Raw genomic sequence first — 44,779 nt, 5'->3', positions numbered from 1 at the left:
TCTCATCGATAACGCGATCGCCGCCAGCCTTACCCTTGACCGCAGCGTCCGCTACCAGCGGAACACCAACCTGTCCGCGATGTGCTGAGACTTATCTGTCCAGGATGTGCTGAGACATCACACCGTGTCAGGGGACGGATGAGTGCTCACGGGCGCGGAGCGCACCCCGGAGCGCACCGCCACCGGGAACACCACCGCCGCCCACACCGCCACGACGAGGCTGTCCCACGGCGCGGGCAGCACGCCGAGGCCGTCGAACGAGCCGAGGCCGGAGAGCAGCGTCAGCACCAGCAGGTGGACCACGAGCCACGCTCCGCGGCGGAGCTCCTCGACGAGCGACCCGGACCGGTCGCGGCGCCACAGCACCACGAACAGCGGCACGCCGACGAGGGTGAGCGGCAGGGCGAGGCGCAGGTCGGAGAAGCCCGACCAGTAGACGAACAGCGTCGCCAGGACGAACGAGACGGGCGTGATGACGCGCAGCCCCGGGACCCAGCCGGAGAGCCGCTCGGGCTCCCGTCGTCGGAACACCTCCGCGGCGACGGCGGCCGCGAGGTAGAGCAGCAGGTACAGCGTGCCCATCACCGAGACGATCGACTGCCACCCGGAGAACGGCAGGAGGTAGACCACGATGACGGCGAGGTTGAGCAGCAGCGCCCGCCGCGGGATGCCCGACGACGGGTGCACCGCCATCAGCGCCCGCGGCAGCAGCCGGTTCTTCGCGAGCGCGTAGGTGTGGCGCGCGTCGACCGCGACCCCGACGAAGGCCGACCCGCCCGGCGAGACGACCGCGTCGCCGTAGAGCACGGCGGCGAGGAACCCGAGGTTCAGGACGACCGCGAGCTGCCCGAACGGCGACTCGAAGTTCACGCCCTGCCAGCCGGACCCGAGGGCGTCGGCGGGCACCGCCCCGAGGAACGCAAGCTGGAGGCCCAGGTAGAGCAGCAGCGCGAGGCCGATCGACCCGAGTACCGCGAGCGGCACGGTGCGCTGCGGGTCGCGGGCCTCGCCGGAGAAGTCGACCGGCGCCTGGAACCCGTTGAGCGAGTACACGATCCCGCCGCCGGCCAGCGCGGAGAGCACCGCGCCCCAGCCGTAGGGCGCGAAGCCGCCGTGGTCGGTGAGCCGGGCGGAGTCGAAGCCGGAGGCCAGCAGCAGCACGACGGTCAGCAGCGGAACCGCGACCTTCACGACCGTCACCGCCGTGTTGACCCGACCGAACAGCTTCACGCCGAACCAGTTCAGCGCCGTGAGCACCACCGACAGCACGACGGCGAAGAGCACGCCCGCGCCGGTCAGCGCGTCGTCGGCGTAGAGCCAGGGCAGGTAGTAGCCGGCGTACTGGACGATCGCGGTGAGCTCGGCGGACGTCGCGCCCACCGAGAGCAGCACCGAGAACCCGATGACGGTGCCGGCGAGCCGGCCGCTCGCGTACAGCGGCCAGCGGACGGTGCCGCCGCCCTCCGGACGGGTCGCACCGAGCTCGACCATCACCAGCGCGACGAGCGTGACGAGCACGCCCGCGATCAGCCAGGCCACCAGCGCGGCGGGCCCCGCGATCTGCGCGGCGTAGAGCGCGGCGAACAGCCAGCCCGAGCCGACGATGTTGGAGAACCCGATGGCGGAGAGGCCGCCCACGCCCAGGTGGCGGCGCAGGCGGCCCTCCTGCGCGGCGACCTCGTCGCCGACCGTCGTCGTCACGGACGGCGGACTACCCGGTGCGGGCACCTGCCAGCGGGCCCGGTGTGATTGCCTGCCCCCATGGAGTGGACCTGGCCCCGGCTCGCGGCGTCGGCCGCGGGGGTGTTCGTCGTCGCGGGAGCGGTGACCGCGGTGGCGACCTTCCCGACGACGGGTGGTGCGGCGCCGGCCGCCGTCCTCCCCGCGGCGGGCGCGCCGATCGTGCCGGCGGGAGTGGCACCGTCCACGACGGCGCCCCCGACCCCGGTCGCGGACGACGCGCCGGACCCGACCACGACGCAGCCCGCGCGGGTCGCGGCATCCGCGGCTCCGGCCGACGACGGACCGCGCGACGCACCCCGACCCGCCGTCGGGAACGGGCCCGCGGACGACGACGGGCCCGGGCCGGACGGCCCGAAGGGCAAGGACAAGGGCAAGGGCCCGAAGGACGACGGTCCGGGCAAGGGCCACGACGGCGGCGGGCCCGGCCGGGGTCACTGAATATTCCCGGTCGAGGGCCGGACGTTGCTCACCTGCACGAACCGCGCCGTGGTGGTTACGGTGGCCAGGTGATCGTGCTCGTGTCGCGCCGATGGCTCGACGGCGTCGGCTCGCCGCCCGGGCTGTAGCCCTCCTCGGACTCCTGCCCGCAGGAACCGACAGGGAGGACCCCGGTGGACGCCCCCACCACGACCGCACTCGACGACCCGCTGCGCGCCGCGCTCGACGGGCCGCAGGCACGCCTCGCCGTGCGGCACGGCGATGCCGTGCGCTACCACCCCGACGTCGCGCCCTTCCTCGCGCCGCCCCGCTCTCCGCGGGAGTGGCGCGACGCGGCCGATCTCGGTGACGTCATGGTGGTCCGCACCGCCGGCCCCCTCGACGTCCCCGACGACTGGACCCTGGAGCGCGAGATCCCCGGGGTGCAGATGGTGCTCGACGACGACGTCCCGACACCGACCGCGCCCGACCCGCAGCTCGTCCTGCTCGGCGATCCCGACGTCGACGAGATGCTCGCCCTCGTCGGGCGCACGAGGCCCGGCCCGTTCGCCCGGCGGACGCGTGAACTGGGCGTCTACCTGGGCATCCGGGACGAGCTGCTGGGTCTCGCCGCCATGGCGGGCGAACGCATGCACGTGCCGGGCGCCTGCGAGATCAGCGCCGTCTGCACCGACCCGACGGTGCGGGGCCGGGGTCTCGCGACGCGGCTGGTCCTCGCGGTCGCCGCGGGCATCCGGGCCCGCGGCGAGACGCCCTACCTGCACGCCGCCGCCGACAACACCACCGCGATCCGGCTCTACGAGCAGCTGGGGTTCCGGCTGCGGGCCACCCCGTCCTTCGTCGCCGTCCGCGCTCCGTCACATCCGGAGGAGACATGACCTTCCACCTCGCCGTCGCCCTCAACGACACCGGCTGGCACCCCGCCGCCCCACCGGGCGACGTGCTCGAGCCGGACTTCTGGGTGTCGCAGATCCAGGAGGCCGAGCGGGGCCTGGCCACGCTCGTCACCCTGGAGGACGGCTTCGCCCGCCCCGGGCTGGACTCGGTGCTGATCGCGCTGCGGGCCGGACCGGTGACCTCGCACATCGGGCTGGTGCCGACGGTGGTCGCCACCCACACCGAGCCGTTCCACGTCTCCACACAGATCGCGACGCTGGACTGGGTCACCTCCGGACGCGCCGGCGAGCGCATCAAGGTCTCGGCGGATCCGGCGGAGGCCGCGCTGTTCGGCCGCCGCGACCCGGCGTCGGAGACCCGCGAGGGGCTGTTCGAGGAGGCCGCCGACCACGTCGAGGTGCAGCGCCGGCTGTGGGACTCGTGGGAGGACGACGCCGAGATCCGCGACGCGGCGACCAACCGCTTCGTCGACCGCGACAAGCTGCACTACATCGACTTCGTCGGCTCGCACTTCGCGGTCCGCGGCCCGTCGATCACGCCGCGCCCGCCGCAGGGCCAGCCGATCGTCACCGCCCTCGCGCACGTCGACACCGCCTACCGGCTCGCCGCGCGGTGCGCGGACCTCGTGTTCACCACCCCGGACGGCGTCGGGCGCGACGGGCCCACCGGGGACGCGGCGACGACGCTGCGCGGGGTCCGGTCGGCGGAGGCGGAGATCGGGCGGGTCGGGGCGAGCGGAGCGACGGGGGGAGGTCAGCAGCCGACGCAGGTCCTCGGCGACCTGGTCGTCTTCCTCGACGACGACGCCACGGCCGCGAGCACCCGGTGGACCCGGCTCGACGGCGAGCGGACGCTGCGCTCGGACGCGGACGTCTTCGCCGGCACCGTCGAGCAGCTCGCGACGAAGCTCGAGGGCTGGGCCGCCGCCGGCCTCGACGGGGCGCGCCTGCGACCCGCCGTCGCCGACCACGACCTCCCCCGCATCGCGCGCGACCTCGCGCCCGAGCTGGCCCGACGCGGCCTGACCCGCACCGCCTACGAGGCGGACACCCTCCGGGGCCTGCTCGGCCTCGAGAAGCCTGCCGACCGCTATGCAGGAGTGCAGTGATGACGAAGCCCGCGAAGAAGCAGATCCACCTCGCCGCCCACTTCCCCGGCGTCAACAACACGACGGTCTGGAGCGACCCGGCGTCGGCCAGTCACATCGAGTTCGAGTCGTTCCGGCTCTTCGCGCAGTCGGCCGAGCGCGGACTGTTCGACTTCCTGTTCCTCGCCGAGGGCCTGCGCCTGCGCGAGCAGGGCGGAAAGATCTACGACCTGGACGTCATGGGGCGCCCGGACAACGTGTCGATCCTGCAGGCGATGGCGGCCGTCACCAGCCACGTCGGGCTCGCGGGCACGGTGAACTCGACGTTCAACGAGCCGCTCGACGTCGCCCGCAAGCTCGCTTCCCTGGACTACCTCTCCGGCGGCCGCGCCGCGTGGAACGTCGTCACCAGCTGGGACGAGTTCACCGGCGAGAACTTCCGCCGGGGTGGCTACCTGCCCAAGGAGAAGCGCTACCTGCGGGCGAAGGAGATGCTCGACGTCGCCAAGCAGCTGTGGGACACCGACGGCGGCGAGTTCGACATCCACACCGACCAGTTCGACATCACCGGCCGCTTCCCGGTCCCGCGCAGCCCGCAGGGCCACCCGGTGATCATCCAGGCCGGCGACTCGGAGGAGGGCCGCGAGTTCGCGGCGAGCTCCGCCGACGCGATCTTCACCCGGCACGGCGAGAAGCAGGCCGGCATCGAGTTCTACGCCGACGTGAAGGGGCGGCTCGCGAAGTTCGGTCGCCGCGAGGAGGACCTCAAGATCCTGCCGGCCGCCACCTTCGTGCTGGGCGACACCGAGGACGAGGCCGCCGAGAACGCCCGCCAGGTCCAGTTCCAGCAGATCTCCCCCGCCACGGCGATCGCGTTCGCCGAGCAGGTCTGGAACCGCGACCTCTCCGACGTCGACCCCGACGGCCCGGTGCCGAGCTTCGACCCGGTGACCGAGAACGACGTCGACTCCGGCCAGCACTTCTCCCGGGGCCGGGCCAGCGTGCGGCAGTACCGCGACCCCGTCGCGACCGCGCAGGAGTGGCGCGAGCTCGGCGAGGCGAAGGGCTGGTCGCTGCGCGAGGTCGTCATCGCGAAGAACGGCCGGCACACCTTCGTCGGGACCCCGCAGCGGGTCGCCGACACCATCGACGACTTCGTGCAGTCGAACGCGAGCGACGGGTTCGTGCTGGTCCCGCACATCACGCCGGGCGGGATGGACCCGTTCGTCGACCAGGTGGTCCCGCTGCTGCAGGAGAAGGGGTCGTTCCGCACCTCCTACGAGGGGACGACCCTGCGGGAGAACCTGGGGCTCTCGCCGGTGCGCGTGCTCTCGCAGTCGTGAGCGGTCTGCTCGACCTCGTCGGCGGCACGCCGCTGGTGTCGCTGCGGCACAGCGGCGTGCTCGCCAAGCTCGAGTACCTGAACCCGGGCGGCTCGGTGAAGGACCGGGCGGCGCTGTCGATGGTGCTCGCGGCCGAGGAGTCGGGCGCGCTGCGGCCCGGCGGCACGATCGTCGAGGGGACCAGCGGCAACACCGGGCTCGGGCTCGCGCAGGTCGCTGCGGCCCGGGGCTACCGCATGGTCTGCGTGCTGCCGGACAAGACCGCCGTCGAGAAGCTCGACGCGCTGCGGGCCTACGGGGCCGAGGTGGTGCTGACGCCGTCGGCCCTGCCGAAGGAGCACCCGAACCACGTCGTGGCGTGGGCCGCCCGGATCGCCCGGGAGACCCCGGGCGGCTGGTGGGCCGACCAGTACGGCAACCCGGCCAACCCGGCGGTCCACCTCCGGACGACGGGTCCGGAGATCTGGGAGGCGACCGAGGGGCGCGTGACGCACTTCGTCGCGACGATCGGCACCGGCGGCACGATCTCCGGGACCGGACGGTTCCTCAAGGAGGCCTCGGACGGCCGCGTGCAGGTGATCGGAGCCGACCCCGTCACCTCGTCGTACAACGGCGGGGACGGCTCGCCGTTCGCGATCGAGGCGGCCGGGCACTACGTCCACCCGCAGACCGTGGACGACCCGTGGCCGGACTCCTACCACCGTGACGTCGTCGACTCCGTCGTCGCCGTGCCGGACCGGGCGTCGATCGAGGCGTGTCGGGCGCTCGCGAGGACCGAGGGGCTGCTGGTGGGCGGTTCCTCGGGCACGGCGTTCGCGGTGGCCCGCGAGGTGACCGGCGACTGCGTCGTCGTGCTGCTCCCCGACTCCGGGCGGGCCTACTTGTCCAAGTACCACTCCGACACGTGGTGCCGCCGGCAGGGCTTCCTCGACGGGGAGCTGTCGGCGTTCGTGTCTCCCGTGGTGTCGGTGCCGGTGGGGACGCCGGTCGCCGAGGCCCGGCGGGCGTTGGAGTCGTCCGGGCAGCCGGCGCTGCCGGTGGTGCTCGCGGGCCGGTCGGACCGGTTCCCGCCGGCGGCCGGGGAGGTGCTGGCGCTGGCGACGGCGTCCGACCTCGCCTCGGGCACCGTCGGCCCGGCGTCCGTGCCGCCGGTCGGGTTGGGCGTGGGCGAGTCGGTGGCCGACGCGCTGGAACGCTTTCCCGACGGCGAGGTCGCGCACCTCGTGCGGGACGGGCGGCTGGCGGGGTTGGTGACGCGGGGTGCGCTCCGCGCAGGTGAGCAGTAATCCGTGCCCGGGCACGGATTAGTGCTCACCTGGCGAAGCCATACCGTCGCGCCGTGACGCAGCGACCCGACAAGCACGACCCGTCGTCGTGCCGGCTGGAGACGCAGGCCGTGCACGGCGGCAACGCCGTCGACCCCGGGACGCGGGCGATCCGCACGCCGCTGGTGATGGCGAACTCGTACGCGCTGCCGGAGGACCCGTCGGCGCTGTCGTGGTCGGGGTTCGACACGCCGCTGTACACGCGGAACTCCGGGGTCAACCAGATCGCGCTGCAACGGAAACTGGCCACGCTGGAGCACGCCGAGGACGCCGTGGTGCTGGCGTCCGGGGTCGCGGCCCTGCACGCCGTCTTCTTCAGCCTGCTGCGCACCGGCGACCACGCGGTGATCTCCGACGTGACCTACGAAGCGACGTTCCGGCTGTTCCGCGACATCCTGCCCGCGCGTTACGGCGTCGAGGCGACGTTCGTGGACACCTCCGACCCCGAGGCGGTCCGCGCCGCGATCCGGCCGACGACGAAGCTGGTGCACACGGAGGTGGTCGCGAACCCGACGACGCGGGTCTGCGACATCCCGGCCGTGGCGGCGATCGCGCACGAGGCGGGCGCGCTGCTCTCGGTCGACTCGACCTTCACCCCGCCCCCGCTCTATCGGCCGCTCGAGCACGGCGCGGACCTCGTCGTGCACTCGCTGACGAAGTTCGTCAACGGGCACGGCGACGCGATGGGCGGGGCCGTCCTCGGGGCGACCGAGCTGCTCGACCCGATCCGCGCCGACGTCATGATCGACGTCGGCGGGGTGATCTCGCCGTTCAACGCGTGGTTGATCTCCCGCGGGGCGATCACCCTCCCGCTGCGTCTGCGGCAGCACCTGGCGTCGGCGCAGCGGGTCGCGGAGTTCCTGACGACGAGGCCCGAGGTCGCCTACGTCGCCTACCCCGGCCTGCCGTCGCACCCGCAGCACCCGGTGGCACGGCGACTCTTCGGCGGCGAGCCGCCGGGCGCCGTCATGGCGTTCGCGCTCGACGGCGACACGGACGCGCAGAACCGGTTCGTCGCCGACCTGCGCGTGATCACCTCGGCCGTGTCCGTCGGGCACGACGAGTCGCTGATCGTGCACGTCGGGCCGGACGGGCCGCGGGCGGCGCACTGGCCCGCGGAGTTCCGCCGCTACGGGCACCTGCGGCTGTCGGTGGGTCTGGAGGACCCGGACGACCTCGTCGCGGACCTCGCCGCCGCCCTGGGTTAGCGCGCGGGGCGGAGCCGCTCCCAGTTGCCCGAACCGATCGCGTCCTTCTCCGCCTCCGTGAGGTCGGCCTCGTCCAGGAACCGGCGCGCGGCGCCGCCGGAGTTGTCGATGAACGGGTGGTCGACCGCCGTCATGATCCGCTCGACCCCGACCAGCTCGATCGTCCAGCGCATCATCCGCGGCACGGTCAGGCCGCTGCCGGTGTAGGAGACGTTCTCCCGGAAGTAGTCCGCGACCGGTCGGCGCAGGTCGGTCCCGAACCGGGTGGACACCGCGGAGATGCGGTCGAGGAAGAACAGCACGACCTCGCCCCAGTGCCCGATCACGAGCTGCAGGTCGGGGTGCCGGTCGAAGACGCCGGCGAGGATCATCCGCAGGACCTGCATGCCGGTCTCGTAGTGCCAGCCGATCGCCGCGCTCGCGAGCGCCGAGTCGGTCGCGGGGTCGAAGCCCGTGTAGTAGGCGTCGCGGATCTCGTCGACCGGCTGGTGCGGGTGCACGTAGATCGGGGCGCCGAGCTCGGCCGCCGCGGCCCAGATCGGCTCGTTGCGCGGGTCGTCGAGCCGGACCGGACCCGTCCGACCGTGGATCATCGCGCCCGCCAGCCCCAGGTCGGTGACCGCGCGGCGGAGCTCGGCCGCCGACGCCTCCGGGTCCGGGGTGGGGAGCGTGGCGAAGCCGTCGAAGCGGTCGGGGTGCGCGGCGACGGCCTTCGCGATCGCGTCGTTGGCGCGCCGGGCGAGCGGGACGGCGCGTTCCGCCTCGAGGTTCTGCACGCCGGGGGCGGTCAGCGACAGGACCTGGACGTCGATGCCCTGGTCGTCCATCGCCGCGATCCGGCCCTTCCCGACGTCGAGCAGGGCCTCGCCGGCCATGTCCATCATCGAGGCCACGTCGGCCCGGTCCCGGTCGGTGCCGGGCGCGGTCCGCCACGCCTCGGCGACCTCCGGCGTCGCCAGGTGCTCCTCGAGGGCAATGAGCTTGCGCATGCTCATCATCGTGCTCCCGAGCGCGTGAGGGCGCTGCGTGGGTAGGGCTGTCCCCACCTCCGTGACGGGGGTCCTCCCCGGGCTGCCCGGGGGTTCGCACGATCGTTGCGCGGGCTCGATCGCGACAGGCTTCTCCCATCACCGAGACGGGGTCGCCGAGGCCCCGGGAGTCACCAGGAGCCCCGATGAACACGCAGTTCGACCCCCGCACCGTCCACCCGAATCCGCAGTTCCGGGGCCCGCAGTTCATCCGGGAGCCGCAGGCGGGACCTCGCCCGCCGTTCGCGCCCGCGCAGCCGCCGTTCGGTGGCCACCCGCCCTTCACACCGCCGCAGGTCTTCCCCGGCCAGTACCGCGGCCCGGTTCCGCCGCCGCCCTCGGCGCCGCTGCCGAAGAAGCGCCCGATCGTCGGGAAGATCGTTGCCGGGCTCGTCGCCGCCGGGCTCGTCGTGGGCGGGGCCGGAGCCTGGTACACGCTGTCCGGCTCCACCCCGACCGTGCAGGCCACGAGCTTCGCCGGCGCCGACCCCACCACCGCGCCGTTCGGCACCGACCACGCCGAGGTCGCGACGGTCGCCGCCACCGGCGACCAGCCCGGTGACACCCCCGGCCTCTACGCCACCACCGACCCGGCCAGCTGCGACAGCGCGGCCTTCCTGCAGCAGCTCCAGGCCGACCCCGCGAAGCTCGCGGCCTGGGGCGGCGTGTTCGGCCTCGGCGCCGCGGACGTGCCGGCGTTCGTGAACTCGCTGTCCCCGGTCGTCCTGCGGGCCGCCACCAGCGTCACCGACCACCCGTTCCACGAGGGCGCGTTCGTCGAGGAGCCCGCGGTCCTCGCAGCCGGCACCGCGGTGCTCGTCAACTCCTACGGCGAGCCGACCGTCAAGTGCTTCAACGGCAACCCGCTCTCCGCCGGCCCGAGCACCGCGGCGGCCGTCACGGTCTCCCCCACCACGCAGGTGGTCACGAACTTCCGCCTCACCACCGTGGACAACAGCCGGGTCGTCGTCGTCCACGGCAAGCCGGACCCGAAGCCGAACAAGGGCCCGAACAAGAAGCCCGAGACCGTCCCGACGCCGGACCCGGTGCTGGTGCAGAAGGCGAAGGACGCGCAGACCGCGGCCGACAAGGCGCGGACCGACGCGAACGACGCCCGCGCGAAGGCGGACGACGCCGCGACGAAGGCCCGGATCTTCCGCAGCGAGGCCAACCGGCTCGTCGGCGTGGAGGCGGCCGCCACGAACCGGGCGAACACCGCCAACGCTGCCGCCGCCACCGCGCAGCAGGAGTTGAACCGGGCGTTCCTGGCCTTCCCGCCCGACCCGGCGCGCGTCGCGGCCGCGCAGGCCAAGCTGACGGCGGCCAGGTCCGAGCAGGTCGCGGCGGCCACCGACCTGGTGAAGGCCCGGAACGACCTCACGGAGGCCGACGGGGCGGCCGACACCGCGGAGGACCAGGCCCGGATGGCCAACTCCGCCGCCACCAGCGCCGAGGGGGTGGCCGACCAGGCCGACAAGAACGCCGCCGACGCGAAGAAGAAGGCCGACGACTCCGCCAAGCCCGAGAACCAGCCGGCGAAGAACACGGTCACCGGTGACGGGACGGCGCCCGGCACCGACGTCGCGCCGGAGAAGGGCACCGGGACGCAGGAGGGCACCGCCGACGGGGCGAAGCCCGACACCGACGGGACCGCCGCGGGCACCGGCACCGGCACCACCACCGGCACCGGCACCGGCACCGGCACGACCGACCCCTGCTCCGCGGTCGCGGGCAAGACCCTGCCCGCGACCTGCCAGGCGCCCGACACGACCGGCACCGGCACGACGGGCACGACGGGCACGACGGGCACGACGGGCACGACGGGCACCACCGGCGGCGCCGACACGGCCGGCACGGGGACCGGCGCCGGCGGCGGCCAGTCCGGCAGCGACACCGGCAGCACCTCGCAGGACGGCGGTTCCACCGGGACCGGCGGCTCGACCGGCAGCGACCAGAGCACCGGCAGCTGAGCCCCAGCACGACGAGAGCCCGGCCCCACCTCAGGTGGGGCCGGGCTTCGTCGTGCTGGTCGACGGTGGTCCGGGTTGCGGTCCGTCGCCCGCTTCCCGACGATCGGGGACATGCTCCTCACGCGTCGGCGCCACGTGGATCTCATGCGCCTCGACGCCGCGACCTGTCGGTAGACACCGTCGCCCCGTCCCGCCGTTCCCGAGGGGAGGTGGGCTCCGCCCATGTGAGCACTGACGGTCGCTGTGACGACCCTTTCTGCTCACCTGCGCGGAGCGCACACCATGAGCATCGTCCCGCACTGGTTCCTGCCGACCTCCGGTGACGCCCGCGGCATCGTCGCGCGCCGTCACGCCGACCGCGGCGACATCGGCGACGCCTCCCGCGGTGCCGACATCGACTACCTCGCCCAGGTCGCGCGGGCCGCCGAGCACCTCGGCTACGTCGGGGTCCTCACGCCCACCGGCTCGTTCTGCGAGGACGCCTGGATCACGACGGCGGCGCTGCTCCGCGAGACCCGCCGGCTGCGCTACCTCGTCGCGTTCCGGCCCGGGGTCATCTCCCCCACCCTCGCCGCCCAGCAGGCGTCGACCTACCAGCGCATCTCCGACGGCCGGCTCATGCTCAACATCGTCACCGGCGGTGACGCGGTCGAGCAGCAGCGCTTCGGCGACTGGGCCGACCACGACGCGCGGTACGCCCGCACCGACGAGTTCCTGACGGTGCTGCGGGGCGCGTGGGGCGCGGAGCCCTTCGACTTCGCCGGCGAGCAGTACCGCGTCGTCGGCGCGTCCACCTACGCGCCGCCCTCACCGACGCCGCCGATCTACTTCGGCGGGTCCTCCGACGCGGCGCTGCCCGTCGCCGCCCGCCACGCGGACGTGTACCTGACCTGGGGCGAGCCGCCCGCCGGGGTCGCGGAGAAGATCGGCCGGGTCCGCAAGCTCGCCGACGAGCTCGAGCGCCCCGTCCGGTTCGGGATCCGGCTGCACGTCATCACCCGGGACACCGCCGAGCAGGCGTGGGGCGAGGCCCGCCGGATGCTCGACTCCCTCGACCCGGCCGCCATCGAGCGGGCGCAGGCCGCGCTGCGGACCAGCCAGTCGGTCGGCCAGCAACGGATGCTCGCCCTGCACGGCGGGTCCACCGACTCACTCGAGATCAGCCCCAACCTGTGGGCCGGGATCGGCCTGGTCCGCGGTGGCGCGGGCACGGCACTCGTCGGGAGCCACGAGCAGGTCGCCGAGCGGATCGCGGAGTACCACGCCCTCGGCATCGACGAGTTCGTGATGTCCGGCTATCCGCACCTCGAGGAGGCCTATCAGTTCGGGGAGGGCGTGCTCCCGTTGCTGTGACCGTGACCGTGGCCCCCGTGTCCGTGGCCGTGATCCCCGTGGTCGTGCCCCGCGGGCCGCCCGGCGAGGTCGGCCGAGCGCTCGTCGACGGTCACGGCGTCCAGGGCCCCCGTTGCCACGACGCGGTCCTCGAGGGCCGCGAGCCAGCAGCGGTAGTAGCGGAAGGGCTCGTCGTCGGGATGGTCGGCCTCCCACGCGGCGATCCGGGCGACGAGGTCGTCGCGGAACTCGTCCCAGGTGAACAGGCCCGTGTCGGCCAGGGTCACCGCCATCGCGAAGGCGCGGCTCTCCCAGGGCTCGGCGAAGACCAGTTCGCCGTTCGAGCGGGGCGGAGCGCCCGGGCCCTCGACATCGAGGGCGGGCCCGGCCGGGCGGTCCGGGCACGCGCTCACGGCGCGGCCACCTCCGCGACGCCGACCATGGCGTCGCGGGTGACGAGGGCCGCGAGCGCCTCGGCGTCGAGCCCGTCGGTCCCGGCGGGCCGCCGGGGCAGGACGAGGTAGCGGACCTCGGCGCTCGAGTCCCAGACCTGGATCTCCCGGCCCTCGGGGACCTCCAGGCCCATCTCCCGCAGCGTCCGGCGCGGGGTGCGCACCATCCCCGCCCGGTAGGCCGGGTCCTTGTACCAGCTCGGGGGCAGCCCCAGCACCGGCCACGGGTAGCAGGAGCACAGGGTGCAGACCACCACGTGGTGGACGTCCTCGGTCTGCTCGAGCACCACCATGTGCTCGCCCTGCGGTCCCCCGTACCCGAGGTCCTTGATCGCCGCCGTGCCGTCGCGCAGCAACCAGGCGCGGTACTCCGCGTCGGTCCAGGCCCGTGCGACCACCCGGGCCCCGTTGAGCGGGCCGACGTCGCGCTCGTAGGTGCTGATGAACGTGTCCATCACCGTCGGGTCGACCAGCTCGCGCTCGACGAGGAGCTGTTCGAGCGCCTCGGTGCGCAGGGCCGGGGACAGGCGGTCGGAAGGGGCGTCGGTCACCGCGTCTCCAGGTAGCTCTCGAACACCTCGGCGTGCAGGGTGAACGGCTCGGCGTCGGGGCCCCACAGCTCGGTGGAGGGGAACGCGACGGTGTAGACGTGCTGGGGGTTCTCCCCTGCGAACACGGCGTGGGTGTCGGGCAGGACGTGCGGGGGGCGGACCGCCGCGACGGTGCCGGTCCGTCGTCGGAGGTAGCGCGGCAGCTTGGTGGGGCCCTCGGGATGCAGGTCCTTGGTCCGCACCACGTCGCCGACCGCGAACGCGGGGTCCTGGTCGACCTCACGCAGGGAGCCCGGAGCGGAAGCCCTGTAGTCGGGCCGGGTCGGCTCGGGGAACGCCGGCTCCTCGACGTCCTCCCCACGGTTGCGGCGGGCCCGGGCGTCGACGGCGCCGGGGGCCAGGATCGTGCTGTCGGTGAGCATGAGCTCGGCGGCGTTCAGCCAGCGGCCGTAGTACCCGTCGACGAGGTAGTCGACCGGGTGGAGGCGGCCGAGGGCGTGCCGGAACGCGTCGAGGTTCCGCCCCGAGATGCGGCCCATGGTGAGGACCGTCAGCGCGAAGCTGCGGCCCTCCCACGGCTCGGGGAAGGGCGGCTCGTCGGTGGGGACCTGGGCGGGCCCCCAGCCCTGCGTGCCGCCCATGTCGGCGATCGAGTCCATGCGGGTCCTCTCCACGGGCCGCGACGTGCTCGGAGGGGCTCGGCGTCGAGCCTCCCGGGTTGGCGTCCACGGCCGTACGGGGTTCAATGATCCTATGGGCCGGAACCTCGTGCGTCGTCTGCACGTCGATCTGTGCCGCGTGCCGGCGATGGGCTGTCGCCCCGCCCGCCCGCTCGTCTGAGCGATCCCGCTCACCCGCGCCGAACTGGTCGCCCTGCGCTGCGCGGACGACGAGCGCCCCCGCACGTCCCGGTCGCGCACCTCCGCGCACCGGTCCCACGCCTGAGCACCAGGAGAGATCGAGCATGGCCATCAAGCCCAAGGAGACCGTCGTCCCGTTCCCCGTCCACGCGGAGGGCACCGGCGTCTACCAGACCCTCACCGCCGGCGGCGAGGGCGGCCACGTCTTCCACACCGACGCCTACCCGGCCTTCGGCGGCAAGGACTCGGCCCCGAGCCCGCTGTTCTACCTGCTCGGCGCCCTGACCTCCTGCAACCAGGTGACCGGCAGCATCGTCGCCAAGGACCTCGGCATCACGGTCACCAAGTGGACCTTCGACATCGTCGGTGACCTCGACACCGCGGTCTTCGTGGGCGGCGCCGAGGGCAACGCCAACTTCGACCGGGTCGAGGTGCGGGCGACGGTCGAGACCGACGCCACCGAGGAGCAGTTCGAGAAGTTCGTCTCGGAGGTCGCCCGCCGCTGCCCCGTGACGCAGATGTTCACGCGCAGCGGGCTCGAGTTCGACAACCAGTGGACCCGCGTCGCCGCGACCGCCACGGTCTGACCCCCGTACCCCACGAACGGGCCGTTCGTCACGGTCGATCGTGACGGACGGCCCGTTCCTGCGTCGGGGGGAGCGTGCTCCCGGCCTCCCGTAGCGTCCGGAGCGACCGTCGTGAGGAGATGCCCGTGCTCGAGCTCGAGACCGACGTGCTGGTCGCCGGCGGTGGCCCCGCCGGCACGTGGGCCGCGCTCCGCGCCGCGGACGCCGGCGCCGACGTGGTGCTGGTCGACAAGGGCTGGTGCGGGGCGAGCGGCGCGACGGCCGCGTCCGGCACCAGCGTCTGGTACGTCGAGCCCGACGCGGACGCCCGCGAGACGGCGATGGCCGCCCGCGAGGGTCTGGGCGGCTACCTCTCGGACCGCGGCTGGATGGCCCGCGTGCTCGACGAGACCTACGCGGGCGTCAACGAGCTGGCCGACCGCGGCCGCTACCCCTTCCCCCGCGACGACGAGGGCCGCGAGATCCGCCGCGGGGTCCAGGGCCCGGAGTACATGCGCCGGATGCGGACGCTCGTCCGCCGCGCGGGCGTGCGCATCCTCGACCACTCCCCCCTCACAAGGCTGCTGACGACGGTCGACGGCGTCGTCGCGGGTGCTGCGGGCACCCGCCGCCAGGTTGGGGTGGACTACCGCGTGCGGGCCGGCGCGGTGGTCCTCGCGACCGGCGGCTGCGCGTTCGGCAGCGGGGCGCTGGGCTGCGACGTCGACACCGGCGACGGCGCGCTGGCGGCGGCCGAGGTCGGCGCGCACCTCTCGGGCATGGAGTTCTCCAACGCCTACGCGATCGCCCCGGCGCACAGCTCCGTCACCAAGACCGCCTACTACAGCTACGCGAGCTTCTACCGCGCCGACGGCACGATCCTGGAGGGCGCGGGCAGCACCCGCGGCCGGTCGGTCATCGCCCGGACGCTGCTCGACGAGCCGGTGCTCTGCCGCCTCGACCACGCCGGACCGACCGAGCAGACCGCCATGCGCCGCGGGCAGCCGAACTTCTTCCTGCCCTTCGACCGCGCCGGCATCGACCCGTTCCGCGACCTCTTCGAGATCACCCTGATCGCCGAGGGCACGGTGCGCGGCACCGGCGGCATCGCGCTCGCGGCGCCGGACTGCGCCACCGGCGTCCCCGGCCTCTACGCCGCGGGCGACGCGGCGAGTCGCGAGAACATCTGCGGCGGCTTCACCGGCGGCGGCAGCCACAACGCCGCCTGGGCGCTGTCCTCGGGCAGCTGGGCCGGGCGCGCCGCGGCCGCGCACGCGCTCGCCGGAGGGAGGCCCTACCCGACGACCGGTGCAGGTCCCGTCCCGTCCGGGCCGACTCCCGTCCGGGACGTGGTCTCGGCGGTCCAGGCCGAAGTCCTGCCCTATGACATCAACCTGATCCGCCACGGCGACCGGCTCGGCCCCGCGCTGGAACGGCTCGACGGGGTGTGGGACACGGTGCGCGAGGGTCTCGACGGCGGGTCGTGGCGAGCTCGCGAGGCCGCTGCGATGACGGCGGTCGCGCGGTGGATGTACACGGCGGCGCTCGCCCGCGAGGAGTCCCGCGGGATGCACAAGCGCGAGGACCGTCCGGGCAGCGACCCGGCCTGGCAGCGCCGCATCGCGGTCGGCGGGCTCGACGAGGTCTGGGTGGCCGCGTGATCGAACTGCTCTCCACCGACCGCTGCATCGGCTGCGACCGCTGCGTCGACGTCTGCCCCACCGACGTCTTCGACCGCGTGCCCGGCACCGTCCCCGTCATCGCACGGCAGGGCGACTGCCAGACCTGCTTCCTCTGCGAGGCCTGGTGCCCGGTGGACGCGTTGTGGGTCGCGGCCGAGCGCACGCCGCTGGCCGCGCCGCCGGCCGAGGACGACGTGGCACTGGGCAGCTACCGCGCCGCTCTCGGCTGGGGGCAGGGCCGGACGCCGGGCGCACGGATCGCCATCGGTCCGCCGCTGATCCACGAGCCGGGCGACCCGCCCGGGCCGCCGCTCGTGTGACCCGCCGTCGTCAAGCCGCACGATCCTGTCCGGCGGAGCGACGTGCTCGCTCAGCGACCACTTCGCTCCGCACCGCCGGATCGTGCGGTTCGGAAGGGAGCGTGGCCGTCAGGCCAGCTTCTCGCGCAGCTCCTTGATGCCGGTGCCGAAGACGCCGTCGGCGAAGGTCGTGTTCAGCTCCTCCTCCTGGGACGCGTCGGCGTCGTACTCGGCCCACCACTCGACGAAGGTCTCGCCGGTGTCGGTGATCGGGCTGACGCGCACCGTGGAGAGGTAGCGGCGGACCCCGAACGGGTTCGCGCCGGTGAACGTGTAGGTGAAGGTCCGGACGGTGTCGTCGAGGGTGATGAGCTTCTCGTCGAAGGGGTCTCCACCCGCCGCCATGGTCAGTCGGCGCACCGCCCCGACCTGCCCGTCGACGCCCTCGACGAGCTCGCTGTGGCTCAGGGCCGGGTGCCACGAGGGCAGGTCGTTGAAGGCCCGCAACTGGGCCCAGACCTGCTCGGCCGGGGCGGCGATGACTCCACTGGCGTACGGACGCGGCACGGCGGTTCCTCCTGGGGTGGACGGATCTCCACGCTATAGCGCGTGTGACCCGGCCCACCAGGCGGACGCGGCCGATCCTGTCGCGGGGCGCCGCCGTCCCCCGCCCACCCTGTCGCTGTGAATCACCGCGACAAGGTGGGGGGAGAGCACGACAGGGTCAGTGCAGCCGCACCTCGTGGCGATCGCCGAGGTCGACCTCGAGCAGCGCGTGGCCGTGCTCGTCGGCTGTGACGGTGTCGGTGGCCGTCCCGAGGCTCGTGTAGGTGCGGCCGGGGACGAGGCGGTCGACGCCGAGCACCGTGCGCACCGGTCCGTCGCCGGGCCGCAGCACGAGGTCGAGGGCGTGTCCGTCGGTGACGGCGCGGGCGACGAGCACGTCGGGGTAGGCGGCCTCCGCGAGGCGCGGGCCTTGCCGCCAGGTGGTGGGGACGGCGCCGTGGCCGAAAAGGTCCCGCAGCCCCGAGCGCCGGCCGAAGCGGCCGAGGATCCCGTAGAAGTTGACCAGCGGCGAGGAGTCCGCGTAGCGCCGCGCGCCGTGGCGCTCCTCGACGGGCTCGCGCTCCGCGAGCGCTGCCGCAGCCGCCACGGCCGCGTCCTCGTCGCCGACCTCGCGCCCGGCCATCGTGATGCCGATGAGCCCGAGCGTGTCGCGGCCGAGGGTGTAGTTGCCGGGGTCGAGCCGGGAGACCAGACGCGCCGGCAGCGCGGGGTGGCCGCCGTCGGTCGTCAGCTCCCGCTCGCGCAGCAGCCACCACGTGCGCTGGGCGAGGTCGGGGAAGCCCGCGTGCAACCAGAACGCGGTGTTGAGCTGCACCGCGGCGCCCGCCCAGAAGTTCCACGACAGCCCGAGGTGACGGGCCCGCACGCCCACGATCCGGCCGTCGGGGCGCAGGAACTCGTGCTCGTAGGAGTGATGCAGGCGGTCGCGGACGTCGGCGAAGTACCGGGTGCCGTGCACCGCGTCGTGCGCGAGCAGCGTGTTGATCCCGAACGTGTTGCAGACCGTGTAGATCCAGTTCGGCTCGCACGGGATCAGCGCGTAGTCCGAGTCGGTCATGCTGCGGTGGATCTGACCGGCGAGGGCGTGGAAGTCGTGCGCGTAGGCCTCGTCGTCCGACCAGCGGTAGGTCAGCGCCCCCGGCCGGGAGTAGCGGTCGTCGTTGAGCACCGAGTACGCGCCGACCATGGTGCCGTGCCAGCCCGAGAGCATGATGTTCTCGTCGGTGTCGAGCGGGTCGCGGTTGGTCGAGAGGTTGCCCCAGAGATTCTCGGCGGCCCAGTAGCCCCACACCTTGCGCTGCAGGACCTTCTCGATCGCGTTCCGCTGGGCCTCCGCGACGTAGCCGGAGAAGGCGGGGGTGCGGGTGAACTGCGACATCGCGACCCCGTTGCACAGCGCCGTGAGCTGGTAGCGGATCGCCGCCTCGCGGTACTGGTCGAGGATTGTGAACCCGTCGAAGCGGTCGATGGGTTGGAGCGCCATGTCGAGGGCGTAGCGCAGGTGCGCGAGGTCGTCCGGGGTGCTCTCCGCGACGGGCAGGTCGCTCGCGAGCCGCGGCGGTCCGCTGATGACGAAGTCGACGTCGGCCAGCTCGGCGTTGACCCGCGTGCGGGTGCGCCGGTGCGCGACGTGCCGGACGCGGTGCACCACGTACGCCAGGAGGAGGAGCCCCGCGGCGATGGCGGGCACGCCCACGCGGGCGCCCCCGACAACGTCCGTGGGGTCGACCGCGAGGACCGCCAGCCCCGCGCTCACCACCCACACCAGCGGCGGCAGCACCACCGGTCCGGCGAACCACCAGACGACGAGCGCGAGCAGGAAGACCGCGAGCGTGAGCACCGTGAACGTCACGGAGCCGGCGAACGCGAACCCGCCGCCCGGGATCACGAGCCCCAGCCCGAACGCCGTCGGACCCGCCCCGGCACCCAGCCAGCCCGGCAGCGATCCGAGCAGCCAGACCGCCGCGTACACGGCCACGGCGCGACGCATCCGCCGGGCGGTGACCGGTCCGAAGGCGGCGACGTCGGGCAGCGGGACGCGGACGCGTCGGGCGAACCGGTCCGCCGCGGGCTCCGGCCTGGTCTCCGTGGTGCTCATCCCGCCCCGACCTCCTCGCGCGTGGGGGCGGCCCGTCGCGCAGGTGGCGCGAAGTCGACCTGCTGCGGCGCGCGCCCGGGGAACATCCGGAACCACTGCTTCCGGACGAAGGCGATGAGCAGCCCTGCCGCCACGCAGCACGCCACCGCGACCACCTCCGCGATCTGAGACAACAGCGTTCCAGTTGGCGACATCGAACATCTGGAACGCGCGCGTGTCAAACTCGACGCCATGACCGAGTCCCGGCGCTACGGCGGCCGCAGCAGCGAGGAGCGCCGGCGCACGCGGGACCGGCAGCTGCGGGAGGCGTGCCTCGACGTCGTCGCCGAGCACGGCGTCACCGCCCTGACCGCGGCCCAGGTCTGTGCCCGCGCCGGGCTGAGCAAGCGGTACTTCTACGAGAGTTTCACCGACCGCGACGCGCTGCTGGTCGCCGTGCTCGAGGATTTCTTCCGGCAGGTCAACCGGGCGGTCGTCGCGGCGCTGCTCGACGCCGGGCCGACCCGGGCCGACCGGTCCCGCGCGACGATCGGCGCCCTCACCGACCTCCTCGCCTCCGACGCCCGCCTGGCCCGCCTCTACGTCGAGGCCGCCGATCACCAGCCGCTGCGCCGGTCCCGCAGCCGCGCCTACCACCGCTACGCCGGGTTCTGGCTGCACGTCGTCCACCGCCATCCCGCGCCCGGGCCGGCCGACCGCCTCGCCGCGCTGCACTTCATCGCCGGGACCACCGACGTGCTGTGCTCCTGGCTGACCGGTGAGCTCGACCTGGACCGCCGCGCCGTGATCGAGGAGCTCGCCGACCTCGGTGCCCGCGCCGTCCCCGCCGCGGCGGCCACGACGTGACCGGGTCCCCGGTGCTCGACGGGCTGCTCCTCGCCGCCCTGCTCGTGGCGGTGGTCGTCGGTGGCGCCGGCCTGCTCCGCGGTCGCCCCGTCGACCGCTACCTGAGCAGCCGCAGCGCCGAGACCGGCCACCTCGTCATGAACCTCGTCATGGCCGCCATGCTCACGCCGTGGTGGGCCGGCGCGGTCCGCACGGCGGGCCTCGTCGTGCTCGGAGCCCTCGCCGTCGGGTTCACGGCGCTGCTGGTCCGGGGCGGGCCGGCGCGGCCGGCGCACCTGTTCCACCTGGTCGCCGCCGGGGCGATGATCTTCGCGGTACTCGCGACGGACCACCACGGGATGACCATGGACATGTCGACGGCCGCGCCCGTGTGGCGGAGCACCGTCGCCTGGGTGCTCGCCGCGCTGTTCGCCCTCGACGCGGTCGCGACGACGGGCGTGGTCGCCGTCGCGCCGCGAGCCGCTCTCGCGGGAACCGCGAGCAGTTCCAGGGTCCGCGCCCTGCGGGCGGCGGGTCTCCCGCACGTCGTGATGGACCTCGGCATGGTGACCATGCTCGTCATGGCCGCCTGACCCGACGTCAGGAGCGGAAGGTGAGCAGCGCGGCGACGAGGCCGGCGCGGACGGGCCCGGGGTGCCGTCAGCGACAGAGCGCGCTGTCCACCCGCCCGTGGTCCACGTGCCGCCGCCGGGTCAGGCGGGGCGTGTTCCTCACGGCCCCGTCCCGAGACCGCGGGCCCGCAGGACCCGCACCTCGGCCGGCCGGAAGAACAGCAGCTCGACGCCGATCCCGACGATGAGGATCAGCAGGATCGCCGCCATCACCGAGGGCATGTCGGACAGCGACTGCCCCTCGTTGAGGTAGGCGCCGAGGCCGAAGCCGAGGCTGGGCGAGGTCGCGATGATCTCCGCCGCCATGAGGGAGCGCCAGGAGAAGGCCCAGCCCTGCTTGAGGCCGCCGAGGAAGCCCGGCAGGGCCGCCGGGAGCATGATCAGGCGCGCCGACTGGGAGCGCGAGGCTCCCATCGCGAACCCGACCCGGGGCAGCAGCGGCGGCACCTGGTCGATGCCGGACACCAGCCCGTTCGCGATCGAGGGGACGGCGCCCATGAGCACGACGAAGTAGATGGTGGCGTCGGTCAGCCCGAACCACAGCACCGCGGCCGGGACCCACGCCACCGACGGCAGGCTCTGCAGCCCGGTGAGGATCGGCCCGATCGCCGAGCGCACGATCGGCACCGTGGCCACGAGCAGCCCGAGCGGCGTCGCCACCACCACGGCCAGCAGGAAACCGAGGATCGCCCGGCTGATCGAGGTCCAGATGATGTCCAGCGCGCGGCCCTCGGCGAAGTCCTGGCCGATCGTGCCGAACACCGCCTCGGGCGAGGGCAGCTTGAACTCGGGCCAGATCGCCGACGCCCACAGGATCTGCCAGACGACGACGAAGAGCACCACCGCGACGATCGGCGGCACCACCCCGGTGAGGAACCGCTTCCACAGCGGGACGCGCTGCTCGGTGGGCGTGTCGAGCGCGTCGAGCCCGCGCCCGACGTCGACCGCGTCGTCGACCGTCGCCGTGCTGTCAGCGGCCATGGGCGGAGATCACCTCGCGCAGCTCGCCGGTGATGTCGCCGTGCAGCTCCTCGGCGTCGTCGGCGCCGGCGGTGGCCCACTCGCGGACGACGCGCCCGGGCCGCGACGACAGCAGCACCACGCGCTCGGCGAGCCGGACCGACTCCCGCACGTCGTGGGTCACGAACAGCACCGTGGTGCCGGTCGCCTCCCAGACGCGCAGCAGCTCGGCCTGCAGCACGTCGCGGGTGATGGCGTCGAGCGCGCCGAACGGCTCGTCCATCAGCAGGACGCCCGCCTCCTCGCGACTCTTCCCCTCCCCGCCCAGACCGGTCGCGGCGGCCAGGGCCCGGGCCAGGGCCACGCGCTGTCGCATGCCGCCGGAGAGCTCGTGCGGACGCTTCTCCGCCTGGCCCTCCAGCCGCACGAGGGCGAGCAGCTCCTTCGCCCGCTCCCGCCGCTGCGCCCGGCCGATCCCGGCGAGGCGCAGCGGCAGCTCGACGTTGCGCCCGGCGTCGAGCCACGGCAGCAGGGCCGCCTCCTGGAACATCACGGCCGGTCGCGCCGCGGTGGTCTCGACGGTGCCGCTGGTCGGCCGGTCGAGCCCCGCGACGAGGTTGAGCAACGTCGACTTGCCGCAGCCCGACGCACCGAGGAGGCAGACGAACTCCCCGGGCGCGACGGCGAGGTCGACCCCGTCGAGGGCGACGACGGCGTCCCGCCCCGTCCCGAAGACCTTGGAGACGCCGCGGACGTCCAGGGCGGGCGGCCCCGTGCGCGGCTCCGGGCCGGAGCGCTCGAGCGTGGCGGTCATGGTGGGAGTCCCTTCCTGGGGAACTACTTGGTGTCGAGGCCGGCCGGGTCGACGGTCGGTCGTCCGGCGGCCTGCAGCGCCTCGTTGAGCGGGCCGAGGGCGAAGAGCCCCTTGACGTCGGTGGCGGACTGCGCCGTCCCGGCCGCCACCGCGTTCTGCGCGAGGGTCGGGAACGTCGAGGCGAGCGGGTCGGGGTTCAGCGAGACCTCGCTCCACGCGCGGTCGAGCACGTTCTGCGCGAGCGGCTTGCTGCCCGCCGCCGACAGACCGGCGTTGGCGGCCGCCTTCGCGGCGTTCGGGTCGGTCTGGGCCAGGTTCTCGGCAGTGACGAGGCCCTTGAGGAACGCCGAGACGGTGGCCGGGTGCTGCTGCACGTAGTCGGTGCGGGCGATGACGACGGTGGTCGGGAACTGCCCGTTCGGCCACAGCGTCTTCTCGTCGAGCAGCGGCGTGGCGCCGCCCTCGAGCACGAACCGCGACGCGAACGGCTCCGGCAGCCACCCGCCGTCGAGCTGGCCGGTCTTGTAGGCGTCGAGCGCGCGGGCGTTGTCGATGTTGACGACCTCGACGGCCCCCGGGCCGGTGCCCTGCGGCAGGTTGTTGTCCTTCAGCCACTTCTTCAGCGCGATGTCCTGCGTGTTCGCGAGCTGCGGCGTGGCGATCTTCTTCCCGAGCAGCTGCTGCGGGCTGGTGATGCCCGGACGCACGACCAGCTGGGCACCGCCCGAGGTCGCGCCCGAGATGATGCGCACGCCCTCGGGGTTCTGCTTGTAGGCGTTGATCGCGGGGCCCGAGCCGATGAACCCGATGTCGATCGAGTTGCCGAAGAGCGCGCTCGTCTCCTCCGGGCCGGCGTTGAAGGTCTGCGTCGACAGCGTGGTCTGGCCGAGCTGCTGGGCGAACAGGCCGTTCTGCACCCCGATCAGCGCGCCGGCGTGGGTGATGTTGGGGAAGTAGCCCAAACGCAGCTCGGGGGCGGGCCCGGCGTCCGCGGCCGGGGTGCTCGAGGACTCCTGGGCGCGGGAGCAGCCGGCCAGGACGAGCGCTGCGACGACGAGGGCGATGACGGCAGGCAGGGTGCGCCGACGATGGCGGATCACGGGTGGTGGTTCTCCTGAGGAGGCCCCGCACTGCGGCGGCGGGGTCGGACGGCGGCGGTCAGGCGCGCGCACCCGCGTTCGAGCCGCCGTCCGATCCGGACGGCAGGTCCCGCGGGTGGGTCAGGAGACCGGACAGGCGCAGCTGAAGACGCGGCCGAAGTCCACGTGACGACGGGCCACCAGGCGCACGTCGGCCGCGGAGGTCATGGGCGGTAAGCCTGCCATGACCCGTCCGTGGGGGCCACCGACGTGATGCGGGCGACCCCGACGGACCAGCGCCACCGGAGAGGTCACTCGGCGAACGCGGTGCGGTGGCGCTGGAGCTCGCCGCGCAGCAGGGCGAGCGAGCCCGCGACCTCGGCCGCGATGCGCTCGGCCTCGATCTCCCAGCGCCCGGCGCCGGCGTCGACCGCCGAGACCTCGCGCTGGACGACGGCGTCGAGATGGGTGAGGAACGTGGCGACGGCGGCGCCACGGGGGGTGAAGGACACAGGTGTCTCCTGGGTACGAGGGGGGCGAGGCGTGGGAGGCGGTCAGGCCGGTTCGGGCGGGTCGACCTGGGAGGCACGCAGCGCGGACGGCGAGGTGCCCCACTTGGCGAGGATCCGGGCGTAGGTGCCGTCGGCCATGAGCCTCGTGACGGCGGCCTGCACGGCCGGGATCAGCGGGGAGTCCTTCGCGAGGGCGAACCCGACGTCGAGCCGGCGGTACTCGTTCACGAACCGCAGTCGCGGCTGCTGGGACACGAGGTAGCGCAGGCCGTTGATCGTGCTCATCGTGACGTCGGCGCGCCGCTGCGCGAGCGCGAGACCCGTCGTCGCGCCGTCGGGGTAGCTGCGGACCTCGATGGCCGGTCGTCCCGCCTGGCTACATCGCGGCTGCGCCTTGGCGAGGGTGGACTCGAAGGTCGAGCCCGTCAGCACCGAGACGGTGCGGCCGCAGAGCTGGACGAGGTCGGTGATCGGCGGCTGCGGGTCGTCCGCGCGCACGGCGAAGCCCTGGCCGTCGTTGACGTAGGTGACGAAGCTGACCTGCTTCTTGCGGGCCTCGGTGACCGCGAAGTTGCCGGTGCCGACGTCGAACTTCCCGCTGGTCAGGCCGGGGACGATGCCGTCGAAGGTCGACTCGGTGCGTTGCACCCGCAGGCCCAGCGTGCGGGCGACGGCCTCGGTCATGTCGATGTCCTGACCCGTCGTGGTGACCCCGTCCGCGAGGTGGAACGCCGTGGGCGGGGCGGACACGCTCGCGCCGACCGTGAGGACGCCCTCCTGGGCGACCGTGCCCGGCAGGAGCGCCCGTGCCGCCGGATCCACGGCGACCGCCGAGGTCACGTCCTCGCGCGGGACGCCGGCGTCGGCGTCGTCGAGCGGGGAGGCGCAGCCGACCAGCAGGGCGCCGAGGAGGGTGAGCACGGCGAGCAGCACGGCACGGGGCATGAGGGGGTCCTGTCGGAAGTGCCGCAGGAGGACCCGACGCAGCGGTGCGACGAGGGGTGGGTCCGGTGCGGCCGTGGCTGGGCGGGAGCTCAGCGACAGGCGGCGGACCAGCAGCGGCAGAGGTCGACGTGCTCACGCGAGACGAGCGTGACGCCGGCTGCCATGAACCAGACGGAACCACCCGGACCCGGCACGGTCAAGCCGGGTGTGACGGCCCGCGCGCGACTCGACGCGACGCGTACCCCCGACGTACGGTCGTGTCCGTCTGCGTTGAGGGACGCTGGCGTTCCCGTGAATCCCCGTGTACCGGAGTGATCCGATGACGTCCCTCGTCGCGCCCGAAGCCCCTCCGTCGTCTCCCCCACGTACCGTCGGTGCCCGCCACGTCGGGCGCTGGGTGTGGGCCGCCGTCGTGCTCGTCCTCGTCGTCTGGGCGCTGCGCTCGGTCGCCCTCAACCCCGCCTTCGGCTGGGGCACCGTCACGCAGTACCTGTTCACGACGGCGGTGCTGCGCGGCCTCGCGACGACGCTGCTGCTGACCGTCGCGACGACGGTCGTCGGTTTCCTGCTGGGCATCGGGCTCGCGGCGATGCGGCTGTCGGGCAACCCCGTGCTGTCGTCGGTGAGCTGGGGCTACGTGTGGTTGTTCCGCTCGACGCCGCTGCTCGTGCAGCTGCTGTTCTGGTACAACGTCGGCGCCCTCTACCCGCGGCTCGGGCTGGGGATCCCGTTCGGGCCGACGTTCTTCTCGGTCGACTCGGTGAACCTGGTCAGCGTGCTGGTCGCGGCCCTGCTCGGGCTGATCCTGCACGAGGCGGCGTACGCCGCGGAGATCGTGCGCGGCGGCATCCTGTCGGTCGACGCGGGCCAGTCCGAGGCGGCGGTGTCGCTCGGCATGACCCGCGCCCGCGTGCTGCGCCGGATCGTGCTCCCGCAGGCGATGCGCTCGATCATCCCGGCGACCGGGAACATGGTGATCGGGACGCTCAAGGGCACCTCGATCGTCTCGGTGATCGCCGTGACGGACCTGTTGTACTCGGTCCAGACGATCTACAACCGCACCTACGAGATCATCCCGCTCCTGCTCGTCGCGACGGTCTGGTACGTGATCCTGACGTCGGTCCTGTCCGTCGGGCAGTACTACGTGGAGCGGTACTACGCGCGCGGGGCGGAGCGGACGCTGCCGCCCACGCCCCTGCAGCGACTGCGGAGGTCGTTCCGATGAGCCTGCTGGAGATCCGGGGCCTCACGAAGGCGTTCAACGGCGTGACGGTGCTCGACGGGGTCGATCTCGACGTCGACGCCGGGTCGGTGACCGTGCTCGTCGGCCCCAGCGGCTCGGGCAAGTCGACCCTGCTGCGCTGCATCAACCACCTCGAGACGCCCGACGCCGGGACCATCTCCGTCGACGACTCGCTGATCGCCTACCGCCGGGACGGGGACGTGCTGCGCGAACTGCCGGAGCGCACGATCGCCGCGCAGCGCCGCCGCATCGGGATGGTGTTCCAGCAGTTCCAGCTCTTCGGGCACATGACGGCGCTCGGCAACGTGATCGAGGCGCCGGTCGGCGTGCTCGGAGTGCCGCGGCACGAGGCCGTCGAGCGCGGTCGCGCCCTGCTGGCCCGCGTCGGTCTCGAGGGGCGGGAGGACGCCTACCCGCGCCAGCTCTCCGGCGGCCAGCAGCAGCGGGTGGCGATCGCCCGGGCGCTCGCCATGGAGCCGACGCTCATGCTCTTCGACGAGCCGACCTCCGCGCTCGACCCGGCCCTGGTCGGCGAGGTCCTCGAGGTCCTGCGCGACCTGGCCGCGGGCGGCACGACGATGGTCGTGGTCACCCACGAGATCGCGTTCGCCCGCGAGGTGGCCGACACGGTCGTCGTGCTCGGCGACGGCCGCATCGTCCGCTCCGGGCCACCCTCCGAGGTTCTCGACGACGGGTCGGTGCGGGTGGCGTAGCTCGGGGTGTGCGTCCCGCACACACGTCGCTCGGCTCGGGGTTCGACCCCGGAGACCCCTGCGCGTGCCGCACACAGGAAGGGCCGCCCGGCGATCGACTTCGGCCACCCCTGCGCGTGCCGCACACATCTCGACCGGCCTGCCGCCCGGCGGACCTCGCCACGGCCGTGTCGCTTCGCCCTGTCGCGGTTTCTCAGCATCCGCCGTCGCTCTTGTCGCAGTGATTCACAACGACAAGGTCAGCGGCCCCGTGAAGGAACCCGCGACAGGGCGAGGGACCTGGGGGCGGGTCGGCGCGGGTGGCGTCGGCGGCGTCTCTCGTGTCCGCACCGCAACGCGCCGCCGGAAGTACCTCGACCCCGCAAGGCGGCGGCCTTAGGCGCGACGCAACGTCAGCGCTCGTCCGACACCGATCCGACGTCAGGAAGCCGTCACGAGGTCCAGCGCGTCGCCGTAGGCCTTGATCGCCGCCACCCGGGCCCGGACCACCCGCTCCCCCGTGTCGGTCAGCCGGAACCGGCGGCCGGCGATCCGGCGGACGAGCCGGTTGCGTTCCAGGCGGTGCAGGGAGGTCCACAGCTGCCGTACCGAGGGGCGGGGCGTGCGGCGGGCCGTGCGGGCGAGGTGGTCCAGGAGTTCCTCGCCGGTGCGCGCCGTCGAGCCGAGGCCGGCCAGGACGAGCGTGTCGACGCGCTCGCGGTCCATCGTGCTCATGACCCGGAGGTCTGCCCGATCCGGACGCGCCGCACGCGTGCCACGATCGGGGCATGGCCGACCACCGCGCCCTCCTCACCACCAGCCGCCTCGGGGTCCTCGCGACGCTGAAGCGCGACGGGCTCCCCCAACTCTCTCCCGTCACCCCGTTCTACGACCCCGACACCGGCACGCTGCAGGTCTCGATGACCGAGGGACGCGCGAAGACGGCGAACCTGCGCCGGGACCCGCGCGCGGCGGTCGAGGTGACCTCCGCCGACGGCCGTGCGTGGGCGACCGCGGAGGGCCCCGTGACCCTCGTCGGGCCCGGTACCGACCCGCACGGCCCCGAGGTCGAGGCGCTCGTCGCCTACTACCGCGCCGCCGCCGGGGAGCACCCGGACTGGGACGAGTACCGCGCCACCATGGTCGCCGACCGGCGCGTGCTGATGACGATGACGGTCGCGAAGGTCTACGGCGAGAGCATCTGACCCTGCGCGCAGCTCACGCAGGGTTCACGCTCGGGGTCGTGAGCGTGCGCACCGACCCGACCACACCCGCCGTCGGGAAGCCGTCCCGGCGGGCCGTGCTGGCGAGCGGGATCGGCAACTTCGTCGAACAGTACGACTTCGGGGTCTACGGCTACCTCGCGCCGATCCTCGCGCCGCTGTTCTTCCCCGGCGAGAACCCGGTCGCCGGGCTCCTCGCGACGTACGGCATCTACGCGATCTCGTTCGTGATGCGGCCGCTCGGCGGAGCGCTGTTCGGGATGATCGGCGACCGGCTCGGCCGCCGGGCGATGCTCGCGCTGACGGTGCTGCTCATCGGCCTGTTCACCGGGCTGATCGGGGCCCTGCCGACGTACGCGGCCGCGGGGATCGCGGCGCCGGTCCTGCTGCTGGTCCTGCGGATGCTGCAGGGGCTCGCGGCCGGCGGGGAGTACTCGGGGGCCGTCGGCTTCATGGTCGAGCACGCGCCGCGGCACCGCCGCGGGTTCTTCGCGAGCTTCGCGTCCCTCGGGGTCTACCTCGGGCTGCTCTCGGGGGCGGCGATGGCGACGCTGCTCACCGCGACCCTGACCCACGAGCAGCTGACGACGTGGGGCTGGCGGCTGCCGTTCCTCGTCGCGATCCCGCTCTGCGCGCTGGGGCTGGTGCTGCGGCTCGCCGTCGAGGAGAGCCCGGAGTTCGAACGGTTCCGGCGGGAGCAGGGCGCGGTCGAGGCGACCCCGGTCCGCACGACGCTGCGCACGCAGTGGCGCGCGATCCTGCTCTACGTCGGGATGACGATCGGCGGGTCGGTCTCCTCCTACAGCGTCATCACCTACCTGCCGCAGCACCTCATCAACGACGTCGGGCTCGACTCCGACGCCGCCTTCGCCACGAGCGTGATCGCGATGGGCGTCCTGCTCGTGACGCTGCCGTTCACCGGGCTGCTGGTCGACGTCGTGGGGCGCAAGCCGGTGCACCTGACGGCGGCGGTGATCTACGTGGTGCTTCCCGCCATCGCGTACTCGATCGCCGACGACGGGACGTTTGGCAGTGCCCTGACCGCGCAGCTGCTCTTCATGGTCCCGGTGTCGCTGAACTCGGCAGTGGTCACGGTGCTGATCCCGGAGCTCTTCCCGACGAGGGTCCGCGCCACCGCGAGCGGGATCGGGTTCAACCTCTCCTACGGGCTGTTCGGCGGCACCGCGCCGCTGGTGGGCACGGCGCTCGTGGCGGCGACGGGGACGGTCCTCTCCGTCGCCGCCTACGCGAGCGCCGCCGCCCTGATCAGCCTGCTGGTGTGCGTGTTCTGCTACCGCGAGACGCGCGACGTCGACCTCGCGACGGCGGCCGTGCCCGCGCCGTGAGCGCGAGGGGTCAGGTCCGTCCCGTGAGCAGCCCACCCAGCACGGTGTCGGCGTAGGCAGCGCCGATCTCGGCGGCGGGAACGGTGGAGGTCTCCGGGTCGAACCACCGGTTGGACCACGCGAGCATCCCGAGGATCCCGTAGGCGATCACCCACGGCTGCGTCGTCGCGTGGAAGCTGCCGTCGGCCAGCCCGTCCTCCACGATCGCGACGAGGACGTTCTCGTAGCGCTTGTTGTAGCGCGCCATCGTGCGGCCCCACTGCGACCTCGGTGCCAGCGCGCCGAGGTCCTCCTGGATGTAGAGGTACAGGTAGGGGTAGTTGTCGGCGTAGGACACCATCAGCTCGGTGACCAGCGTCCGCAGCTTCTCCGGAGGTGTCCCGTCGGCCGCGAGGATCTCCTCCGCCCGCAGGCAGTTGCGCTCCACCGCGTCACCGACGGCCGTGTGGAAGAGCTCCTCCTTGCCGCCGACGTAGTAGTAGATCGTCGCGCGGTCCATCCCCACGGCCTCGGCGATGTCGCCGATCTTCGTGCCGCGGAACCCGTGCCGCTTGAAGACGTCGCCGGCTGCGCGCACGATCGCGGCGCGGCGCTCCCGATAGGCCGCACCGCCCTCGTCGAGCGCCGCGGCCCGTCGTCGGGAAATGGCACTCGGCTCGTCACGTGCCGCCATCCGGCCTCCTCCCCCGCCCCGCGACGCTCAGCGCCAGAACGGGGCGCGGAGCTCGCGCTTGAGTACCTTGCCAGCCGCGTTGCGTGGCAGGGTCTCGACCACGTCGATCGACGTCGGACATTTGTAGCGCGCGAGGCGCGTGCGGACGTCGGCGAGGACCTCGTCGGGGTCGAGGGTCACGCCCTCGCGGGGCACGACGATCGCCTTCACGGTCTCGCCCCAGCGCTGCGAGGGCACGCCGACGACGGCGACGTCGGCGATGTCGGCGTGCGCGGCCAGCGCGTTCTCGACCTCCGCCGGGTAGACGTTCTCGCCGCCGGAGATGATGAGGTCCTTGATGCGGTCGTGCAGGTAGAGGAAGCCCTCGGCGTCGAGGTAGGCCGCGTCCCCGGTCCGCAGCCAGCCCTCGTCGTCGACCGTCTGCTCGTCGCGGTGCCAGTAGCCCGGCGTGTTCTGCCCCGACCGCACGAGGATCTCGCCGACCTCGCCGACGCCGACCTGCTCCTCGGTCACCGGGTCGACCAGCCGGATCTCCAGCCACGGCAGCGGCCGCCCGACCGAGCGCAGCCGGTGCGGCTCGTGCTCCTCGGGCGCCATGCTGACGACGGTGCCCGCGGTCTCGGTCATCCCGTAGACCGCCATGAACCCGCAGCCGAGCACGTCGATCGCACGGCGCAGCAGCACCTCGGTCATCGGCGCGCCGCCGTAGGCGATCCGCTGCAGCGAGGACAGATCCGCCTTCTCGACGGCAGGCGAGGCGAGGATGGCGGCCACGATCGCCGGCACGGCGAACGCGTGCGTGACGCGGTGCCGCTCCATGACCGCGACGAGGTGGTCGGGCGTCAGGTCGGAGAGCAGGATCGTGTGCCCGCCCTGGCCCAGCGTCGTCAGGCCGTAGCCGATGCCGCCGATGTGGAACAGCGGCGAGGGCACGAGGTTCACCGAGTCCGGGCCCATGCCGTAGAACTCACGACCCATCCGCGGGGTGAAGGCGAGGTTCGCGTGGGTCAGTCGGGCGCCCTTCGGCAGCCCGGTGGTGCCCGAGCTGTAGAGCTGCAGGACGACGTCGTCGGGCTGCGGCTCGTGGTCGACCGGCGTGTCGTCGGCCTGGTCGAGCCACTGCTCGTAGCCGTCCTCGAGGACCAGCGGGCGCCGGTCGGCGGGCACGAGGCCGAGCTGGTCGCGGCCGCAGACCAGCAGCGAGGGCTCGGCGTCGTCGAGGATCGCACGGACCTCCGGGCCCGCGAGGCGCCAGTTGAGCGCGACCAGCACGACCCCCGCCCGGGCCGCGCCGAAGAGCAGCTCGAAGTACTCGGGCTGGTTGCGCGACAGGACGGCCATCCGGTCGCCCGGGTGCAGGCCCGCGTGGACGAGGGCCCGCGCCACGCGGTGGGCGCGGCGGTCGAACTCCGCGAACGTGACGGTCCGGTCGTCGATCGTGATCGCCGGCCGGTCGGCGCCCAGCGCGGTGACCCGGGTGAGCGTGTCGCCGAGGGTGGCGTCCATGACGGGCGTCGTCGTGGTCATCAGTAGCTCTTGGGCAGGCCGAGGTTGTGCTGGGCGACGTGGTTGAGCACCATCTCCCGGCTCACCGGCGCGGTGCGGAACATGCGCGCGGCGAACCACAGGTCGGACAGGCCGTACTCGTTGGACAGGCCGTTGCCGCCGTGGGTCTGGATGGCCTGGTCGACCGCGGCGGCCGCCGCCTCGCCCGCGGCGTACTTCGCGACGGTGGACGCGCTGCCGGTGGCCGCCGGGTCGGCGCCCTCGTCGGTGAGCTTCGCGGCGTGCATCGTCATGAGGCGGGCCAGCTGGACCTCGACGAAGCACTTGGCCAGCGGGTGCGAGACGCCCTGGTGGGCGCCGATCGGCGTCGACCAGACGGTGCGGTCGGTGGCGTAGCGGGCCGCGCGGGCGAGCGCGAAGCGGGCGATGCCGTTGGCCTGCGCGGCGGCGGTGACCCGCTCGGGGTTGAGGCCCGCGAACACCTGGCGCAGACCCGCGCCCTCCTCGCCGATCAGGTCGTCGCGGGTGACCCGGACGTCGTCGAAGAACGTGGTGAACTGGTTCTCCGGGATCTGCAGCGCGGAGTCGATCGGCTGGAAGCTCAGCCCCTCGGCGTCGGTCGGCACGAGGAACATCGAGATCGGGTGGCGCCCGCGGGCGTCGGGCTCCGTGCCGCGCGCGACGACGATGACGGCGTCGGCGTCGTCGATGCCCGAGGTCCAGTACTTCTGGCCGCGGATGCGCCACGCGTCGGGGCCGTCGGGGTGGGCCGTCGTCGTGATGTTGTGCGTGTTGGTGCCCGCGTCGGGCTCGGTGATGGCGAACGCGATGCGCTTCGTGCCGTCGGCGACGCCCGCGAGCCACGTCTCCTTCTGCGCCTGCGAGGCGTGCGCGGCGAGCAGGGACCCGGCGATCGCCGGGGAGATGACCAGCATGAACAGGGGGCAGCCCGCGGCCGAGGTCTCCTCGATGACGATGGCGAGGTCGGTCAACCCGCCGCCCCCGCCGCCGTACTCCTCGGGCAGGTGCACGCCGAGGTAGCCGGCGTCGCCCAGGTCCTTCCACAGCTCGTCGGGACGCGCCCCGCGCTTCGTGACGTCCTGGAAGTAGCTGCGCCCGTAACTGCCCACGAGCTTCGCCACGCTCTCGCGCAGCGCCTTGCGCTCGTCGGTGTCGAGGAGCAGGTCGTCCTTCACGATGCCGTCGGCCATGTCGCCTCCTGTTTCAACATCACTGTTGACTGTAGGTCGGGCGCTCCGGGGCCGTCAACGGTCCCAGCGGTAGAAGCCCTGCCCGGTCTTGCGCCCGAGGTGCCCCTGCTCGACGAGGCGCTCGAGGATCGCCGGAGCGGCGTAGCGCTCGCCGTACACGGTCGAGAGGTGCCGCGCGATGTCGAGCCGGACGTCGAGCCCGACGACGTCGGAGAGACGCAGCGGACCGATCGGGTGTCCGTAGGCGAGCACGGCCGCCTTGTCGATGTCCGCCGCCGTCGCGACCTCCTCCTCGACCATCCGCATCGCCTCGAACGCGGCGATGTTGTCCAGTCGGCTCGTGGCGAAGCCCGGGACGTCCCGGACCACGATCGAGTCCTTGCCGATCGTCGTCGCGTAGTCCTGCGCGGTGGTGATGGCCCGCTCGTCGCTGGCCCGGCCGCGGACGACCTCGACCAGCGGCAGCGACCACACCGGGTTGAAGAAGTGCATCCCCAGGAACGACTGCGGGCGGGCGAGGGTGCCGGCCAGGTCGTCGATCGAGATCGAGCTCGTGTTGGAGGCGAGCAGGTGGGGCTCCCGCGCCTCGGCCGCCGTCAGGACCTCCGCCTTGAGGGCCGGGATCTCGGGGACGGACTCGACGACGAGGTCGAGGCCGGCGGCGAGGTCGCTCACGTCGGGGACGACGTCGAGGAGCTCCGGGAGGCGGTCGGCGGCCGTCGGGTCGAGCTTGCCCTTGTCCGCACCGGTGCGGGCGCGCTCGGCGAGCTCGCCGATCAACGCGCTCCCGCGTTCCCCGTCCGGCTCGACGACCGTGGTCGGCAGGCCCGCGGCGGCGAACACGTAGGCGATCCCGCGGCCCATCGTCCCGCCTCCGATGACGGCCACCCGGCCCGTCGCTCCGCCCGCCACGCTGACGCTCATGTGCTTCTCCCGATCTGTGCGGCGATCCAGGTGATGAGGGAGCCCGTCTGCGGCAGCTCGCCGGCCATGCCGAGGAAGCCGTGGATCATGTCCGGCCAGTCGCGCAGCTCGACGTCGACGCCCGCCGCGCGCAACCGCTCCGCGTAGGCGACGCCCTCGTCGTGCAGGGGGTCGAAGCCGGCGACGGCGATCGCGCCGGACGGGAGTCCGCGGAGCTCGTCGTCGGGCGCGAGCAGCGGGGCGGCGTCCGGTGTCGCGGGGCGCCCGTCGAGGTGGTGCTCCCAGAACCACACCATGTCGGCGTGGGTGAGCAGGTACCCGTCGTTGTGCGCCGGGTAGCCGGCCGGATCGGGCGGCGCGAGCACGGGATAGACGAGCACCTGGCGCGCGACCCGGTCGCGCAGCCACCGGGCGGCGGCCGCCGCGAGGTTGCCACCGGCGCTGTCCCCGCCGATCACGACCCGTCCGGGGTGCGCACCGAGCTCGGCGGCGTGGTCGGCACACCAGGCGGTCGCGGCGACGGCGTCCTCGAGCGGCCCCGGGAAGGGCGTCTCGGGCGGGCGTCGGTACTCGACGGAGACGACGACGGCGCCCGCAGCACGCGCGATGGCCCGGCACGGACGGTCGACGGACGCGACGCTGCCGCAGACCCAGCCGCCGCCGTGGAACCAGACGACGAGCGGGACCTCCGTGCTCGGCGCGGCCGTGGGGCGGTAGACCCGGGCCGGGAGGCGGCCGTCCCCGCCGTCGACGAGGAGGTCGGTCGTGGCGACCGCGACCTTCTCGCCCTGCATCCATCGCGCGGCCTCGACGGCGTGCCGGGCGGCGAGCACCCCGACCTCGGCGTACGGCCGGAGGCCCAGCTCGGTGAGGCGACGGAGGAGGTCGGCGGCCTCGGGGGCGAGGGTCGGCCCGGTCAGCGGTGGCCCTCCACTGACATCGGGTGCGCGCCGTGGCGCACCGCTGACATCGGGGTCGGTCGACGATGGCGAGCTGCTCCCACTGGACGGGAGCAGCGTGCCGTCGTCGCGTTCCGGGGAGGTCATCGGGTGAGGGCCCGGTAGACGCCGAGCCGGTCGCGGACCACGTGGCCGGTGAGGGTGCCGTCGGGAGCGACGTCGAGGAGGGCGGCGAGGCCGAGGGTGACGTCCGCGCCGTCGGGCTCGGGAGCGTCGGGCAGGCCGCCGACGTAGCTCCCGCGGGCGACCCCGTGGACCGCGACCCGTCGTCCGGCGACGACCAGGGCGTCGACCGCGATCGACGGCGACCCGAGGAGGTCGCCCGGCGCGGCGCCGTCGTCGTAGGTGATCCCCGACCGGGCGGGCGCCCCGGCGTCGAGCCAGGTGCGGACGGCCTTCTCGGCCTCCGGGTCGGGGTCGGCGGGCGGCTCGGTCCACGGGGCGACCATCGGCGGGTCGACGGGGTCCGGGGTGCCGGAGAGCAACTGACGGCGCCGGCCGAGGTAGTCCTCCTCGGTGGCGTTGTGCACGAGGACGCCGTGCTCGGCGCGGAAGACCCCGATGCCGCGCCATGCCGCCGCTCCACCCCGCTCCGACGCGCCGTGCTCGGTGAAGCGCAGTGCGGCGTGGCCGTCGGTCGTGTAGAGCGCGTCGTGGACGGTGACGGTGAGCCCCGGGAAACGGGCGAGCTGGGCGCTGGTGGCCTCGAGGTACGCGTCGCGCCCGGGCATCTGCACCCCGGCGATGTCGATGGCGTAGTCCGGCGCCATGATCTGAGGGGGGACCTCGGCGTCCGCCCGGTCGAGCCAGTCCACGACGAAGCGCCGCATCAGCGCGCCCATCGGGTGGATGTCCACGGTGACCTCCCTGTCGTCAACTGCAGTGTTGACTAGCCGTCCGGGGATGTCCAGGCTGGCCCGGTGGAGAGCACCGGTGTGCGCACGGAGAAGCCGACCGACGGGGTCCTGCTCATCACCCTGGACCGTCCCGCCAAGCGCAACGCGGTCGACGGGGCCATGAGCCGGCACATCGCGGCCACGCTCGACGAGTTCGACGCCGACCCGTCGTTGTCCGTCGGCGTGCTCACCGGCGCCGGCGGGACCTTCTGCAGCGGGATGGACCTGCGGGCCTTCCTCGACGGCGACGCCCCCGAGGTGCCCGGCCGCGGGTTCGGCGGGCTCACCCAGGCGCCGCCCGCCAAGCCCCTGATCGCCGCGGTCGAGGGGTTCGCCCTGGCCGGCGGGTGCGAGCTCGTGCTGGCGTGCGACCTCGTCGTGGCGTCCGCCGAGGCCGTGTTCGGGTTGCCGGAGGTGGGGATCGGGCTGATCGCCGGGTCGGGCGGACTGCTCCGACTCCCCCACCGTGTGCCGCGCTCCGTGGCGGCGGAGCTGGCGCTGACCGGAGACCGCTTCTCCGCGGTCGACGCCCACGGGTGGGGGCTGGTCAACCGGCTCGTCGACCCCGGGTCCGCCGCGTCCGCCGCACTGGAACTCGCCGCCCGCATCGCCCGGAACGCGCCGCTGGCCCTCGCGGCGACGAAGCGGATGCTGGCCGCCGCCGACCTGCCCGCCGACGAGGCGTGGGCCCGCCAGGAGGCCGAGCTGGTCGCGATCAAGGCCACCGAGGACGCCCGGGAGGGGGCGCGGGCGTTCGGCGAGAAGCGCGCACCCCGGTGGTCGGGGCGCTGAACTCCTCCCCGAGAAGCACGCCCGGCAGGTCCGCGGGCCCCGGGACCTGCCCTCCGTGACCCTCACCGGACGCCGATCCCCCTCTCCGACTCGGCGCCGGTGACGACGGCGAGCCGCGCCGACCCGTCGTCGGGAAGGGACCTCACGATGGGAGCACGCCGACAGGGCTTTGCTGTCACGAAGACGAGGAACCACCCGCCTGGTAGGCGTCCCAGTAGGTGCGGTGCTCCTTGAACGGGGCGTCGCGGTCCTCGACGGCCGCGCGCACCCCGGACGCACGCTGGATGCGCTCGAAGTCGGCCATCGCCGGCCCGGCGATGGCCATGGCGTCCGCGTCGTTGGCCGCGGCGATCGCGGCGGTGATGCCCATGGCATCCCACCAGCGGTTCGTCGACTCCTTGTGCGCGTAGATCATCTCGAGCGGCACGTTCGCGACGCGCTCGGCGTACGCGTACGCGACGGCCTCGACCTCGTCGGCGGGGACGGCCTTGTTGGCGAGGCCCAGCTCGGCGGCCTCGATCCCGGTCATCTCGTCGCCGGTGAACAGCCACTCCTTGGTCTTGCGCATGCCGAGGTGGACCGGCCACATCCCGAACATGTGGATCTCGCCCATGGTGCGGGCCTCGGGCTGGCCGAAGCGGGCGTCCTCGGCGGCGAAGACGATGTCGAGCACGCCGGCGAGGTCGAGCCCACCCGCCACACAGGCGCCCTTCACGATCCCGACGGTCGCCTGGCGGATGCGCCAGAGCCGCATCCAGCGCTCGCGCGACTCGTGGAACTCGCGGCGGGAGAAGATCGGGGCGCGCCGGTGCGGACGGGCGTCCTCGGGCCGGCTCGGCGTCTCGGCGGTGCCCCAGAGATAGGCCCACTCGGTGAGGTCGTACCCGGTGCAGAAGTTCTTGCCGTTGGACTTCACGACGAGCACGCGGGTGTCGTCGTCGGAATCGAGGTCGTCGAGGACGAGGTCCATCTCGTCGCGCAGCGCGCGGCACAACGCGTTGCCGCGGTGCGGGCGATTGAGCGTGAGGGTCGCGATCCGACCCTCCTTCTCGTAGATCAGGTGCTCGAAGTCTACGCCGCGGACGCTACCGCGCGAGTCAACAGCGACGTTGACGTCGTCGGGGGTGCGACCTAATCTCGGGACCATGCGCCAGGTCGACATGCTCGTGGTGGGCGCCGGCTTCGCCGGCCTCCGCACCCTGCACACGTTCCGCGAGCGCGGCCTTGAGGTCGCGGTGGTCGAGGCCAACGACGGGCTCGGCGGGGTCTGGTACGTCAACCGCTACCCCGGCGCGCGGTGCGACGTCGAGAGCTACGACTACTCGCTCTCCTTCTCCCCGGAGCTCGAGCAGGAGTGGCGCTGGAGCGAGCGCTACGCCACCCAGCCCGAGATCCTGCGCTACGTCGACCACGTGGCCGAGCGCTTCGACCTGCGCCGCGACGTGCACCTGTCGACGCGGATGACGCGCGCGGCGTACGACGAGGACGCCCACCGCTGGACGGTCACCACCGAGGGCGCCTCGGCCGGCACGTGGAGCGCGCGGTACCTCGTCATGGCCACCGGCCAGCTGTCGGTCACCAAGCAGCCGCAGCTGGAGGGCCAGGAGGACTTCCGCGGTCGCATCCTGCACACCGGGGCCTGGCCGCATGAGGAGGTCGACCTCTCCGGGCAGCGGGTCGGCGTCATCGGCACCGGCTCCTCGGGCACGCAGCTCATCCCCGTGCTCGCCCGCCAGGTCGAGCGCCTCACCGTCTTCCAGCGCACTCCCAACTTCTCGATCCCGGCCAACAACGCGCCGCTCTCCGACGAGCGCGACGCCGAGGTCAAGGCCACCTACGCCGACCGGCGCGAGCGGGCCCGCTGGTCGCCCTCGGGTCTGGGGTTCAAGCCCAACAAGCAGTCGGCGGTCGCGGTGTCGCCCGAGGAGCGCCGTGCCCTCTACGAGGAGCAGTGGACGACGGCGGGCTTCGGGTTCCTGCTCGCCTTCTACGACCTCATGCTCGACGAGGAGGCCAACGACACGGCGGCCGACTTCATCCGGGCGAAGATCGCCGAGAAGGTGGACGACCCGGCGACGGCGGAGCGGCTCATGCCCCGCGGCTACCCCTTCGGCGCGAAGCGCCCGCCGGTCGACTCGGGCTACTTCGAGACGTTCAACCGCGAGAACGTCGACCTCGTCGACATGCGTGAGACACCGCTCGACCGGATCACCGAGAGGGGCATCCGGACGACCGCGGAGGAGATCGAGCTCGACACGATCGTCTTCGCCACCGGCTTCGACGCCATGACGGGGGCGCTGCTCAAGCCGGAGATCGTCGGGCGGGGCGGGCGGACGCTGCGCGAGCACTGGAACGCCGGGCCGCGGACCTACCTCGGCGTCGGGGTGTCGGGGTTCCCCAACTTCTTCGTCATCGCCGGCCCCGGCAGCCCGTCGCTGCTGTCGAACGTGCTGCTCTCGATCGAGGCGCACGTCGACTGGATCGCCGGGCTGCTCGACCATGCGGCCGAGCAGGGCGCGGACGAGATCGAGGCGTCGGAGCAGGCCGAGGCGCGGTGGGTCGACCACGTCAACGAGCGCGCGGCGGCCACGCTCTACCCGAGGGCCGCGTCGTACTACATGGGCGCCGAGGTGCCCGGGAAGCCGCGCGTGTTCATGCCCTACGTGGGTGGGGTGCGCGGGTACCGGCGGACCCTCGAGCAGGTCGTGGCCGACGGCTACGAGGGCTTCACGTTCACCGGCAGCCTCGTCGGGGCCCGGTGACCGTCCACCCGCGCTCCGCGACGGAGCGGCGGGCCGCGATCGAGAAGCGGCACCCGACCTGGGTGCCACGGACCCTCGCGGGCGCCCTCGACGCCGCGTGCGAGGAGTTCGCCGACCGACCCTTCGTCGTCACCGAGGCCGGCACCTGGACCTATGCGCAGATGCGCGACTGGTCGGCGCGGGTGGCCGGCGGCCTGCGCGACCTCGGGGTCGGGCGGGGTGACCACGTGGCCGTGGTCCTCGCGAACGACGCCGAGTTCGTGGCGGTCCGGTACGCGATCGCCCGGCTCGGGGCCGTGACGGTGCCGATAAACGTGGCCAACCGTCGCGACGAACTCGGGTTCATCGTGCGCCGCTCCGACGCGAGCGTGCTGATCACGACGGACCGCTTCCGCGACCTCGACTACCTGACGATGCTCGACGAGCTCCTCGGTGACTGGACCGGCGGCGTGGCCGCGCCGGCCGCCCCCGAGTTGCGCCACCTCGTCGTGCACGAGACGGGTGACCCCCGGCCCGGCGTCACCACGCTGGCCGGCCTGGGGACGGCGGATCCGGTCACCGTGCCGGCCGGCGAGCCGGACGACGTCGCCGACATCCTGTTCACCTCCGGCACCACCGGCGAGCCGAAGGGGGTCCAGCTCACCCACGACATGCTGCTCCGTACGGCGTACGGGTCGACGTGGGGCCGCGCGTACACCGACGCGCACCGCGTCGTGTTCTCGCTGCCGCTCTTCCACGTCTACGGCTACGTCGAGGGCCTGCTGACGGTGCCCTTCGTCGGCGGCTGCATGGTCATGCGGCGGACGTTCGACCCGGCGGCGATCCTCGACGCGATCGAGGCCGAGCGCGCCGACGACGCCCTGCTCATCCCGACGATGACCGCGGAACTCATCCGGGTCCAGCGGGCGGCGCCGCGCGACCTGTCGTCGCTCACGCACCTCTACTCCTCGGGAGGGGTCTCCCCGCACGGCATCTGGCCGGAGATCGACGAGGTCCTCTCCCCCGGCGAGGTCGTCACGGGCTACGGGATGAGCGAGACGACGGCGTCCACCACGTGCACGTGGCCCGAGGACCCGCCCGAGCGACGGATGACCACGAACGGCCGGATGAAGCGGGCGGGCGTGGCCGGCGACCCGGCGCTGGACGGGCGGCTGGTCGAGTACAAGGTGATCGACACCGCGACCGGGGAGGACCTGCCCAACGGCTCGATCGGCGAGCTCGTCTGTCGCGGACCCGGCGTGACAGCGGGTTACTACCGCAACCCAGAAGCCACGGCGGCGGCGTTCACCGCGGAAGGGTGGCTGCGCACGGGGGACCTCGGTGTCCTCGACGCCGACGAGTACCTGCACCTCGTCGGGCGCACCAAGGACAGCTACCGCTGTGGCGGCGAGCAGGTGGTGCCCGGCGACGTGGAGACGGTCCTCGCCCGGCACCCGAGCGTGCACCAGGCGTTCGTCGTCCCCGTTCCCGACGACCGTCGGGGTGAGGTCGGGTGGGCCTGGATCGTCCCGCGCGAGGGGCACGCGGTCGACGCCGAGGTACTCGTGGCGTGGTGCACCGAGCACCTCGCGCGATTCAAGGTGCCACGCCACGTGGCGGAGATCGCGGTGGCCGACGTCCCGCTCACGCCATCGGGTCGGGCGCGGAAGTTCCTGCTGGCCGAGCGGGCGGTATCTCTCCTCTGAGGGCCACCCCCGCGCCCGTGGCGACGACCAGGCAGATCCCGACGGCCGCCAGCAGCGCCACCGTCGGGGACACCCGGTCGATCAGCACGCCGGTGAGGGGCTGGGCGAGCGCGGCCCCGAGCATGATGGCCGAGCCGTGCAACCCGGTCGCGACGCCGCGGGCGCCGTCCGGCGCGAGCCGCCCGACCGCCTCGGCGGACGAGGACAGGGCCGGGGCGCAGAACGCGCCGGCGGGCACGAGCAGCAGGGCGACCAGCCACCAGGGCCCGCCGAACGCGACCGGGACCGTGCCCAGCGCGAGGCCGGCGAGCAGGACCGGGAGCGACGGCGGGCGCGCGGCGACGCCGTAGACGAGGCCACAGGCCAGCGACGCGAGGCACCACACGGTGTTCGCGAGGGCCCACCATCCGGTCTCTCCGCGCGCGGTGAGGGCCGCGACCGCGGCGAGCTCGGTCGCCGACAGGACCAGCACGGCGGCGACCGCCGCGGCGAGCGCCGTGACCATCGGCGCCCCGAGCCAGTGGCGCATCGAGGGCGGGTCCGTCCGCCCCGGCTCGGAGCGGACCGCCGGGTCGAGCCACCACAGCGCCGCAGTGGCCACGACGAATGCCGCACCGACCGACCACAGGGCCGTCGTCGACGGCAGGGCCAGCACCGCGACGGTCCCGACGGCGGGCCCCACGATGAAGGACACCTCCGACGCCATCGCGTCCAGCGCGAACGCGGGGCGACGTCGGGCCTCGGGGACGACCACCCCGAGCGACTGCCGGACGACGGGGAAGGCGGGCAGGGCCAGCACTCCCGCGGAGGCCGACCGGCACTGGCCCGGGATCAAGGCGGCCGCCGACGATCCGCGGCTCGACGACGAACGCTTCGCCACCGCCCGTGGCCGCCGCAAGGCCGGCGCCGACCTGGTCGCCGTGCTCGACGAGGCCTTCGCGCGCCGGACCCGGGCCGAGTGGGCGACGATCTTCGCCGAGCACGACGTGTGGTGGACGCCGGTCAACACCGCTGCTGATCTCATCGACGACCCTCAGGCCCGAGCGGCCGGCGTCTTCGTCGACGTCCCCGGCGGACCGACCGACGGGGAACCGGTCCGCTCGGTCGCGACGCCGGTCGTGTTCGGCGACGCCCCTCTCGCTCCCGCCGCAGGTCCGCCCCTGATCGGGGCGGATTCCGACGTCCTGCTGCACGAGATCGGGGTCGACCCCGCCGAGGTCCGACGGCTGCGGGAGGCCGGCGTCGTCGCCGGTCCGCCGACGTCGACGGGTGCGCCCGGTCCGAGCGACGACTAGCGCCTCAGCTCTTCCCGCTGTGGTAGTCAACAGGTACGTTGAAACGTGACGTGAACGGCGTCACACAAACGATCATCGCCGCGCTGGATGAGGAGTCCTCGTGTCCCGTATGCGCTTCGGCATCTTCCTGCCCCCGCACCACGTGCCGGTGGGCCAGAACCCGACCTACTCGCTGCAGCGCGACGTCGAGCTCGTGCAGCGCCTCGACGAGATGGGCTTCGACGAGGCCTGGTTCGGCGAGCACCACTCGTGCGGCGTCGAACTCATCGGCGACCCGATGCTGTTCATCGCCCACGTCGCCCAGGTGACCAAGCACATCAAGCTCGGCACCGGCGTCATGTCGCTGCCGTACCACAACCCGTTCCACATCGCGGACCGCCTGATCCTGCTCGACCACCTCACCCGTGGCCGCACGATCCTCGGTGTCGGCCCCGGCGCCCTCGCCACCGACGCCGGCATGTTCGGCCTCGACCCGGCCGACGCGCGCGCCGCGCTCGAGCAGGACGTCGACGTCCTCATGCACCTGCTGACCAGCGACGAGCCGATCTCGATCGACACCGGTCGCTACAAGCTGGTCGACGCGCGCCTGCAGATGGACGCCTACTCCTGGCCGCACCCGGAGGTCGCCACCGCCGCGATCGTCTCGCCGTCCGGACCGCGCCTGGTGGGCAAGCACGGCCTCGGCATGATCTCGATCGGCGCGACGATGAGCGCCGCCGGGTTCGACGCCCTGGCGATGCACTGGGACGTCGTCCAGGAGATGGCGAACGAGCACGGCACCGAGCCCAGCCGCGAGGGCTGGCGCCTCGTCGGCCCGATGCACATCGCCGACACCAAGGACCAGGCGATCAAGGACGTCGAGTACGGCATCAACGAGTGGTTCGACTACCTGCAGCACACCGCGGCCGCGCCACAGCTCGGCGTCCAGGGTGAGAACACCAAGGAGCGCATCGAGTTCGTCATCGAGTCGGGTATGGGCGTCATCGGCACCGTCGACGACGCCGTCAACCAGATCGAGCGTCTCGAGGAGCAGTCCAAGGGCGGGTTCGGCGCCTACCTGATGTTCGCCCACAACTGGGCGCCGTGGGAGGCGACGCTGCACCACTACCACCTGTTCGCGAACCACGTGATCCCGAAGTTCAAGAAGACCGACCGTCGCCTGCTCGCGAACGAGGCCTGGACCCGCAGCGTGCGCGACCCGCTGGCCGCGAAGCAGTGGGACGCGATCAACGCCTTCACCGCGAAGCACGCCGCCGAGCGCGAGTCGCGTCAGGTGTCGCAGGCGTGACGGCTCCCTTCCCGGCGGGTCCCGCCCCGTCGTTCCGACTGGACGTCGACGGTGCCCCCGTCGCGCTGGTGACCGGAGCCGCCGGCGGGATCGGGGCCCGCGTGGCCCTCGGTCTCGCCGAGTTCGGCGCCGACGTGGCGTGCCTGGACGTCTCCGCCGACGGCCTCAAGGAGACCGTGGCCGCCATCGAGGGTCTCGGGCGCCGCGCCCTGGCGATCGAGGCCGACGTCGCCGACGCCGACGCGATGGCCACCGCCGTCCGACGTACCGAGGACGAGCTGGGCCCGCTCCGTCACGCCGTCAACTGCGCGGGGGTGCACGACAACGCCCCGGCCGAGGAGATGCCACGCGCCCAGTGGCAGCGGCTGATCGACGTCAACCTCACCGGCGTCTTCACGTGCTGCCAGGCCGAGGGCGCGGCGATGCTCGCGCACGGCGGCGGGAGCATCGTCAACATCGGGTCGATCTCGGCCTCGATCGCCAACCGCGGCCTGTCCCAGGTGCACTACAACTCCGCGAAGGCGGGCGTGCTGCACCTGACGACGTCGCTCGCGCTGGAGTGGGCCGACCGCGGGGTGCGGGTGAACGCCGTCAGCCCCGGCTACACGGCGACGCCGATGGCGAAGCACCCCGACGTGTGGCCGCACGTGCAGGCGTACACGAAGGACATCCCGCTCGGGCGCATGGCCGAGACCGAGGAGCTCGTCGGGCCGGTCGTGTTCCTGCTCGGCGGGGCGGCCTCCTACGTCACGGGGGCGAACCTGCTGGTCGACGGCGGTGCCGTCGCCTGGTGACCCACCCTGACCGAGCGAAGGGCACCGTCGGTCGATCTACTCGACCGACGGTGCCCTTCGCGCACAGCGGGACGAGCGTCAGGGCGTGCTCTCCACCGCCGCGGCCACCCGGTCCAGGGTCGCGGCGAGACCGTCCTCGTCGACCACCGGCAGGTAGGGCAGCAGCCGCTCGAGGGTCACGGCGGACCAGTCGTAGACGTGGGTGACCCGCGTGCTGCCGCCGCCGTTGCACGCCTCCAGCCGGTATCCCCACACCTGGCCGCCCCGGTCACCGCCG

46 protein-coding genes (1 of these 46 only partly in view) are annotated in these 44,779 nt (G+C 73.3%); 23 read left to right on the top strand and 23 right to left on the bottom strand.

Annotation, left to right across the window (positions count from 1 at the left end; genetic code table 11):
• Window positions 1-117: 117 nt before the first annotated feature.
• Window positions 118-1,701 carry an APC family permease gene (locus QSK00_RS24900; protein WP_285595200.1) on the bottom strand — a complete coding sequence of 528 codons (1,584 nt, stop codon included), beginning with the start codon at window positions 1,699-1,701 and terminating at the stop codon, window positions 118-120.
• Window positions 1,702-1,761: 60 nt separating this feature from the next.
• Here QSK00_RS24900 and QSK00_RS24895 point away from each other — a divergent pair, with 60 nt between their 5' ends.
• The 6 genes from QSK00_RS24895 (at window position 1,762) to QSK00_RS24870 (ending at window position 8,041) form a co-directional block, all read left to right on the top strand.
• On the top strand, window positions 1,762-2,181 hold the full coding sequence (locus QSK00_RS24895) for a hypothetical protein (protein WP_285595199.1): 420 nt from the start codon (window positions 1,762-1,764) through the stop codon (window positions 2,179-2,181).
• A gap of 173 nt (window positions 2,182-2,354) precedes the next feature.
• The gene (locus QSK00_RS24890; RefSeq protein ID WP_285595198.1) at window positions 2,355-3,059 is read left to right on the top strand and encodes a GNAT family N-acetyltransferase; all 705 of its coding nucleotides are present in this window, start codon (window positions 2,355-2,357) and stop codon (window positions 3,057-3,059) included.
• Window positions 3,056-4,186: an LLM class flavin-dependent oxidoreductase gene (locus tag QSK00_RS24885; protein WP_285595197.1), complete on the top strand. Its 1,131-nt coding sequence runs from the start codon at window positions 3,056-3,058 to the stop codon at window positions 4,184-4,186. Before QSK00_RS24890 ends, QSK00_RS24885 begins: the two co-directional genes overlap by 4 nt.
• The gene (locus QSK00_RS24880; protein WP_285595196.1) at window positions 4,186-5,508 is read left to right on the top strand and encodes an LLM class flavin-dependent oxidoreductase; all 1,323 of its coding nucleotides are present in this window, start codon (window positions 4,186-4,188) and stop codon (window positions 5,506-5,508) included. Before QSK00_RS24885 ends, QSK00_RS24880 begins: the two co-directional genes overlap by 1 nt.
• Window positions 5,505-6,794, top strand: a complete 1,290-nt coding sequence (locus QSK00_RS24875) for a pyridoxal-phosphate dependent enzyme (RefSeq protein ID WP_285595195.1) — start codon at window positions 5,505-5,507, stop codon at window positions 6,792-6,794. Before QSK00_RS24880 ends, QSK00_RS24875 begins: the two co-directional genes overlap by 4 nt.
• Before the next feature lie 53 nt (window positions 6,795-6,847).
• Window positions 6,848-8,041 (top strand): trans-sulfuration enzyme family protein, encoded by a 1,194-nt coding sequence (locus QSK00_RS24870; RefSeq protein ID WP_285595194.1) that lies wholly within the window; start codon window positions 6,848-6,850, stop codon window positions 8,039-8,041.
• Here QSK00_RS24870 and QSK00_RS24865 read toward each other — a convergent pair.
• Window positions 8,038-9,030 (bottom strand): amidohydrolase family protein, encoded by a 993-nt coding sequence (locus tag QSK00_RS24865; protein WP_285595193.1) that lies wholly within the window; start codon window positions 9,028-9,030, stop codon window positions 8,038-8,040. The two genes, QSK00_RS24870 and QSK00_RS24865, sit on opposite strands and share 4 nt — an antisense overlap.
• A gap of 185 nt (window positions 9,031-9,215) precedes the next feature.
• On the opposite strand from QSK00_RS24865, the gene QSK00_RS24860 reads away from it, so the two are divergent.
• Entirely contained in the window at window positions 9,216-11,039 is a 1,824-nt protein-coding gene (locus QSK00_RS24860) for a DUF6777 domain-containing protein (RefSeq protein ID WP_285595192.1), read from the top strand.
• 282 nt (window positions 11,040-11,321) lie between these two features.
• Window positions 11,322-12,392, top strand: a complete 1,071-nt coding sequence (locus QSK00_RS24855; RefSeq protein WP_285595191.1) for an LLM class flavin-dependent oxidoreductase — start codon at window positions 11,322-11,324, stop codon at window positions 12,390-12,392.
• Here QSK00_RS24855 and QSK00_RS24850 read toward each other — a convergent pair.
• Genes QSK00_RS24850 through nthB form a run of 3 tightly spaced genes read right to left on the bottom strand, consistent with a single transcriptional unit; the run spans window position 12,359 to window position 14,033 of the window.
• Window positions 12,359-12,784, bottom strand: coding sequence for a nitrile hydratase accessory protein (locus QSK00_RS24850; RefSeq protein ID WP_285595190.1), 426 nt, complete (start codon window positions 12,782-12,784; stop codon window positions 12,359-12,361). The genes QSK00_RS24855 and QSK00_RS24850 overlap by 34 nt on opposite strands.
• Complete coding sequence (nthA, locus tag QSK00_RS24845; RefSeq protein WP_285595189.1) at window positions 12,781-13,374, bottom strand: nitrile hydratase subunit alpha; 594 nt, start codon at window positions 13,372-13,374, stop codon at window positions 12,781-12,783. The genes QSK00_RS24850 and nthA overlap by 4 nt, the downstream gene beginning before the upstream one ends.
• Window positions 13,371-14,033 (bottom strand): nitrile hydratase subunit beta, encoded by a 663-nt coding sequence (gene nthB / locus QSK00_RS24840; RefSeq protein WP_285595188.1) that lies wholly within the window; start codon window positions 14,031-14,033, stop codon window positions 13,371-13,373. The genes nthA and nthB overlap by 4 nt, the downstream gene beginning before the upstream one ends.
• 305 nt (window positions 14,034-14,338) lie before the next feature.
• Between nthB and QSK00_RS24835 the strand changes: the two genes are divergently transcribed.
• The 3 genes from QSK00_RS24835 (at window position 14,339) to QSK00_RS24825 (ending at window position 16,802) form a co-directional block, all read left to right on the top strand.
• Window positions 14,339-14,821, top strand: coding sequence for an OsmC family protein (locus QSK00_RS24835; protein ID WP_285595187.1), 483 nt, complete (start codon window positions 14,339-14,341; stop codon window positions 14,819-14,821).
• Window positions 14,822-14,946: 125 nt separating this feature from the next.
• Entirely contained in the window at window positions 14,947-16,461 is a 1,515-nt protein-coding gene (locus QSK00_RS24830) for an FAD-dependent oxidoreductase (RefSeq protein ID WP_285595186.1), read from the top strand.
• Window positions 16,458-16,802 (top strand): 4Fe-4S dicluster domain-containing protein, encoded by a 345-nt coding sequence (locus QSK00_RS24825; RefSeq protein ID WP_285595185.1) that lies wholly within the window; start codon window positions 16,458-16,460, stop codon window positions 16,800-16,802. The genes QSK00_RS24830 and QSK00_RS24825 overlap by 4 nt, the downstream gene beginning before the upstream one ends.
• 108 nt (window positions 16,803-16,910) lie before the next feature.
• Here the strand turns inward: QSK00_RS24825 and QSK00_RS24820 are convergent, their stop codons facing one another.
• The 3 genes from QSK00_RS24820 to QSK00_RS24810 form a co-directional block, all read right to left on the bottom strand.
• Entirely contained in the window at window positions 16,911-17,348 is a 438-nt protein-coding gene (locus QSK00_RS24820; RefSeq protein ID WP_285595184.1) for an SRPBCC family protein, read from the bottom strand.
• A gap of 157 nt (window positions 17,349-17,505) precedes the next feature.
• Window positions 17,506-19,446, bottom strand: coding sequence for a linalool dehydratase/isomerase domain-containing protein (locus QSK00_RS24815; protein WP_285595183.1), 1,941 nt, complete (start codon window positions 19,444-19,446; stop codon window positions 17,506-17,508).
• A complete protein-coding gene (locus QSK00_RS24810; protein ID WP_285595182.1) occupies window positions 19,443-19,619 on the bottom strand; it encodes a hypothetical protein in 177 nt (58 codons plus the stop codon). Before QSK00_RS24810 ends, QSK00_RS24815 begins: the two co-directional genes overlap by 4 nt.
• A 58-nt stretch (window positions 19,620-19,677) precedes the next feature.
• On the opposite strand from QSK00_RS24810, the gene QSK00_RS24805 reads away from it, so the two are divergent.
• Window positions 19,678-20,292: a TetR/AcrR family transcriptional regulator gene (locus QSK00_RS24805; RefSeq protein WP_285595181.1), complete on the top strand. Its 615-nt coding sequence runs from the start codon at window positions 19,678-19,680 to the stop codon at window positions 20,290-20,292.
• Window positions 20,289-20,864: a DUF5134 domain-containing protein gene (locus QSK00_RS24800; RefSeq protein ID WP_285595179.1), complete on the top strand. Its 576-nt coding sequence runs from the start codon at window positions 20,289-20,291 to the stop codon at window positions 20,862-20,864. Before QSK00_RS24805 ends, QSK00_RS24800 begins: the two co-directional genes overlap by 4 nt.
• Window positions 20,865-21,002: 138 nt before the next feature.
• Here the strand turns inward: QSK00_RS24800 and QSK00_RS24795 are convergent, their stop codons facing one another.
• The 5 genes from QSK00_RS24795 to QSK00_RS24775 form a co-directional block, all read right to left on the bottom strand.
• Complete coding sequence (locus QSK00_RS24795) at window positions 21,003-21,884, bottom strand: ABC transporter permease (RefSeq protein ID WP_285595177.1); 882 nt, start codon at window positions 21,882-21,884, stop codon at window positions 21,003-21,005.
• Window positions 21,874-22,677 (bottom strand): ABC transporter ATP-binding protein, encoded by an 804-nt coding sequence (locus QSK00_RS24790; RefSeq protein WP_285595176.1) that lies wholly within the window; start codon window positions 22,675-22,677, stop codon window positions 21,874-21,876. Before QSK00_RS24790 ends, QSK00_RS24795 begins: the two co-directional genes overlap by 11 nt.
• A gap of 23 nt (window positions 22,678-22,700) precedes the next feature.
• Window positions 22,701-23,777: an ABC transporter substrate-binding protein gene (locus QSK00_RS24785; protein ID WP_285595173.1), complete on the bottom strand. Its 1,077-nt coding sequence runs from the start codon at window positions 23,775-23,777 to the stop codon at window positions 22,701-22,703.
• A gap of 290 nt (window positions 23,778-24,067) precedes the next feature.
• Entirely contained in the window at window positions 24,068-24,268 is a 201-nt protein-coding gene (locus tag QSK00_RS24780; protein WP_285595172.1) for a hypothetical protein, read from the bottom strand.
• Between the two features lie 42 nt (window positions 24,269-24,310).
• Window positions 24,311-25,213: an ABC transporter substrate-binding protein gene (locus QSK00_RS24775; protein ID WP_285595171.1), complete on the bottom strand. Its 903-nt coding sequence runs from the start codon at window positions 25,211-25,213 to the stop codon at window positions 24,311-24,313.
• A gap of 319 nt (window positions 25,214-25,532) precedes the next feature.
• Between QSK00_RS24775 and QSK00_RS24770 the strand changes: the two genes are divergently transcribed.
• Both QSK00_RS24770 and QSK00_RS24765 read left to right on the top strand, forming a co-directional pair.
• A complete protein-coding gene (locus tag QSK00_RS24770; RefSeq protein WP_285595168.1) occupies window positions 25,533-26,438 on the top strand; it encodes an amino acid ABC transporter permease in 906 nt (301 codons plus the stop codon).
• On the top strand, window positions 26,435-27,169 hold the full coding sequence (locus QSK00_RS24765) for an amino acid ABC transporter ATP-binding protein (RefSeq protein ID WP_285595166.1): 735 nt from the start codon (window positions 26,435-26,437) through the stop codon (window positions 27,167-27,169). Before QSK00_RS24770 ends, QSK00_RS24765 begins: the two co-directional genes overlap by 4 nt.
• Before the next feature lie 420 nt (window positions 27,170-27,589).
• On the opposite strand, the gene QSK00_RS24760 is transcribed toward QSK00_RS24765, so the two are convergent.
• Window positions 27,590-27,883, bottom strand: coding sequence for a hypothetical protein (locus QSK00_RS24760; protein WP_285595164.1), 294 nt, complete (start codon window positions 27,881-27,883; stop codon window positions 27,590-27,592).
• Window positions 27,884-27,936: 53 nt separating this feature from the next.
• Here QSK00_RS24760 and QSK00_RS24755 point away from each other — a divergent pair, with 53 nt between their 5' ends.
• Together QSK00_RS24755 and QSK00_RS24750 are read left to right on the top strand one after the other, a co-directional pair.
• The gene (locus QSK00_RS24755) at window positions 27,937-28,353 is read left to right on the top strand and encodes a PPOX class F420-dependent oxidoreductase (RefSeq protein WP_285595162.1); all 417 of its coding nucleotides are present in this window, start codon (window positions 27,937-27,939) and stop codon (window positions 28,351-28,353) included.
• 38 nt (window positions 28,354-28,391) lie between these two features.
• A complete protein-coding gene (locus QSK00_RS24750; RefSeq protein WP_285595160.1) occupies window positions 28,392-29,717 on the top strand; it encodes an MFS transporter in 1,326 nt (441 codons plus the stop codon).
• Window positions 29,718-29,727: 10 nt separating this feature from the next.
• Here QSK00_RS24750 and QSK00_RS24745 read toward each other — a convergent pair whose 3' ends face one another.
• From QSK00_RS24745 to QSK00_RS24720, 6 genes are read right to left on the bottom strand one after another with little or no spacing between them, the layout of a single operon-like run.
• Entirely contained in the window at window positions 29,728-30,390 is a 663-nt protein-coding gene (locus tag QSK00_RS24745; RefSeq protein ID WP_285595159.1) for a TetR/AcrR family transcriptional regulator, read from the bottom strand.
• Window positions 30,391-30,417: 27 nt separating this feature from the next.
• Window positions 30,418-31,917, bottom strand: coding sequence for a long-chain-fatty-acid--CoA ligase (locus tag QSK00_RS24740; protein ID WP_285595156.1), 1,500 nt, complete (start codon window positions 31,915-31,917; stop codon window positions 30,418-30,420).
• Entirely contained in the window at window positions 31,917-33,107 is a 1,191-nt protein-coding gene (locus QSK00_RS24735; protein ID WP_285595154.1) for an acyl-CoA dehydrogenase family protein, read from the bottom strand. Before QSK00_RS24735 ends, QSK00_RS24740 begins: the two co-directional genes overlap by 1 nt.
• Before the next feature lie 54 nt (window positions 33,108-33,161).
• The gene (locus QSK00_RS24730; protein WP_285595152.1) at window positions 33,162-34,031 is read right to left on the bottom strand and encodes a 3-hydroxyacyl-CoA dehydrogenase family protein; all 870 of its coding nucleotides are present in this window, start codon (window positions 34,029-34,031) and stop codon (window positions 33,162-33,164) included.
• Complete coding sequence (locus tag QSK00_RS24725; RefSeq protein ID WP_285595150.1) at window positions 34,028-35,077, bottom strand: alpha/beta hydrolase; 1,050 nt, start codon at window positions 35,075-35,077, stop codon at window positions 34,028-34,030. Before QSK00_RS24725 ends, QSK00_RS24730 begins: the two co-directional genes overlap by 4 nt.
• Window positions 35,074-35,847, bottom strand: coding sequence for a nuclear transport factor 2 family protein (locus QSK00_RS24720; RefSeq protein ID WP_285595148.1), 774 nt, complete (start codon window positions 35,845-35,847; stop codon window positions 35,074-35,076). Before QSK00_RS24720 ends, QSK00_RS24725 begins: the two co-directional genes overlap by 4 nt.
• Before the next feature lie 63 nt (window positions 35,848-35,910).
• Between QSK00_RS24720 and QSK00_RS24715 the strand changes: the two genes are divergently transcribed.
• Window positions 35,911-36,678: a crotonase/enoyl-CoA hydratase family protein gene (locus tag QSK00_RS24715; RefSeq protein ID WP_285595147.1), complete on the top strand. Its 768-nt coding sequence runs from the start codon at window positions 35,911-35,913 to the stop codon at window positions 36,676-36,678.
• Between the two features lie 175 nt (window positions 36,679-36,853).
• On the opposite strand, the gene QSK00_RS24710 is transcribed toward QSK00_RS24715, so the two are convergent.
• Window positions 36,854-37,840 (bottom strand): enoyl-CoA hydratase-related protein, encoded by a 987-nt coding sequence (locus QSK00_RS24710; RefSeq protein ID WP_285595146.1) that lies wholly within the window; start codon window positions 37,838-37,840, stop codon window positions 36,854-36,856.
• On the opposite strand from QSK00_RS24710, the gene QSK00_RS24705 reads away from it, so the two are divergent.
• Window positions 37,824-39,440 (top strand): flavin-containing monooxygenase, encoded by a 1,617-nt coding sequence (locus QSK00_RS24705; RefSeq protein WP_285595145.1) that lies wholly within the window; start codon window positions 37,824-37,826, stop codon window positions 39,438-39,440. The two genes, QSK00_RS24710 and QSK00_RS24705, sit on opposite strands and share 17 nt — an antisense overlap.
• On the top strand, window positions 39,437-41,125 hold the full coding sequence (locus tag QSK00_RS24700; protein ID WP_285595143.1) for a class I adenylate-forming enzyme family protein: 1,689 nt from the start codon (window positions 39,437-39,439) through the stop codon (window positions 41,123-41,125). The genes QSK00_RS24705 and QSK00_RS24700 overlap by 4 nt, the downstream gene beginning before the upstream one ends.
• On the opposite strand, the gene QSK00_RS24695 is transcribed toward QSK00_RS24700, so the two are convergent.
• Window positions 41,064-41,831 carry an MFS transporter gene (locus QSK00_RS24695; RefSeq protein ID WP_285595206.1) on the bottom strand — a complete coding sequence of 256 codons (768 nt, stop codon included), beginning with the start codon at window positions 41,829-41,831 and terminating at the stop codon, window positions 41,064-41,066. The two genes, QSK00_RS24700 and QSK00_RS24695, sit on opposite strands and share 62 nt — an antisense overlap.
• Between QSK00_RS24695 and QSK00_RS24690 the strand changes: the two genes are divergently transcribed.
• The 3 genes from QSK00_RS24690 to QSK00_RS24680 all read left to right on the top strand — a co-directional run bounded on the left by QSK00_RS24690 (window position 41,719) and on the right by QSK00_RS24680 (window position 44,502).
• Complete coding sequence (locus QSK00_RS24690) at window positions 41,719-42,420, top strand: CoA transferase (RefSeq protein WP_285595141.1); 702 nt, start codon at window positions 41,719-41,721, stop codon at window positions 42,418-42,420. The genes QSK00_RS24695 and QSK00_RS24690 overlap by 113 nt on opposite strands.
• A 109-nt stretch (window positions 42,421-42,529) precedes the next feature.
• Window positions 42,530-43,708 (top strand): LLM class flavin-dependent oxidoreductase, encoded by a 1,179-nt coding sequence (locus QSK00_RS24685; protein ID WP_285595204.1) that lies wholly within the window; start codon window positions 42,530-42,532, stop codon window positions 43,706-43,708.
• The gene (locus QSK00_RS24680; RefSeq protein ID WP_285595138.1) at window positions 43,705-44,502 is read left to right on the top strand and encodes an SDR family oxidoreductase; all 798 of its coding nucleotides are present in this window, start codon (window positions 43,705-43,707) and stop codon (window positions 44,500-44,502) included. The genes QSK00_RS24685 and QSK00_RS24680 overlap by 4 nt, the downstream gene beginning before the upstream one ends.
• Before the next feature lie 78 nt (window positions 44,503-44,580).
• Here QSK00_RS24680 and QSK00_RS24675 read toward each other — a convergent pair whose 3' ends face one another.
• Window positions 44,581-44,779 carry the 3' end of an SRPBCC family protein gene (locus QSK00_RS24675; RefSeq protein WP_285595135.1) on the bottom strand. 263 nt of this gene lie beyond the right edge of the window, so 199 of the gene's 462 nt are visible here — the last part of the coding sequence; its start codon lies beyond the right edge, outside the window — the gene reads right to left on this strand; its stop codon occupies window positions 44,581-44,583.

It is taken from the genome of Actinomycetospora sp. NBRC 106378 (genome assembly GCF_030269685.1).
Taxonomy (GTDB): domain Bacteria; phylum Actinomycetota; class Actinomycetes; order Mycobacteriales; family Pseudonocardiaceae; genus Actinomycetospora.
Note: the sequence above shows the minus strand (reverse complement) of the source record. Positions and strands in the feature narration are given on the sequence as shown.

What these genes read in the sequence shown, in the direction of transcription:
- QSK00_RS24865 (WP_285595193.1), bottom strand. Translation starts at nt 9,030, where the DNA reads ATGCGCAAGCTCATTGCCCTCGAGGAGCACCTGGCGACGCCGGAGGTC.
- QSK00_RS24765 (WP_285595166.1), top strand. Translation starts at nt 26,435, where the DNA reads ATGAGCCTGCTGGAGATCCGGGGCCTCACGAAGGCGTTCAACGGCGTG.
- QSK00_RS24795 (WP_285595177.1), bottom strand. Translation starts at nt 21,884, where the DNA reads ATGGCCGCTGACAGCACGGCGACGGTCGACGACGCGGTCGACGTCGGG.
- QSK00_RS24725 (WP_285595150.1), bottom strand. Translation starts at nt 35,077, where the DNA reads ATGACCTCCCCGGAACGCGACGACGGCACGCTGCTCCCGTCCAGTGGG.
- QSK00_RS24735 (WP_285595154.1), bottom strand. Translation starts at nt 33,107, where the DNA reads ATGGCCGACGGCATCGTGAAGGACGACCTGCTCCTCGACACCGACGAG.
- QSK00_RS24695 (WP_285595206.1), bottom strand. Translation starts at nt 41,831, where the DNA reads ATGGCGTCGGAGGTGTCCTTCATCGTGGGGCCCGCCGTCGGGACCGTC.
- QSK00_RS24760 (WP_285595164.1), bottom strand. Translation starts at nt 27,883, where the DNA reads ATGAGCACGATGGACCGCGAGCGCGTCGACACGCTCGTCCTGGCCGGC.
- QSK00_RS24860 (WP_285595192.1), top strand. Translation starts at nt 9,216, where the DNA reads ATGAACACGCAGTTCGACCCCCGCACCGTCCACCCGAATCCGCAGTTC.
- QSK00_RS24805 (WP_285595181.1), top strand. Translation starts at nt 19,678, where the DNA reads ATGACCGAGTCCCGGCGCTACGGCGGCCGCAGCAGCGAGGAGCGCCGG.
- QSK00_RS24740 (WP_285595156.1), bottom strand. Translation starts at nt 31,917, where the DNA reads ATGACCACGACGACGCCCGTCATGGACGCCACCCTCGGCGACACGCTC.
- QSK00_RS24880 (WP_285595196.1), top strand. Translation starts at nt 4,186, where the DNA reads ATGACGAAGCCCGCGAAGAAGCAGATCCACCTCGCCGCCCACTTCCCC.
- QSK00_RS24835 (WP_285595187.1), top strand. Translation starts at nt 14,339, where the DNA reads ATGGCCATCAAGCCCAAGGAGACCGTCGTCCCGTTCCCCGTCCACGCG.
- QSK00_RS24745 (WP_285595159.1), bottom strand. Translation starts at nt 30,390, where the DNA reads ATGGCGGCACGTGACGAGCCGAGTGCCATTTCCCGACGACGGGCCGCG.
- QSK00_RS24855 (WP_285595191.1), top strand. Translation starts at nt 11,322, where the DNA reads ATGAGCATCGTCCCGCACTGGTTCCTGCCGACCTCCGGTGACGCCCGC.
- QSK00_RS24885 (WP_285595197.1), top strand. Translation starts at nt 3,056, where the DNA reads ATGACCTTCCACCTCGCCGTCGCCCTCAACGACACCGGCTGGCACCCC.
- QSK00_RS24755 (WP_285595162.1), top strand. Translation starts at nt 27,937, where the DNA reads ATGGCCGACCACCGCGCCCTCCTCACCACCAGCCGCCTCGGGGTCCTC.
- QSK00_RS24730 (WP_285595152.1), bottom strand. Translation starts at nt 34,031, where the DNA reads ATGAGCGTCAGCGTGGCGGGCGGAGCGACGGGCCGGGTGGCCGTCATC.
- QSK00_RS24790 (WP_285595176.1), bottom strand. Translation starts at nt 22,677, where the DNA reads ATGACCGCCACGCTCGAGCGCTCCGGCCCGGAGCCGCGCACGGGGCCG.
- QSK00_RS24685 (WP_285595204.1), top strand. Translation starts at nt 42,530, where the DNA reads ATGCGCTTCGGCATCTTCCTGCCCCCGCACCACGTGCCGGTGGGCCAG.
- QSK00_RS24775 (WP_285595171.1), bottom strand. Translation starts at nt 25,213, where the DNA reads ATGCCCCGTGCCGTGCTGCTCGCCGTGCTCACCCTCCTCGGCGCCCTG.
- QSK00_RS24705 (WP_285595145.1), top strand. Translation starts at nt 37,824, where the DNA reads ATGCGCCAGGTCGACATGCTCGTGGTGGGCGCCGGCTTCGCCGGCCTC.
- QSK00_RS24815 (WP_285595183.1), bottom strand. Translation starts at nt 19,446, where the DNA reads ATGAGCACCACGGAGACCAGGCCGGAGCCCGCGGCGGACCGGTTCGCC.
- QSK00_RS24895 (WP_285595199.1), top strand. Translation starts at nt 1,762, where the DNA reads ATGGAGTGGACCTGGCCCCGGCTCGCGGCGTCGGCCGCGGGGGTGTTC.
- QSK00_RS24770 (WP_285595168.1), top strand. Translation starts at nt 25,533, where the DNA reads ATGACGTCCCTCGTCGCGCCCGAAGCCCCTCCGTCGTCTCCCCCACGT.
- nthB (WP_285595188.1), bottom strand. Translation starts at nt 14,033, where the DNA reads ATGGACTCGATCGCCGACATGGGCGGCACGCAGGGCTGGGGGCCCGCC.
- QSK00_RS24710 (WP_285595146.1), bottom strand. Translation starts at nt 37,840, where the DNA reads ATGTCGACCTGGCGCATGGTCCCGAGATTAGGTCGCACCCCCGACGAC.